Source organism: Streptococcus sp. S784/96/1, from assembly GCF_902729355.1.
Classification (GTDB): domain Bacteria; phylum Bacillota; class Bacilli; order Lactobacillales; family Streptococcaceae; genus Streptococcus; species Streptococcus caledonicus.
This window is the reverse complement of record NZ_CACVCC010000014.1, coordinates 1-57,671: the sequence shown is the minus strand read 5'-3', so window position 1 is coordinate 57,671 and position 57,671 is coordinate 1. Positions and strand designations below refer to the sequence as shown.

Genomic DNA, 57,671 nt, shown 5'->3' with positions numbered 1-57,671 from the left:
TCTTGGGGCCAAATGATGATATTACCCGATTTGAATACATCAAGCGAGCTAATAAAGGTAAAGGTCCTGTTTTGATTGGGATTACCCTTGCAGAGAAAGAAGGTTATCAAGCCTTTCTTGAACGTTTATCTGGATTTGACCCTTCTTTTATCAATCTTCACGGAAACGAAAGTCTTTACAATATGCTTGTCTGATTTGGTCAAACATGGTCAAGAAATCAGAAAATACTCTATAATTTCTCTTGACTGCTCATGGAAAATGAGTATAATGGTTTTATAAATATTGATTTAGAGGAGTTTGTCGCTGTAGGCGCAGACTCTTTTGTCATATTTAGAGTTTTTGACGTCGAAAATTAACTTTTTTATTGGATTTTATCAATTTTATTCGTAAAATTATATTAAATCAACTACGCAAAGAGGTGGAATTATGAAGACAATTTGGTTAGTCTTGTTGTGTGCAGGGGTCGCTATTTTTGGTGCCCTGTGGGGAAATAAAAAGAAATAATTTTAAGGAGGTCTCCTATGAACCCAGTTGTTATTTTATTGTTAGTTTTGCTACTTGTAGCTATTCTTGTCTTTATTAGCACCCTCTATGTGGTGCGTCAGCAATCTGTTGCAATCATCGAGCGCTTTGGTAAATATCAAAAAACGGCTAGCTCAGGTATCCATGTACGTTTGCCATTTGGAATTGACCGTATTGCTGCGCGAGTGCAACTGCGTTTGCTCCAAAGTGAGATTGTCGTTGAGACAAAAACGAAAGATAATGTATTTGTAACCTTGAATGTTGCCACTCAATACCGTGTTAACGAGCAAAATGTTACCGATGCTTACTACAAATTAATGAAGCCTGAATCTCAAATAAAGTCTTACATCGAAGACGCTTTGCGTTCATCAGTGCCCAAATTGACCTTGGATGAATTGTTTGAGAAAAAAGATGAAATCGCGCTTGAAGTTCAACATCAAGTTGCAGAAGAAATGTCAACTTACGGTTACATCATTGTGAAAACCTTAATTACTAAGGTTGAGCCAGATGCTGAAGTTAAACAATCTATGAATGAAATTAATGCGGCGCAACGTAAACGCGTGGCAGCCCAGGAATTAGCTAACGCTGATAAAATCAAAATCGTTACAGCAGCAGAAGCCGAAGCTGAAAAAGATCGTCTACACGGTGTCGGTATTGCCCAGCAACGTAAGGCTATTGTCGATGGTTTGGCAGATTCCATCGCTGAATTGAAAGAAGCTAATGTCGGTATGACTGAAGAACAAATCATGTCAATCCTTTTGACCAACCAATACCTTGATACCCTCAATACATTTGCTGCTAAAGGAAATCAAACGATTTTCTTGCCAAATACACCAAATGGTATTGACGATATTCGTACACAAGTCCTGTCCGCGTTGAAAGCGAAATAAATAATCAGTTCTAGTGTTACTAAACTGCTATGAGTGATGGTGTCGCCTTTTTCTATATGGCTGTGTGATTATTTCCATTGAAAAAAGGAGTTAGTCATGAATATGAAAAATTTAGTTTGTACCTACTGTGGTGGAACAGAGATGGTTCGTGGTGTTCAAACGGGTTATGCCAGTATTACCAAGATTAAAGGCTGGCGAGGGCAATCACTCTACTATGATATCTGTGCTAATTGTGGAACGGTTGTGAGAAGTTTTGTGGAAAATCCTGAGAAGTTGAGGTAAGAGAGGATGGAACGATCATTTACTTTTTCAAGAGTATTAAGTTTAATGTGTCTTGTAGCTTATTTCGTTAGTGGTTATGCTATAAAAGGAGACCACTGGCTGGATTTAGTTTTCTTAGTCATGGTAGTACTTTCTAGTATTTTTCACCAAAAACTGGATGATCTTTGGGAAGAGTGGAGAAGTAAACACTAGATATTAATAATGCAAAAACCGGCAGGTCCAAAAACTTGCTGGTTTTGTCGTTAGTTTAAGAATTTCCTGAATATAGTTTTGAATGAGGTAGAACATTTGAAATGTTTCTCTGATAAGTGATGATCCTTGTATTTTTAAATGATTCATTAAGATATAGATGGTATATTTGTTGTTTAAAAAGTATATGTGTATTTTAAGAATATATAGAATATTTAGAATTTTTTAGAATTTTTGATTTTTAGGGATATATACGATATGATAGAAGAGAAGTTATTATTTTATTAGGAGGAAAAATGTTTAAAAAAATATCAAAACCAACTGTCTATGGTTTGGCAATTGGACTCAGCTTTCTGTTAGTGATGTTAGGGATTATCGTTCCTCAAGGATTTCAGGAATTTACAGAAATAATAAAAAATAGTATTACGACAAATTTTGGTTGGTTTTATTTATTGATGGTAACCACAATATTGTCACTTTGTCTATTCTTCATTATTAGTCCTATAGGTCAGATTAAATTAGGCGATCCTGGTTCTGAACCTGAACATTCTACAATTTCTTGGATTGCGATGATGTTTTCAGCTGGTATGGGGATTGGGTTGGTATTCTATGGTGCGGCGGAACCTCTAAGTCATTATGCTATTTCAGCCCCATACGGAGATCAGGGTACCCAAACAGCCTTGTCAAATGCCTTTAGGTATACTTTTTTCCATTGGGGTCTACATGCTTGGGCGGTTTATGCAATTGTTGCTTTAGCTTTAGCTTATTTTGGTTTTCGTAAGAAAGAGAAATATCTATTATCTGTTACTTTGAAGCCACTTTTTGGGAGTAAAACAGATGGGATTATTGGAAAAATTGTAGATACTATCACTGTTATTGCAACTGTCATAGGGGTAGCGACAACTTTAGGTTTTGGAGCAGCACAAATTAATGGAGGTCTTTCTTATGTGTTTGGAATTCCTAATAATGCACTTATTCAAATTGTAATTATTATTGCGACGGTTCTCTTTTTATTATCGGCCTTGTCTGGTCTAGGTAAAGGTGTTAAAATTTTATCGAATACCAATCTTATTTTGGCGGTAGGGTTATTGTTTATGGCAATTATCCTAGGACCAACGGTGAAAATATTTGATACCATGACCAATTCTCTTGGAAATTATTTGCAAAACTTACCACAAATGAGTTTATCAACATCAGCTTTTAATGATATGAAGCGTCTTTGGACGAATAATTGGACAATTTTTTACTGGGCTTGGTGGATTGCTTGGTCACCTTTTGTTGGAGTGTTCATTGCTCGTATTTCTAAAGGACGTAGTATTCGAGAATTTCTGACAGTGGTTTTAGTTGTACCAACCTTACTTAGTGTAATTTGGTTTTCAGCTTTTGGGACATTATCAACTTCTGTACAAGGAACTGGAGCAGACTTAACGAAGTTTGCCACAGAAGAAATTTTATTTGCAACATTTAATCATATTCCTATAGGGATGATATTATCCATTGTCGCTATTATTTTAGTTTTGACTTTCTTTGTGACATCTGCGGATTCTGCAACATATGTGTTGGCAATGTTAAATGAAATGGGATTACAGTTGACACCGGAACGCTACCCTACTAAGGATGAACCTTTTAAATCTTATGAAGATTAGGTGGCGTATAAAAAATAAACCAGCAGGTATTAACTTGCTGGTTTTGTCGTTATTTCAAGAAACGTTTTAAGAATTCTTTAGTACGGTCTTGAGTAGGGTTCTCAAAGATTTGTTCAGGTGTGCCTTGGTCGGCAATGAGACCCTTATCCATGAAGATGACGCGGTCTGACACCTCTTTGGCAAACTCCATCTCGTGAGTCACGATAATCATGGTAAGACCTGATTTGGCAAGGTCTTGTATGGTCTTTAGCACTTCACCGACCATCTCAGGGTCAAGGGCAGATGTTGGTTCATCAAAGAGAATGGCTTCTGGGTCAACAGAAAGGGCGCGTGCGATGGCTACACGTTGTTTTTGGCCACCTGAGAGTTGTTTTGGTTTGGCCGCCCAATATTGCTCGCCAAGGCCTACTTTTTCAAGATTAGCTTTAGCGATTTTTTCAGCTTCTGAGTGGTCACGTTTAAGGACAGTTGTCTGAGCAACGATGGCATTTTCCAAAACATTGAGGTTTTCAAAAAGGTTGAAAGACTGGAAAACCATTCCTAGTTTTTCACGATAAGTGGTTAAATCATAGCCCTTTTCAAGGACGTTTTGCCCGTGGTAAAGGATTTCACCACCAGTTGGTTCTTCCAGTAAATTGATAGAACGTAAAAAGGTTGATTTTCCTGATCCTGACGAACCGATGATGGAGATAACTTCTCCTTTATCAACGGTTAGAGAGATATCTTTGAGGACTTCGTTTTGCCCATAAGATTTTTTGAGGTGTTTGATTTCTAAAATCGTGTTAGACATAGGGAACCTCCTCGATTTGCATTTGGTTAGCACCAGTAGTATAGGTATCTGTATCCATACGTTTCTCAATATAACGGAGGATGCGAGTAATAGTGAAGGTTAAGATGAAATAAATCACTGCAATGATGGTAAAGGTTTGGAAATATTGATATGTTTGTGTTGCTACGGTTTTCCCTGAGAAGTAAAGTTCAACAACTGAGATAACGTTTAGGACGGAAGTATCTTTAATGTTGATGACAAACTCATTACCAGTTGCAGGGAGAATGTTACGGACAACCTGTGGTAAGATAATCTTGCGCATGGTTTGTCCGTGAGTAAAACCAAGGGCTGTTGCGGCTTCAAATTGTCCTTTATCAACGGCAAAAATACCACCTCGGACGATTTCACTCATGTAGGCACCGGTATTGATTGAGACAATAATCATAGCTGCCCATAGACGTGGGATATCAACACCAAAGGCTTGAGCTGTTCCATAGTAGATAACCATTGACTGTACAATCATTGGTGTACCACGGAAAATTTCAATATAGACGTTAAGGAACCAGCCAAAGAGTTTTTGAAGGATGGCTAGGCTTTTGTGTGTCGCTTTCGGTGCTGTGCGGAAAATACCGATTAACAAACCGATAATCAATCCAAAGCAAGTACCAGTAATGGAAATGAGAAGGGTTGTTCCTGTACCGATAAGAAATTCTTTCCAGTTATTTTTGAGGATAGTAGCTACTTGTTGGAAGAAGCTGGATTCAGCAGAGGCATCAGTTGGTTCTTCAACGGGTTGTTTCGCAATCATATCGTCCATGAGAGCGATACGGCTATCCGATGATAAGGTTGAAAGAATTTGATTGACTTGAGCTATTCGTGTGTCGTCTTTACGCATTCCAACAGCGATAGCGGCATCGGATTCAGCAACTTCAAAGCCTTTTTCCAATGTGACCATTTTGAAGTGGTTGTTAGCGTTCTCAGCTGTTGTTCCTTCAGGTCTTTCAGAAATATAAGCGTCAATGACGCTTGCTTCAAGGGCTTGACGCATTTGGGCAAAGTCTCCCATTGGAGTTTGAGCATCGATGCCAGTCATCTGGTTAAGTAAGTTGACGTGCCAAACACCTTGCTGAGCAGTGATTTTCGCACCAGCAAAATCTTCAATTGAAGTAGCTTTGGCATACTGGCTATCAGAACGGACGACCAAGACAGGTTCACTAGTGTAGTAGCTGTCTGAAAAAGCGATTTCTTTTTTACGCTCTTCAGTAGGGCTCATACCAGCGACAATCATATCAATTTTTCCTGAAGTGAGCGCAGGAACCAGACCATCCCATTCAGTTTTGACAATGAGAAGTTCTTTCCCAAGTTTTTCAGCAATTTTTTTAGCAACCTGAACGTCATAGCCGTTGGCAAATTGTCCAGTGCCTTCTATCTTGGCAGCGCCATTACTGTCATCGTTTTGAGTCCAGTTAAAAGGGGCATAGGCTGCCTCCATTCCGACACGGAGATAGTTATCATCTTCGGTAGCTTGAGTTGTAGATGTCCCTAGTAAAAGCATTCCGAAGAAGGCTAAAAGGGTTAAAAAGATTTTTTTCATGTCAATATGTTCAATATGTCGAGACAGTTTGAATTTTCAAAAAATTATAAAAACGAAAAAAATAAAAGCTTGTGAATAATTAAAAATGTCTCGTTATCAGTTAAATATAATTAACCGACGACTCCTCTCTTTAAAAGTTTGGTAAAAATGTATTTATAAAATAAAAACTATACTGGTCTATTTTACAAGAAAAAATGATGTATTTCAATAGAAATGTCTAAAGAATCATTCCGTTGTTCTTTCTCCCAGTCCTATCAAGCGATTGGAAGACTATAAAAATAAAAATCACCACATGATATTAACGTTTTAGCTTATCAACTTATAGAAGAACATCCGTTTTTCAACATTATCGCCACAAAGTTTTGGCGTTTTCCAGATATAAAGGTAATTGAAATTGTTGGTGTAAGGACAGTTGTATCGTGCATAATATGGGTTATTTGATTGTATTTTCAAAAAATTGACTTTTCTATCCTGAAATCACTCATTGAAATTAGCAACTACGGGAATGATTCCTAAACTTTCAAAAGATATGTTAAAATAGTAGAAATGGAGGTAGTTATGGTGAAAAATCATTTAAAATGGTTGATAATTGTGATAGTTCTGCTATTTTCCCAAAGCGCCAAGGCAGATGATGAAATTGACTATAGCATTATATCGTATGAGGGAGCATTGCAAATTCATGAGGACAACACAGCTACTTTTGAGCAAGTGATTACTTATGACTATGATTCGAGTTTTAATGGCCAGTATGTGAGTTTGGGATTAGCAGGAAACGTTCCAGAACATTTTGACATCGCTAGTAAACCTCTTGTCCATGTTGAGAAAAATAATCAGGTGATAGCTGATGCAGAGACGATTTTGGAACCCTTATCAGATGGCTATCGACTGAAAATCTATAACGCTGGTATCAGTGGTGATTTGGTTGAGATTTCTGTGACTTGGAAGCTGGTCAACATAATCTTTCCTTACCAAGATGTTGCAGAGTTAAATTGGAAGCCTATTAGTGATTGGGATGAAACTATTGATCGTGTAACCTTTACTGTTACGACAGATAAGCCAACTAAGATCAGTAACATTTGGGGGCATCGTGGATATTTTAAAACCCCTCCTAAAAAGTATTGGGATGGTAATGGTCGTTATACTTTGGAAGCTCACGATGTTGATGATGTATTAGAACTCCACGGCTATTGGGATAGCAATATTTTGAATTTATCGGTTCCTCGTCTTTCGGAGAAAGCCCTGCCTCGTATTGAAAAAACGGAACAAAAGATAGAAAAGAAATCGCAACTGTTGTTAGTTATCTTTGGTAGAGTGGTTCCAATTGCGATAGCGTGTCTCACCGGAATATCGTTGTGGCGCTTCGCCAAAGTCAAAAAAGGACTGGATCGTTACCGATCAAAAATAGGAAAAACAAGACTATACGAGGTACCAGAAGACTTATCCCCCCTACTTTTAGCCAATGATGTTTATCAGGTAACGTTCAAGGATATCGTAAAAAGTCCTGAAGAGGGTGAATTTCATTTTGAACACGTCGTTCAAGCCATGATTTTAGATTTAATTGATAGAGGAATTGTGAGCGTTGATAAGGAAACTTCTGTACCGACTTTGAGCATCGTAAACCTTGATCATTGTACTTCTTCTGATGTTGCCTTTTTAGACATGGCCTTTGGGAATCGTCTGTCTGTAACGTTAGACAAATTATTTGATGATTTTCAATATGATTCTACTATCATGAAGCGACTGAAAAAGCAATATTCAGGAAGTCAACTTGAGACAGAGGTCCGTAAAAGTTCCCAAAAAATGGCACATCGAATCAGAGCGATGTCTTCTGCTATTGATAAAGCCGTGACCAAGGAATTGGCGACACTACACCTCCCTAAAATTTACAGACCGATGACTTCACAAGAAAGCAAAAAACTTCATGAAGCGAGTGGTTTGGGATGTTTTTTTAGCCTAATTACTTTTGGGTTGACTATTTATTTTGTGATGAAAGTCCACATGCTAGCTTTGCTTTATTTACTGATAACCGTCGTTAGTTTTGGACTAATCTTTTTATTGGGACGCTTAACAAAGCCCTATACGACCTTAGGCGTCATTACTGAAGAAGGTATGGTTCGCTTGGAAAAATGGCAGAGCTTTGAACGTATGATTAAAGAGTTTAATACTTTTAATGCAGTGGAACTTGAAGGGTTAGTGCTTTGGAATCGCCTATTAGTTTATGCCACGCTGTTTGGTTATGCCAGTAAGATTGAACATTACCTAAACGTCAATCATATCGCTTTGCCTGAACAATTTGGAAATATAGACATCGGTCTTATACGTCATCAGATGATATTATCTACCAATCATTTTGTTTCAACCTCGAATCATGTGACAACTGCTTCAAACTTTTCCGTATCGTCTGGGGGAAGAAGTGGAGGCGGTGGCTTCTCTGGTGGCGGCGGAGGAGGCGGAGGCGGTTCCTTCTAAAATTTAGAAAATCTGTTATAATAGGATAAAGCAAGTAAGGAGTATCTATGTTTTTTGAAATATTAAAGGCAATCTTTTTTGGTATTGTCGAAGGGATTACAGAATGGTTGCCAATTTCTAGTACCGGTCATTTGATTTTAGTGCAGGAATTTATCAATTTTAGCAATCAAAATAAAGACTTTATGGACATGTTTAACATTGTTATTCAGTTAGGGGCGATTTTAGCAGTCATTGTCATTTATTTTAATCGCTTGAATCCTTTTCAGCCTGGAAAAACTGCTAAAGAGGTTCAAAAGACTTGGCAGCTGTGGCTTAAAGTTGCGATTGCCTGTATTCCTTCTATTTTAATTGCTTTGCCTTTGGATGATTGGTTTGAAAGACATTTTCAAAATATGTCAACAGTAGCGCTGATGTTGATTGTTTATGGGGTTGCTTTTATCCTCTTAGAAGACCGCCAACGAATGGAGCCCAAAGTTAAGACCTTATCAAGAATGTCTTATCGCAACGCTTTTTATATTGGAATGTTCCAAGTCCTTAGTATTGTTCCAGGGACTAGTCGCTCAGGAGCAACGATACTTGGAGGTATTCTTTTAGGGACAAGTAGGAGTGTCGCAGCTGATTTCACCTTTTTCCTTGCCATACCGACTATGTTTGGGTATAGTGGGCTTAAGGCAGTAAAATTCTTTGTTGATGGCAATGCGTTAGCCTTTTCTCAAATCGTCCTTCTACTGTTGGCAAGTATCACAGCTTTCGTGGTTAGTTATTACGCGATTCGCTTCCTGACAGACTACGTGAAGAGTCATACCTTTAAAATATTTGGTAAATACCGTATTATACTAGGAATAATTCTTCTTACCTATGCAGGTCTGAGTTATATTTTTTAAAAAATGATGGGAGAGTGGGACAGAAGTCATGACTTCTGTCCCACTCTCCTAGAAACTTCGGTGTTGCTATTGACAGTAGTTGAAGTTACACAAACACTTCTAGGCTTTGCTAGCTTAACATTCCTTTGTGATAGGTTTGCGATAAAATCTTCGAAAAGAAAGAGCCGTCAAACTTTGGAGTGTTACGGTTATTTCTAACTAACGAAAACAGACTACTATCTTAAATGGTTCTATAGCGATTTGAATTAAGAGTAGGACATAGATGAATCATTTTTATAGACGCTAATAATATTAGTTATTCTATGCTTTGTCCTAATCTATTTTGAGTTCGCTGTACATAGAGTGAGTTGCAAATGGTAAGATGATCTGAGTAAACACTAGTGCAAACATTTTTGATTGATTTGATTAAAAATGTGCCGGAAGGTTGGAAATGAGGCAGTTATATTATTTGTCTCAACAGAATGCTGCTATATTTAAGGGTTTCATGTGTGGTTTATAGCTCTTAATAGGTTAGAAAATTGCTATTTTAACCTCATTCTAGTATAATGAAATGACTAGTCTCGTGCGAGGTAATTAAATGGAAATGAAACAAATCAACGAAACAACGTTGAAAATTACGATCAGTATGGAGGATTTGGAAGAGCGTGGCATGGAATTGCATGACTTCTTAATTCCTCAAGAAAAAACGGAAGAATTTTTCTATTCTGTCATGGATGAGTTGGAATTGCCTGATAATTTCAAACAAAGTGGCATGCTTAGTTTTCGTGTGACGCCTCGAAAAGATCGCCTAGATGTTTTTGTGACAAAATCAGAAATCAATCAAGATTTGAATTTTGAAGATTTGGCTGATTTGGGAGATGTTTCCCAAATGTCTCCGGAAGATTTTTTCAAAACGTTGGAACAAAAGATGTTTGAAAAAGGTGATGTGGCGGCTCATAAACAATTGGCTGATATTGAGGAGCAGGAAGAACATAGTGCAACTGAGGAGGTTGAAGAGACTCAGGACTATGTTCATTATGTTTTGGATTTTCCAACTTTTGAAGACGTAGTGACCTTCTGCCAATCAATTGATTTTCCGACAGAGGCGTCAGAACTTTATAAGGTTGATGGACGTTACTACATGACCGTCTTAGTCTCTCTTGAAAATCAACCGGCGTACTATTCTAATATCGTTTTTGCACGTTTGATTGAGCATGCTCATAAGGCAGATAGAACGCGAGCTTATTTACAAGAGCATGGTATTCAACTAATGATGGATGATGCTCTGCCTTTGCTTAGGAGTATCGAGGTGGCTTGATGACTAGTTTTTCACTAGAATATATCTTGGTTTTAATTGGTGCTTTTCTGCTCTCACTTTTTGCGACGCCAATCGTTCGTTGGTTAGCTTTTAAAATCGGAGCTGTTGACCAACCAAATGCTCGCCGGATTAACAAGATACCGATGCCAAGTAGCGGTGGTTTGGCGGTAGTGGTTTCGTTTACCATTGCGACTCTGTTTTTCATGCCAATGGTAGTGACTGGATTAGTGCACGGACAAACTTATTTCACTTATATACTCCCTGTAGTGATTGGTGGTATTATTGTGGCGATAACTGGGCTGATTGATGATATCTATGAGTTATCTGCCAAGAAAAAATTAATTGGGATTATCATTGCTGCGGTTTTGGTCTGGTATTTTACGGATTTTCAGTTTGATTCCTTTAAGATTCCGTTTGGAGGGCCGTTATTACGGTTTAATTCACTTTTGACGTTCGTTGCAACTATTTTATGGATTGTTGGCGTGACTAATGCAGTCAATCTGATGGATGGTTTGGATGGTTTAGTTAGTGGTGTCTCAATGATTAGTCTTTTAACGATGGGGATTGTTTCTAATTTCTTTTTGGCAGATTCTGATATTTTTTTAACCCTAACGATTTTTGTTCTTGTAGCCTCTATTGCAGGATTTTTTCCTTATAATTATAATCCTGCCTGGATTTATGGTGGTGACACGGGCGCTCTATTTATAGGGTTTATGATTTCTGTTTTGTCCCTACAAGGGTTAAAAAATGCAACGGCGGTTGCTGTGGTGACGCCAGTGATTATTCTAGGGGTTCCGATTGTGGATACCTTTGTAGCGATTATCCGTCGTACCTTATCTGGTAAGAAATTTTATGAACCGGACAAGATGCACCTTCATCATAGATTGTTAGCAATGGGTTTTTCTCATAAAGGGGCTGTGTTGGTCGTTTATGGTATTGCTCTGCTATTTTCCTTAATCTCCTTATTGTTAAATGTCTCAACACGTCTAGGTGGGGTTCTACTGATGGTAGGTGTGCTGTTTGGGCTTGAGGTATTGATTGAGGGGTTGGAAATTTGGGGAGAAGGTCGAACACCGCTTTTCCACCTGTTGAAATTGGTTGGCAATTCTGCTTATCGAAAGGAATTTTTTGAGCAGAAGTCAAAGAAGTAAGCACGATAAAAGCCTTTCGGGGGCTTTTTTGTTATAATAAAGACCGTTATAAAAAAGAATCGGGAGATTGTCATGTCTGTACTTGAAATTAAAAACTTACATGTTTCTATTGAAGACAAGGAAATTTTAAAAGGGGTAAATTTGACCCTTAAAACAGGAGAAATTGCTGCGATCATGGGTCCAAACGGAACAGGTAAATCAACGCTTTCTGCTGCGATTATGGGACATCCAAACTATGAAGTCACTGAGGGAGAAATCCTTTTTGAGGGCGAAAATATTTTAGAGATGGAAGTGGATGAGCGTGCACGTCTAGGGCTCTTCCTAGCCATGCAGTACCCTTCAGAAATTCCAGGAATTACCAATGCCGAATTTATCCGTGCAGCGATGAATGCTGGTAAAGAAGATGAGGATAAAATTTCAGTACGTGATTTCATAACAAAACTTGATGAGAAAATGGAATTACTTGGCATGAAAGAGGAAATGGCAGAGCGTTACTTGAATGAAGGGTTCTCAGGTGGTGAGAAAAAACGTAATGAGATTCTTCAGTTGCTCATGCTTGAACCTAAATTTGCCCTTCTTGATGAGATTGACTCAGGTCTTGACATTGATGCACTTAAAGTGGTTTCAAAAGGGGTTAACGAAATGCGTGGCGAAGGCTTCGGTGCTATGATTATAACCCACTACCAACGTCTTTTGAACTATATCACTCCAGATGTGGTTCATGTGATGATGGAAGGTCGTGTGGTGATGTCAGGTGGTGCTGAATTGGCTGCCCGTCTTGAAAAAGAAGGCTATGTGAAAATCGCTGAAGAGCTTGGTATTGATTACCATGAAGAATTGGAGTAAGGAGAGGCTATGAGTAAACAAGCTATTCAAAACTTCTCACAATTAAAGGCAGAGCCGTCTTGGTTAGCAGAACTTCGCTTATCAGCTTTTGATAAGCTGGAAACTTTGGCTTTACCTAAAATTGAGCGTGTGAAGTTTCATCGTTGGAATCTTGGTGATGGGACCTTGACAGAAGATGAGGGTGTTGGCAATGTTCCAGATTTTACAGAACTAGGCGATAACCCTAAACTTGTTCAAGTAGGAACACAAACTATTCTGGAACAATTACCGATGTCATTGATTGAACAGGGGGTTGTTTTTACAGATCTCTATTCTGCCTTGGAAGAGATTCCAGAGGTGGTTGAAAAGCACTTTGCTTCTGCGGTGAAAAGTGATGAGGACAAATTAGCTGCTTACAACTACGCGTATTTTAACAGCGCAGCGGTTCTCTATGTTCCTGACAATGTGGAAATTGCGGAGCCTATCGAAGGCATTTTCTTGCAGGATAGTGATAGTGCTGTGCCATTTAACAAGCACATCTTAATTATTGCTGGGAAAAATAGTAAATTTAGCTACCTAGAACGCTTTGAATCCATTGGTTCAGGTTCTCAGGATGTTTCTGCGAATATTTCTGTTGAAATAATTGCAGGTGCAGGAAGCCGGATTAAATTTGCGGCAATTGACCGTCTTGGAGAGCATGTCACAGCCTATTTAAGCCGCCGTGCTCGTCATGCCGCTGATGCAACGGTTGATTGGGCACTTGGTGTGATGAATGAAGGTAATCTGATTGCCGATTTTGATAGTGATTTGATTGGTAACGGTAGCCATGCTAACCTGAAAGTTGTTGCTGCTTCAAGTGGTCGTCAGGTACAAGGCATTGATACGCGAGTGACCAATTATGGGAATCATTCTGTTGGGCATATCCTTCAACATGGGGTTATTTTAGAGCGTGGAACCTTAACCTTTAATGGAATTGGCCATATTGTCAAAGGGGCTAAAGGGGCGGATGCTCAACAAGAGAGCCGTGTCTTGATGTTATCAGACCAAGCTCGCTCAGATGCCAACCCAATTCTCTTGATTGATGAAAATGAAGTCACAGCAGGTCATGCGGCGTCAATCGGTCAGGTTGACCCAGAGGATATGTACTACCTTATGAGTCGTGGGATTGACCAAGCAACTGCAGAGCGCCTTGTGATCTTAGGTTTCCTAGGAGCTGTTATTACAGAAATCCCAGTCAAAGAAGTCCGTGATGAGATGATTGCGGTACTGGATAGCAAGCTAGACAAACGCTAAGATATGCTTGATTTGTGACAGAGTAACTGGTATTCAAAATGGGACCAATCCCTATTTTGTCAAAGAACTAGAAACAGGCTATGTCGTGATTGGGGATCACCAGTATTTCCGAGGGTACACGCTGTTTCTGGCGAAAAAACATGTCAGAGAATTGCATGATTTGCCGATAGCTATCCGTCAGAAGCACTTGGCTGAAATGGCGATAGTATCTGAGGCAGTAGCGCAGGCTTTTTCCGCAGAGAAGATGAACATTGAGAGTCTTGGAAATGGAGACGCTCATTTGCATTGGGACTTATTTCCAAGATATGCGGGTGACTTAGGGCATCATGGGCAGAATGGAAAATGACCTGTTTGGTGGCTACCCTTTGAGGAGATGTATGCCGACCATCAAAAAGTGACCCCTGAAGAACTGGAACGACTCAAGTCGCGTTTACTAGAAGTGCTGACTGACCTTGAAACGGAGTTAGCCCAAAGTTAAAATTAACACTAAAGGAGTGACGTCATTGCTAGATGTTCAGACTATTCGCCGAGATTTTCCGATTTTAGACCAGATTGTCAATGATGAACCTCTGGTTTATTTAGACAGTGCGGCGACCACTCAGAAGCCAAAAGCTGTGCTAGATGCCATAAATCAGTACTATTTGGAAGATAATGCCAATGTTCACCGTGGGGTGCATACCCTAGCAGAGCGAGCGACAGCTAAGTATGAAGCCAGTCGTGAGAAGGTTAGCTCCTTTATCAACGCGAAATCAACTAAGGAAATTCTGTTTACCAGAGGAACGACTACGGGACTTAACTGGGTGGCTCAGTTTGCGGCGCAGATTCTCCAACCAGATGATGAAATCCTAATCTCAGTCATGGAACATCATTCCAACATTATCCCTTGGCAGCAAGCTTGCCAGAAAACAGGGGCAAAACTGGTCTATGTTTACCTAAAAGACGGGGAACTGGACATGGAGGATTTGAAAAGGAAGCTGACGGCAAAGACAAAATTTGTCAGTCTAGCGCATGTGTCCAACGTTCTTGGCTGTATCAATCCTGTTAAGAAAATCGCAGAGCTAGCTCACGAAGTTGGTGCATATATGGTTGTTGACGGTGCTCAATCTGCTCCTCACATGGCGATTGATGTGCAGGATTTAGATTGTGATTTCTTTACCTTATCTGGTCATAAAATGTTGGCATCAACAGGTATTGGAGTTCTTTATGGTAAGGAAGAAATTCTAAACATGATGTCCCCTATCGAATTTGGTGGTGAAATGATTGATTTTGTTTATGAGCAAGAAGCCACTTGGAAGGAATTACCTTGGAAATTTGAAGCAGGGACGCCAAATATTTCAGGAGCGATTGCTTTGGGAGTAGCTGTTGACTACTTGACTGAGTTGGGAATGGATACTGTTCATTCTCATGAGCAAGACCTGGTTAGCTATCTTTTGCCTCAGTTACATGCCATTCCAGGAGTGACGGTCTATGGACCGAAAGATCCTGAAAAACATGCAGGGGTTCTTGCCTTTAATATCGAGGGCTTGCACCCGCATGATGTAGCAACAGCCTTGGACTATGAAGGTGTTGCTGTTCGGGCAGGGCACCATTGTGCGCAACCTCTAATTAACCATCTAGGGATTTCAGCAACAGTTCGCGCCAGTCTTTACTTATACAATACCAAAGCGGATTGTGACAAATTGATTGAAGCGATTCATAAGACGAAGGAGTTTTTCAATGGCACTTTCTAGATTAGATAGCCTTTACATGGCGGTCGTGGCAGATCATTCTAAAAGTCCACATCATCACGGAGTTTTAGAGGGTGTTGAAGCCATTCAACTCAATAACCCAACCTGTGGAGATGTGATTGCTTTAACGGTCAAATTTGATGGAGACGTGATTGAAGATATAGCCTTTGCAGGCGAAGGCTGCACGATTTCAACAGCTTCATCAAGCATGATGACTGATGCGGTGATTGGTAAAACCAAGGCAGAAGCCTTGGACATGGCAGAGCTCTTCTCTCAAATGGTACAGGGGCAGACAGATGACCGTCAAAAAGACTTGGGAGATGCAGCTTTTATGGCAGGTGTTTCGAAATTTCCTCAGCGCATCAAGTGTGCAACCCTAGCTTGGAATGCTTTGAGAAAATCAATAGAGAGAAGTTAGACATGTTTGGTATTTTAGAAGAAGTTGATGTTAGGAAACTTTAGTAACATGAATAATATGATTTTTCAAATTGATTGGCACAAGATGAAAATATTAATCAGTTAGGAAATGAAATTGGTTTAACTCTAGTTGATGTTAATAAGGAAGTTTTCGTTGGTTCTTATCGTTGTGATTTAGTTGCGACAGATGAGACAACAGGATGAAGGTAATTATCGAAAATCAACTGGAAGCAACTAATCACGGCCATCTGTGAACACTAATTACTTATGCTTCAGGTTTAGGGGCGGATGTTGTTGTTTGGATTGTTAAAGAAGCCAGAGAGGAACATCGTAGTGCTATCGAATGGTTGAATAGCAAGACAACACAAGATATTTCGTTTTTTCTCATTGAAATTCATGCTTATCAAATTGGTAATTCATTACCAGCTCCTAAGTTTGTGATTGTGGAAAAACCAAATGATTTTATCAAAGCAACTAAGGCTATGTCTGGAGATAAAGAATTGAGTCGTTCACAAGCAGAGCGGTTGAATTTTTGGAACCAAATGAATGAGTGCTTAGAGGAAAAAAATTATCCTTTTAACGTTCGAAAAGCAACAACGGATCATTGGTATGATGTGGCAATTGGGACAAGCAAAGCACATATCTCAATAACACTTGTCAATCAGACTAATGCTATTGGTATCGAGTATTATATAAACAACGACAAGGATCTTTTTGATAAACTTCAATTATCTGCACAAAAACTAGAAGAAGAGCTAGGATTTGTTCTGGAATGGCGTAGATTAGATAATCAGAAAGCTTCTCGCATTATACACTATATAAGTGGATTAGATTTTAATAATCAGACCAATTATCCTCAACTTATTGAAGAGGTGATTGATAAAGTTGTAAGGATGAAAGAAATTATTAAAGAGTACTTGTAAAAATTAAAATTTAGAAAGAAGAACTATGTCAGAAGAAATTGTAGAACCAAAGCCGATTGACCTTGGGGAGTACCAATTTGGTTTTCACGACGATGTGGAGCCGATTTATTCGACAGGTAAGGGGCTTAGTGAAGCTGTTGTCCGTCAGTTGTCAGCAGCTAAAAATGAACCAGAATGGATGTTAGAATTTCGTCTCAAATCCCTCGAGGCTTTTAACAAGATGCCGATGCAGGAGTGGGGAGCAGACCTTTCTGAGATTGATTTTGATGATATTATTTATTACCAAAAACCATCTGATAAGCCAGCACGTTCATGGGATGATGTCCCTGAGAAAATTAAGGAAACTTTTGAACGTATTGGCATTCCAGAGGCAGAGCGTGCTTATCTAGCTGGGGCATCTGCCCAGTATGAATCAGAAGTGGTTTACCACAATATGAAAGAAGAATTTGAGAAGCTGGGGATTATCTTTACGGATACAGATTCAGCCTTGAAAGAATATCCAGAGCTTTTCAAACAATACTTTGCAAAATTGGTTCCTCCTACGGATAATAAATTAGCTGCGCTAAACTCAGCAGTTTGGTCAGGCGGAACCTTCATCTATGTGCCAAAAGGTGTCAAGGTAGATGTGCCACTACAAACCTACTTCCGTATAAATAACGAAAATACAGGACAGTTTGAGCGTACCATTATTATCGTTGATGAAGGAGCAAGTGTTCACTACGTTGAAGGTTGTACAGCGCCTACTTACTCAACCAACAGTTTGCACGCTGCAGTTGTTGAAATCTTTGCCCTTGATGGCGCGTATTGCCGTTACACGACTATCCAAAACTGGTCAGACAATGTGTACAATTTGGTGACAAAACGTGCGCGTGCTCTTAAAGATGCGACGGTAGAATGGATTGATGGGAACCTTGGTGCTAAAACAACCATGAAATATCCAGCGGTATATTTGGATGGTCCAGGAGCGCGTGGTACCATGTTGACAATCGCTTTTGCGAATACTGGTCAAAACCAAGATACAGGAGCGAAAATGATTCACAATGCACCGCATACCTCATCGTCAATTGTTTCTAAATCCATTGCCAAAGGTGGCGGGGCGGTAAACTATCGTGGACAGGTAACTTTTGGAAAAGACTCAGCAAAATCAGTCAGCCACATCGAATGTGATACCATTTTGATGGACGATTTATCAAAATCAGATACCATCCCATTCAATGAAATTCACAATTCCCAAGTCGCTTTAGAACACGAAGCCAAAGTCTCAAAAATTTCAGAAGAACAACTCTACTATCTCATGAGTCGTGGCCTTTCAGAAAGCGAGGCAACAGAAATGATCGTCATGGGATTTGTTGAACCATTCACCAAGGAACTACCAATGGAATACGCCGTTGAATTGAACAGACTCATAGCGTATGAAATGGAGGGTTCAGTAGGCTGATGGCATTAGTAATTGAGTAGCTATGAAGCTACTCAATACAATGCCATCACCTACTGAAGTGGGAAATAAAGAGGTTGGGACAAACCAGCACGATGGCGGAGCCCGCACCCACAAAACAATGAAAACCAATAGGCAAAGCCCTCGCTAAGTGCTATACTCTTAGTGAGGGCTTTTGGAAGTTTTCGTATAAAAAATATCTCAACCTTCTTTTTTTGATAGTAATAACAGATAGACGCAGTTGGTGGATTAGAAGTCTACAATTGGATACTTCTTCATTTTTAAGGGCCCACCTCAAATAGTCCACTGTATTATTTGAGTACCACACAATCGTTAGCGGCCATCCTATACGAATGTGATGAACATCGTTCATCTTATTTCCAACCTCCAAAGCTCTCCCAGGCCTTCGGAGCTGTGCGGAGGTGGGAGTGAAAGTATCCAGTGGACAGTTTCATCCTGAGCTTAGAAATCAGAGAGCGAAGGGAAGTCAAGACTTCGACATCATGACTTCTGTCCCACTCTATTCCTTTTCAAATTGCCAATCTTCATTAGTAAAAATTTCAGAAAACCATAGTTAAGTAGAGTCATTGATATCCCCTTTTACGGTTAAAGCTAGATAATCATTCAGATTTCTATTTTTAGACAATGTCTAGCGCAGTGGCGAATTTTGATTGACTGATGTACCGGACAATGTAGCCTAAAAAAGATGTTTTTGAAATACCGGTTTCTATCTCTTTCAATGATTTTGTGATGCTTTTATTTTAATGGAATAATGCTAAATTTTTATATCTAACTAATGATGATTTTTGTAATGATTTCTTGGGATTTTTTTGCTATAATGTAAGCACTTTAGAAATTAGAGAAGGAGACCTAGATGGTACGTTTACAAGATGATTTTTTTGACGCTGTAAATGGCGAGTGGGAAAAAAATGCTGTTATTCCGGATGATAAACCACAAACAGGCGGCTTTTCAGACCTTGCTGATGAGATTGAGGACTTAATGCTTGAAACCACCGACCAGTGGTTGGCAGGTGAGAATTTACCAGAAGATGCTGTTCTTCAAAATTTTGTGAAATTCCATAAGCAAGTAGCTGATTTTGAAACGCGTGAACGCTTAGGCATTGAGCCTGTAAAACCGTTGATTGAAGAGTATCAAAACTTTGATAGTTTTGCTTCTTTTGCTGAAAAAATGGCAGAGCTGGAAGTGGCTGGAAAACCTAATATTTTATGGTTTGGTGTATCACCAGACTTTATGGATGCCCGAACTAATGTTTTATGGGCATCTGCTCCACCAACTATCTTGCCAGATACTAGTTACTATACCGAGCCGGAAAAAAATGGAGAAGAATTGCTTGCTACTTGGCGTAAATGTGAAGAAGAGCTATTGGATCAATTTGGTTTTTCAACAGAAGAAATCAAAGACATGCTTGATAAGTTTATCGCGTTAGATGCTAAAGTGGCACAATACGTTCTCTCAAGCGAAGAAAGTTCAGAGTATGCTAAGCTTTACCATCCATACGAATGGGCTGACTTTACAGCATTAGTACCAGAATTGCCACTTGATAAGATTTTCACAGACATTCTTGGCCAGTTGCCTGATAAAGTCATTGTTCCTGAAGAGAGATTTTGGACAGAGTTTGCAGCAGAATACTATTCAGAAAAGAACTGGCATCTGTTAAAGGCTGTACTTTTAAATGGTGCAGTGTCAGCTTATACGCCTTATTTGACAGAAGATATTCGTGTCTTGTCAGGGGCTTATAACCGTGCTCTCTCAGGAACCCCTCAAGCAATGGCTAAGAAAAAAGCTGCTTACTACTTGGCGCAAGGACCATTCAATCAAGCGCTTGGCTTGTGGTATGCGGGTGAAAAATTCTCTCCAGAAGCCAAAGCTGATGTGGAACAAAAAGTAGCTAATATGATTGCGGTTTACAAGGACCGTTTGGCACAAAATAATTGGCTCAAACCTGAAACACGTGATAAAGCAATCACCAAGCTGAATGTGATTACACCGCATATTGGTTACCCAGAAAAATTGCCAGAGACTTATGCTAAAAAAGTTATTGATGAGAACTTGTCATTGGTTGAAAATGCACAGGCTTTGGCTAAAATTTCTATCGCTCATAGCTGGAGCAAGTGGAATAAATCAGTTGACCGTAGCGAATGGCACATGCCTGCCCACATGGTCAATGCTTATTATGACCCGCAACAAAACCAAATCGTCTTCCCAGCCGCGATTCTACAAGCGCCATTTTATAGTTTAGACCAATCATCATCAGCCAACTACGGCGGTATCGGTGCGGTTATTGCCCATGAAATTTCGCATGCTTTTGATACCAATGGCGCATCGTTTGATGAGCATGGTAGTTTGAATAACTGGTGGACAGAAGATGATTATGCTGCTTTCCAAGAGCGTACAGACAAAGTCGTTGCTCAATTCGATGGCATTGATTTTGCAGGTGGTAAGGTCAACGGTAAGTTGACGGTATCAGAAAATGTTGCAGACTTAGGTGGTTTAGCAGCTGCTCTTGAAGCGGCTAAGAAGGAAGATGACTTCTCAGCAGAAGACTACTTCACAAATTTTGCAACAATTTGGCGGATGAAAGCCCGTGAAGAATATATGAAACTCTTGATTTCGGTAGATGTTCACGCGCCAGGAAAATTACGGACCAATGTGCAATTGCCAAACTTTGACGATTTCCACGACACCTTTGATGTTAAAGATGGAGACGGGATGTGGCGCGAGCCAAGTGACCGTGTGATTATTTGGTAATCAGTACGAATTATTGTTCAAAGTGTGAGAAATTTAACCCAAGGAATAAAGATATGACAACATGTAAAAGCACCCAGGGATTTGCTCTAGGTGCTTTTTGGATTTATTTTTCTGATTTACCGTCAAGTTTTTTACCGAGTTCGATAATGTAGTCTTTCAAATCATCTTTGACTTGTGGGTGTTGGAGAGCGTAGTCAATTGATGTTTTCATGAATCCGAATTTATCTCCGACATCATAGCGACTTCCTTTGAATTCACGGGCAAAAACACGTTGCGTTTTATTCAAAGTATCAATAGCATCTGTTAATTGAATTTCTCCTCCAGCTCCAGGTTTTTGATTTTCTAAAATATCAAAAATTTCAGGAGTTAAAAGATAGCGGCCGATGATGGCTAAATCACTCGGTGCTTCTTCAGGAGCAGGTTTTTCAACAAAGGTATCAACGCTATAGAGTCCACTAACGCCTTCTCCTTGTGGTGCAATCACACCATAGGAAGAAACGTCTCCGTGCGGAACAGGCATAACAGCAATGGTTGAGGCGTGTGTTGCATCGAAATCATTTATTAATTGCTTGGTAAGTGGTAGGGCTTTATCGTTGGTGATATCCATAAGGTCATCACCAAGCATCACTACAAAAGGTTCATTTCCGACAAAAGCTTTGGCTTGTAAAACAGCATCACCGAGACCACGTGGGTGACTTTGACGGATAAAATGAAGTGTAATATCAGTGGTTTCATCAACTAACTTCAGCAAATCTTTTTTATCTTTTTGTTGAAGGTTGTATTCCAATTCAAAATTTGAGTCAAAGTGGTCTTCGATTGAACGTTTGGCACGACCTGTAACCACTAAGATTTCTTCAATACCAGATTTTAAGGCTTCTTCAACGATAAACTGAATTGTTGGTTTATCAACGATAGGAAGCATTTCTTTGGCAAGAGCTTTTGTAGCTGGTAAAAAACGAGTACCTAAACCTGCGGCAGGAATGACGGCTTTTCTAACTTTTTTCATAAGTCCTCCGTATTTATAGAAATTATTATTTTAGAATTCATTTTCTGATTTGAATTCATTTTTCATCATACCAAGGACGGCTTCTTTGATGTCGGCTCCCTCGTAGATGGTTTTATAAATAGCTGTTGTGATCGGCATGTAGACACCTAATTCTTGAGCAATTTCATAGGCAACTTTCGTCGTAGAAATCCCTTCAATAACCATGCCCATGTTACGTTCGATGTCTTCTAATTTCTCCCCTTGTCCAAGAGCGTTACCAGCTCTCCAGTTGCGAGAGTGAACAGAAGTACCAGTGACAATAAGGTCACCTACTCCAGATAAACCACTATAGGTGAGTGGATCAGCGCCCATTTTAACGCCTAAGCGTGTAATTTCAGCTAAACCACGTGTGATGACCGCGGCTTTTGCGTTATCACCGTAACCAAGTCCATGTAGAACACCTGCTCCAACAGCGATAATATTTTTTAAAGCGCCAGCTGTTTCAACTCCGATGACATCTGTATTGGTATAAAGGCGGAAATAATCATTGCTAAAAAGAGTTTGAACATATTTGGCAGCCAAGAGGTCTTTAGAGGCAGCTGTAATTAAGGTGATATCACGAACAATCGTTTCTTCGGCATGACTCGGTCCTGAAACAACAACGATATCTGAACGGTATTCTGCTGGAATCTCTTCTTCTAAAATAGTTGATAAGCGTTCGTGAGTGCCGGGCTCAAGGCCTTTTGAAGCGTGCATAATTACAACATTGTGTTTTAAGAGGTCTGCAACTTGTTTGGCCACTAAACGTGTCACTTTGGTTGGGACTACAAAGAGGATACCATCAACACCGTCAATAGCTTCTGAGAGGTTTTTATAGCCCTTGATACCTTCATCTAAGACAATGTCCTTGAAGTAATGCGTATTCGTGTGCTTGATGTTAATTTCATCAATTTGCTCGGGAATATTTCCCCAGAGGCGCACCTCATGACCGTTATCGTTGAGCACTTGTGCCAGAGCAGTTCCCCATGAACCAGGCCCTAAAACAGCAATTTTCTGCTTTTCCATAGTTTTTCCTTTACTAGTCATAATATCAATTCTCATTATACCATAAGATTGTTATTTTCGCTTTTTTAAAGCAAAGGCTTTCAGCAGTATTTAGCATTATTTTAGTGGTATTTTATCGGTTGTTTTCTGAAAATGGCAGAGCTTTTTCTTGACAATGGTTTCTATGGGAACTATAATAGTTCTCATGAGAATTATATCTTAAAAGAAAGGAGCATATAAGAGCATGTCTGACTTTACAAAGGGTCGGATAGGGTATTGTAATTATGGGACACTTTATTTCTGATATTCGTAATGTCCTTAATCAACTGGAACAGGTTTGTGAAGACATTGCGAAGGAAAAGGGGATAGAACATTTGGCGGGTCCACAAGGATGGGCCTTGATGTATTTGTACCGTCGTGATCAACAAGAAATATTTGTTAAAGACATCGAAAAAGAATTGAAAATTTCAAAATCGGTTGCCAGTAATTTGGTTAAGAGAATGGGAAAAAATGGATTTATTGACATTATTCCCTCCAAATCAGATAAGCGCTATAAACAGGTTGTCTTGACGGAGCTTGGCAGAGATAAGGTGGAGCATTTAGAGGAGTTTCATCAGGAATTGCACAGCTTTTTATTTCAAAATATTGAAAAAGAAGATTTTAAAAATGTTTTACAATGGGCAGAACAATTAAAGGCTAATATTGAGAATTATAAAAGCCAAAAATAAAACTAACTTATAGAAAAAATAATTACTTAATAAAAATTGCAAATAGGAGAGATTAAATGGTAAAAGAAGCACTTTTACGCTACAAATGGTATGCTCTAGCATCGATTTTATTAGTAGCAACAGTCGTTATGACAACACTTTTACAGCCAAGTTACCTAAAAGAGGTGTTGACGGCTGTCTTGATGAATGACCAAGATGAAATTTTTCGTGTTGGGAAATGGCTCTTAGTCATAGCAGGTATCGGTCTAATTGCCGGTATGCTCAATACGATTGTGGCTTCGAAAATTGCTCAAGGTGTTTCTGCTGATATTCGTGAGAAGACCTTCCGAAAAATTCAAAGCTTTTCATATGCCAATATTGAAGAGTTTAATGCCGGTAATTTAGTTGTTCGTATGACCAATGACGTTACACAAATCCAAAACTTAGTGATGATGAGTTTTACGGTGCTTTTGCGTGTGCCGTTATTGTTCATCGGTGCCTTTATCATGGCGGTGAGAACCTTGCCGGAACTATGGTGGATGATTATTGTCATGGTTATCGTCATTGCTAGCATTATGGCGGTTGTGATGAAACATATGGGGCCTCGTTTTGGAAAATTCCAAGTCTTTATGGACAAAATGAATGGGATTGCCAAGGAAAACCTTCGAGGTATCCGTGTGGTAAAATCGTTTGTTCAAGAAAAAAATCAATATGTTAAGTTTAAAGAAACCTCAAATGATTTGCTGAACTTAAACTTATTCATCGGTTACGGTTTTTCAATTCTGCAACCCATTATGATGTTTGTGTCATTTATGGCTATTTTTGCCTCTCTTTACCTAGTATCGGGTATGGTTAAAGATAATCTTGAGGTGGTCGGTAGCTTCACTTCTTTCATGAGCTACCTAATGCAAATTATGTTCTCCATTATTATGGTAAGTTTCATGGGAATGAATGCAGCCCGCGCTGCAATTTCTATTAAGCGGATTAATGAAATCCTTGAAACAGAGCCTGCCATGACTTTTGTGGACAATCCTAATGAGGACTTGGTTGGGAGCATTGTGTTTGATAATGTTAGCTTTACCTACCCACATGATGCTGAGCCAACATTGAAAAACATCTCATTTGAAATAAAATCTGGTCAGATGGTCGGTGTAGTCGGTGCAACAGGTGCTGGTAAATCAACTTTAGCACAGCTGATTCCGCGTTTGTTTGATCCTCAAGAAGGTACAGTTTCAATTGGCGGACGTGACTTGAAAGAAGTGAATCAAAAAACACTTCGTCAGACCGTATCCATTGTGCTTCAAAAAGCCATTCTGTTCTCTGGAACTATTGCGGATAATTTGCGTCAGGGAGCTGCTGGGGCAAACCTTGATCAGATAGAACGAGCAGCAGGTATTGCACAAGCCAAGGAATTTATTGACCGTTTAGATGAAGCTTATGAAAGTCAAGTGGAAGAACGTGGGAATAACTTCTCTGGTGGGCAAAAACAACGAATGTCTATTGCACGTGGGGTGATTGGAAATCCTAAAGTGTTGGTTCTTGATGATTCAACCTCAGCTCTTGATGCCAAGTCTGAAAAATTAGTCCAAGATGCTCTGAACCATGACTTAAAAGGAACAACCACGGTTATTATTGCGCAGAAAATTTCATCCGTCGTTAAAGCAGACAAGATTTTAGTATTGGATGAAGGCCGTTTGATTGGGGAAGGGACCCATGCGGAACTGGTTGCTAACAATGACGTTTACCGTGAAATTTATGAAACGCAAAAAGGAAAAGAGGAGGAATAAATGAAAACAGCACGATTTTTCTGGTTTTATTTTAAACGGTACAAATTATCCTTTGTGGTTATTTTTGCTGCGATTATCTTAGCAACCTATTTACAAGTAAAAACGCCTGTCTTGATGGGGGATGCGATTGCTGAGCTAGGGAAAATTGGTCAGCAATACTTTGCGGCAACGCAAATGGGGCAAAAAGGTTTTGAAGCGGATATGGCTGATTTTAATGGAGTCATGCTTAAACTGTTTATGGCCTATGTTGCGACGGTGGTTGCTAACCTTATTTATAGTTTATTGTTGACTCGTATTGTGGCGCATTCGACCAACCGCATGCGCAAAGGGCTTTTTGGAAAATTAGAGCGATTGACCATTGCTTTCTTTGACCGCCACAAGGACGGGGATATCCTATCTCGCTTTACTAGTGACCTAGATAATATCCAAAATGCCTTTAACCAATCAATGGTTCAAATTCTCTCAAATGGTGCGCTCTACATTGGGATGGTGTGGATGATGTTCCGTCAAGATACCAGACTAGCGCTTGTCACGATTGCGTCAACGCCGGTTGCTTTACTAGCTTTGGTTATCATTATTCGTTTAGCTCGTAAATACACCAACTTGCAACAAGCTGCGGTGTCAAAACTCAATGCCTACATGGACGAGAAGATTTCTGGTCAGAAAGCGATTATTGTTCAAGGTGTCCAAGAAGAAATCATCGCTGGTTTTGTGGAACTCAACGAAGAAGTGCGTCGTACAACCTTCAAGGGACGTCTTTTTGGTGGAATTATGTTCCCATTTATGAACGGAATGAGCCTTGTCAATACCGCTATTGTCATTTTTGCGGGATCTAATATTGTTTTAAACGATAGCTCCATGGATACAGCGGTAGCACTTGGTCTTGTTGTAACCTTTGTGCAATACTCACAGCAATATTACCAACCGATGATGCAGATTGCTTCTAGCTGGGCTGAGCTTCAGCTTGCCTTCACAGGTGCACATCGCATTCAGGAAATGTTTGATGAGCCAGAGGAAGTCCGTCCAGAAAATGCTCCGCTATTTACTGAATTAAAAGAAGGGGTGGAAATCAAGAACATTGACTTTGGTTACTTACCAGGTCAAAAAGTGTTGAGTGACGTCACTATCTCGGCACCAAAAGGTAAAATGATTGCCGTTGTAGGGCCGACTGGTTCTGGGAAGACGACCATTATGAACTTGATTAACCGTTTCTATGATGTGAATGGTGGTTCTATTGCTTTTGATGGTCGTGATATTCGTGAATATGATTTAGATAGCCTTCGTGAAAAAGTTGGTATTGTCTTGCAGGAATCGGTGCTCTTTTCTGGCACGATTGCGGATAATATTCGTTTTGGCAATGACGAGATTTCGCAAGAAATGGTAGAAACAGCAGCGCGTGCGACCCACATTCATGACTTTATCATGAGCTTACCAGAAGGTTATGAGACCTATGTGACCGATGATGAAAATATCTTCTCAACAGGTCAGAAACAATTGATTTCAATTGCGCGTACCTTGTTGACGGATCCGCAAGTGTTAATTTTAGACGAGGCGACCTCAAACGTTGATACGGTGACAGAAGCGAAAATTCAAAAAGCTATGGAAGCGATCATTGCAGGGCGTACAAGCTTTGTGATTGCTCACCGTTTGAAAACTATCTTGAATGCGGATGAAATTATTGTCTTAAAAGATGGCAAGGTGCTTGAACAAGGAAACCACCATGAATTGCTCAAACAAAAAGGATTTTATTCAGAACTCTATCACAATCAATTTGTATTTGAATAAGAAAGTGTGTCGAGATGTCTTATACTTTTAAAGAATTACTCTTTTTTAAAAAGAAATACCTCTTGGGCGAAAGTCTGGTTATGCTTATGATTTTCATGGTCATGTTTCTCTCAGGTTTGACTAATGGTCTTCGTCGTTTTGTCAGTGCAGGAATTGAAAACATGTCAGCAAGTCATTTCATCTTGAGTGAAGAGGCAGAAGGGATTATTCCCTTTTCTCATCTTTCAGAGGAAACGGTAACAGCTATCAAAGGTGAAAGTTTCAAAGGAATGGAAGAATTGGCTATTCAGCGTAGCCAAGTAACAACAGATGATGAGAAGGTGGACGTTACTTATTTTATCCTTGAAGATAACAGTGATTTTGCTCCTGAAATAAGTGACGGCAATGCTGTTGCTAAGGAGAATGAAATTATTTTGGACCAACGTTTCCAAGCTGATGATGTGAAAATTGGAGACGTTGTGCTGGATAAGAATGGCAAAACAGAGTTGACAGTTGTTGGTTTTACGAAGGGAGCCATGTACGGTCATACAGGAATTGGTTACATTAGCCGAAAAACTTATGAAAATTTGATGACTGTTGATAATTCTAAATTTACTTGGAGTTCCCAGGCTTTTGTGACAAGTGATGAAGCAGTAGCTGATTTAGACTTGGATAAGGTTGAGGTCTGGTCAAAAGCAGATTTAATTGAAAAAATTCCAGGCTATGCGGCAGAGCAAGGAACACTTAGGATGATTACGTGGGTCTTGGTGGTAGCATCAGCAGCTGTTTTGGCAGTATTCTTCTACATCATCAGTCTTGATAAGCGTCAGCAATTCGGTGTCCTTAAAGCACTCGGTATGGGGATGGGAAGTTTAGCAGCTCAACAGTTATTCCAAGTTTTTATCCTAGCTTTGGTCGGTGTCCTTATTGGAGATGCGCTAACGCTTGGTTTGGCTAGTGTTTTACCGGTAAAAATGCCATTTTATCTCAATTTATCAGATATGGGAATCTTGTCAGTAACCTTTATTACTGTCACAGTAGTAGCGAGTCTTTTATCAGTCAGTCGTATTGCTAAGATTGATCCAATTGATATTATCAATGGAGGTGAAGCCTAATGACCAAACCACTTGTTTTAAAAAATATTACTAAAGCTTACCAAGATGGCAAGGAAAAGCGTATTATCTTAGACGATGTTAATTTGGAGTTAGATAAGGGAGAAATTATTGCGATTCTAGGTCCTTCTGGTTCTGGGAAAAGCACCTTGCTTTCTATTATCGGATGTCTCTTGTCGGCAGATGGCGGTGAGCTTCATTTAGATGGCGATCTAGTAACAGTTAAAAATGCCAAAGAGTGGACTAAACGCCGTCGTGATTACCTTGGTTTTATTTTCCAAAACCATCATCTCCTGCCATATTTGACTATTATTGATCAACTTAAGATGGTTGCCAAGATGACAAAATCATCTGTTAGTCAGGCGGATTTATTAGCCTTACTGACAGAACTGGGAATTCCAGATTGTGCCAATAGCTATCCCAAAGATATGTCTGGTGGTCAAAAACAGAGGGCGGCAATTGCAAGAGCCTTTGTGGGTAATCCATCACTTATCCTAGCGGATGAACCAACAGCTAGTCTGGATGAAGCGCGTGGTCGTCAAATTGCAGAGCTTCTCAGAAAAGAAGTCAAGGCCAAACAAACCGCAGCTATCCTCGTTACCCATGATGAACGTATTCTTGATGTGGTAGATAAGATTTATCGTTTAAAAGATGGTAAATTGGTACTAGAATAATAAGAAAAACGTCACATAAGTGGCGTTTTTGCTTTTCAAAGACGAATATTTTATAATAGAAAGGCATTAACAAGAGAAAAGAGAAAGTTTGAAAAAAATAAACGTTAGTTAGTTTCTTGTTTACCCTAATTTTGATCACACTGAAAAGAGGTCTTGATACCTGATTTTTAATCTTAAACAACATTGAATCCGTGTTGTTGTGCAAAACGAACAGCGTCTTGTATAGACATGGTTTTATCTGGATTTCTGATTTCGGTTAAGCCTTGTAAAACAGGATTATAAGTTTCTTGTTTGAGGAGAACTTGGTAGATAGTACGAGTAGTCTGCGACAGATAGCGATAATCGCCTTTCGATGTCCACGACGTTTCTTGAGTTTCAGGTATTTATGTCGCAACTCAGAATGCTTCTCTGACTTGACAACAGCGTTAGCGATTTGGACGAGAAATGGTTTGAGGTACCTACCCCCTTTGGAAATTCGGGTTGAGTATTTTTTGCCAGCACTTTCATCGTTAGCAGGGACAAGTCCCGCCCAAGAACAGAGTTTCCAGCGGTATCAAAGACCGTCATATCTGCACCGATTTCAGAAATGATTCTGAGGGCAGAGAGGTCGTCTTTGAAACTAGGGACGGTTTGTATTAACTTGACTTGTTCTTGGTATTCTTGTCCCACTTCTCGGATCATTTGTTCTAAATCTTCTTTACAAATAGTTAAAGCGTCTAATGGGCTTTGATCACTCTAATTTTTTCAGCTTGTTCAGGTGTCACATCACCTTCAACAGCGATCTCTAAGGCCATCACTTTATCCTTCATTCTCTTGTGAACCAGCTGTTCAATGTTTGGTTTTTTCTCAGGATGATCAAGGATACTCTGAATAATCTTCTGAGCACTTTTTCCGAAGACATAGGAAACAACACTTGCGATTTGGAGGTTTGACCAGGTCAGGCAGTTTTGATAACGGTTCTTCTCGCTGACTTGAAGCTGAGTGAGCTTCATACGATAGCGAAAGAGGTCACGCAGTTGTCTGATTTTAAGCGGTGGGATGAAGCTGGAAGCAACGAGATCGTGCTTGAAAAGGTCAGCAATCCATTGTGCATCTTTCTCGTCGGTCTTCTTTCCTGGAATAGCTTTCACATACTTGGGGTGAGCCAAGCAGATGTTACAAGACTCTTCAAGAATATTGAAGACAGGAATCCAGTATTTACCGTTAGATCCCATACAGACATCAAAGCAGGAATAGTATTCCAACCAATCTCTTAGCTGCATGAGGCCATTTGTAAAGGTTGAGAAACGCTTACGGTGGTAGCTAGTGATTCCATGATTGTCGGTGATGGCAATAACCGCTACGATAAAGGTTTTATGCACATCAATGCCATAACAATTGGGATAACCAATTTTTAACATGAGGGGTCTCCCTTCGCCAAAATTTGAGAAGCGCCTATCCCTTGACTGCTCTCCCCTTTCACAAACGAGTTGCTTATCCAATTATAAATTTACGTGCTCATAGTCACAGTTAGTTGTGCTTGATAGGAAGAGCTACACCTATAAATATTCGAGGTAATGGCTAGACCACTCACTTATTCACCTCCCCGTGATTTGTAGTTGTGATAGGCCTACTCACTTTAATTATAAACTAAAATAAAGAGCACAATACCTTTTCATTCAGTGTTGTGCCTTGAGTGAAACGAAAGGAATGAATTATAAATATGAAAATCCGTGGATTTGAATTGATTTCAACAGAAACTAACCAAGATTTGTTGCCAAAGCGTGAGACAGCTCATGCGGCTGGCTATGATTTGAAAGCATCTGTTCGTACAGAAATTGCACCGGGAGAGATTGTCCTTGTGCCGACAGGGGTCAAGGCCTACATGCAGTCAACAGAGGTGCTGTACCTCTATGACCGTTCGTCGAATCCTCGTAAAAAAGGGCTTGTCTTGATTAACTCAGTAGGTGTTATTGATGGGGATTATTATGGCAATGAGGCCAATGAGGGGCATATTTTTGCTCAGATGAAAAACATTACTGATGAGACGGTGGTTGTTGAAGTAGGTGAACGCATTGTTCAAGGGGTCTTTGCTCCATTTCTGATAGCAGATGGTGATGACGCGACGGGAGAGCGTACTGGTGGCTTTGGAAGTACTGGGAAGTAAGTATGGCTAAGAAAAAATCAAATTTTATCTGTCAGGAGTGTGGCTACCATTCTCCTAAATATTTAGGGCGCTGCCCAAATTGTTCCGCTTGGACCTCCTTTGTCGAAGAAGTAGAAGTCGCTGAGGTTAAAAATGCCCGCATCAGCTTGACTGGTGAAAAAACCAAACCGACAAAGCTAAAAGATGTCAGCTCCATCAACTATGCTCGTACCAAGACTGATATGGATGAATTTAACCGTGTCCTTGGGGGCGGTGTCGTTCCTGGAAGCCTTGTCCTTATTGGTGGTGACCCGGGTATCGGAAAATCGACCTTGCTCTTGCAGGTTTCAACTCAGCTAGCTAACAAAGGGACGGTTCTATACGTTTCTGGGGAAGAATCAGCAGAGCAGATTAAGCTGCGAAGTGAACGCTTAGGGGATATCGATAATGAATTTTATCTCTATGCAGAGACCAATATGCAGAGCATCCGAGCTGAGATTGAAAAGATTCAGCCTGATTTTCTGATTATTGATTCTATTCAGACCATTATGAGCCCAGAGGTGACAAGTGTGCAAGGTTCTGTATCACAGGTTCGTGAGGTAACTGCAGAACTTATGCAGTTGGCTAAGACCAATAACATTGCCACTTTTATTGTGGGGCATGTCACCAAGGAAGGAACTCTTGCGGGACCTCGTATGCTTGAGCATATGGTGGATACGGTTCTTTATTTTGAAGGGGAACGTCACCATACTTTTCGTATCCTAAGAGCAGTAAAAAATCGTTTTGGCTCAACCAATGAAATCGGTATTTTTGAAATGCAATCTGGTGGGCTTGTCGAAGTGTTAAATCCTAGCCAAGTTTTCCTAGAAGAACGTTTGGATGGCGCAACAGGATCTGCGATTGTCGTGACGATGGAGGGGACTCGTCCAATCCTAGCAGAGGTTCAGGCTTTAGTAACACCCACCGTTTTTGGTAATGCTAAGCGGACGACAACGGGTTTGGATTTTAACCGTGTCAGTCTCATTATGGCTGTTTTGGAAAAAAGAGCAGGGCTGTTATTACAAAACCAAGATGCCTACCTCAAGTCTGCTGGTGGAGTAAAACTGGATGAACCAGCTATTGACCTTGCGGTAGCGGTAGCCATTGCCTCTAGCTACAAAGAAAAACCAACCAATCCTCAAGAGGCTTTCATCGGTGAGATTGGTTTGACAGGGGAAATCCGCCGTGTCACGCGTATCGAGCAACGCATCAACGAAGCTGCAAAATTAGGTTTCACCAAAATCTATGCTCCTAAAAATTCTCTTCAAGGCATTCAAGTCCCCAATGGTATTGAGGTTATCGGTGTGATGACGGTAGGTGAAGTCTTGAAAAAAGTGTTTGGATAATGTTATAGACAATATGTAAAGACCCCCAGTTGATATCTCGTGGATTTACCTGTACACTAGAATAAAAAAACAATCAATTTCTAACAGGAATTACCACACTCAATTGGAGGTCTTATATGTTTCATTTTACCACACTTTTTATCGGAATGGATGGTCACAAAGAAAGTTTTTCACTCTGCTACTATGATATGATGGCAAATCAAGTCAAACATCCTCACTGTTGAGGCTAATGTCACTTGCATCGTGAACTATATCCAAGAATTACGACGACTTTATGGAGAAAAGGCAGAGGTTCTCTGTGGTTTACCTTGTATCACCAGCTCAAGGGATTCCTTGTGTTGTCATGACACCAACAACTATCATGATTGAAGGTCGCAGACGTGTCAAAACCGATAAAAAAGATGCAGCGACCATTGCTAAGACTCTGGCTTTTAGAAGTTATAGTCCCGTCCATATTCCAACGGCAGAGGATAAACAAGTCAAAGAGTATATCCGAATGAGGACAGACCATCAATTGGCTCTCAAGAAAATCAAGCAACAGATTTTAGCCTTCTGTCTTCGCCATGAGTTTCGATATACAAACAGTGCTAGTCACTGGACCTGGACTCAGAAGCATGTGAAATGGCTTCAGTTAGTTGAAATTGTCTTGGAAGCTGGAGAGTCTGCTTATATTCAGCAAGGTAGTATGGTTTATCATAGTCCTAGTGTGTCATTGAACACTCGCTTAAATGGGCGTGGTTCAGGTCTAGGTAAATTGGTCGGAGCACTTGGACGCTCAATGGTATCTGGTGAGTCAATGTTTATCACTCAGGCGGTATCTAATGGTGCTGACGGGAAATTGGCCCTTGCGCCATCAACTCCAGGTCAAGTGATTGCTTTGGAACTTGGTGCGAAGCAATATCGTCTTAATGACGGTGCCTTTCTTGCCTTAGATGGCTCAGCCCATTATAAAATGGAGCGCCAATCTGTTGGCCGTGCCTTATTCGGGGGCCAAGGTGGACTTTTTGTTATGACGACTGAAGGTGAAGGAACCCTCCTTGCTAATAGTTTTGGTTCTATTAAAAAGCTTGTTTTAAATGGAGAAAGTATCACGATTGACAATGCCCATGTCGTGGCCTGGAGCCGTGACCTTGACTATGATATTCACCTTGAAAATGGCTTTATGCAGTCCATCGGTACTGGTGAGGGCGTGGTCAATACCTTCTCTGGCTATGGTGAAATTTATATCCAAAGCCTTAATTTACAACAGTTTGCCGAACAATTGCAAAGCTATATTATCACAGGAAATAATTCATAATAATTTAGAATGAGGTCATATAGAATGGCGAACTATCAGGATGTTATAGAGTTATTGTACAATGCTCTTTTGGATAAGGAAGTTGCCAAGGATAAGGAACTCTATCAAGTGTGTTTAGATGCAAAAGCTGATTTAGATAAAAATGAACCGGAAAATCTTGTTTTTAGTAAATTAGGTCAAAGTTTGTCGTGGTATTTGATGGCACATAAATATGATGCCCCTAAAACGATTACGGATTTAGCAAATGCCAGTCAAAAAATATTACAAAAATATAGAGGAACAATTGCTACCACACAAATTTTAGGTGGTTTGTTTGGTGGTCAAGCTTAATTGTTACAGAAGAACTCGAGGAAACTCGGGTTCTTTTATTTACCACTTAAGGCTCAAAATCAACCACTTACTGAAAAGCTCTTGTTTTTCAACGTCAGCTTGTTATAATGAGACTATCAAAAGGGGAGGAGTAGGAGATGAAGATCACGATTGAATTGGATGACAGTTTGACCGATGCGGAAGTGATTATCCGTACGCCTAAATTATCAGCTGAGATTGAGCAAATGCAGCAACTGCTCAGCCAGTTGACAAGGCCTCCGCTAATCTTTTATAAAGGCAACAGTGAGTATTTTATTGATGTGGGAGAGGTTATCTTCTTTGAGACTGATGGTGGTAAGATTTACGGGCATACCAAAGATAATGCCTATGAAGTTAAGCTAAAATTGTACGAGCTGGAAGATTATTTGCCTAACTATTTTTGTCGTATTGCTAAGGCCAGTATTGCCAACACACGCAAAATCTATTCTCTTGATAAATCCTTTTCAGGGAGCATGATACGGTTTTACGATAGTCATAAGCAGGTCTATGTCTCACGACATTACTATCACTTATTAAAAGAAAAATTACAAGAATTGAGGTAAGGAAAATGAAAAAAACAGTATTAGCTTTAGCAAGTTTTGCAGTGGCAGCAGCTATCCTTTTTCAAGACTATCTTCCCAAGCTAACCATACCATTGGGGAGCTTGGTGTGGTTTGGCATCTTGTTTTACTTTTTCTGCCACAGTTTGGTTAAGAAAAGCTTGGGAGGTAGCTTTCTATTCGGAACGTGGTGTTTATTACTAGTGAATGAGCATTTTTCATTTACCACCTTGGGAAATGGTTCAATCATTCTCATTGGGATATTTTGTTATTTAGGAGTGAAGCTACTTTTTCAACCGAATAAGTTCCCTGGAAAACCAAGTTATTATCGGAGTGTAGATGGAAAGCAAAAAGTTTGGGGGTGGACAACTGATAAGTCTATGACCAGAGTTTCTAGCTTTGATAGTGATACGGTTTTTGGAAAATCTACCCGTTATATCAATGATGAGTTTTCTGATGTGAGTGGCGATACGGTATTTGGCACAACGACTATTTATTTTGACAATGCCAATATGATGACAGATTCTGCGGTCTTTTCCGGTGATGCGATATTTTCATCCGTGACGTTGTATATTCCCAAAAACTGGCATTTAGAATTTCAAGGAGATCAAGTGTTTAGCCGCATCGGTTATACCCCATCGGGAGAAACCGCAGATAAAACCCTCTATATTACTGGAGACTTCGTTTTTAGTACCCTTAATATTATCTTTATTTAATCTCGGCTTGGTCCTTCCCAAGCCTTTTTCTTTGTGGTAAAATAATCAGAACTACAGAGAAATGAGGAGAGAGGATGAAAGGACAGGATTTACGGTTGGGAGTGCGTGCAGCCATCCCCACCATGTTGGGCTACCTATCCATAGGGATAGCTTTTGGTATCGTAGCGAGCGAAACGGGCTTGACTCCTATGGAGACATTATTGACCAGTCTTTTGATTTATTCAGGGTCAGGGCAGTTTGTGCTTTGCGCGCTTTTGTTGGCGAAGGCAGAGCTGTCTAGTATTGCCCTAACGGTATTTCTCACGAATCTTCGTCACTTTTTGATGAACTTGCACACGGCAACCTTGTTTCCTAAGGCGAGTTTATTACAGCAACTGCTGATTGGTTCCTTTATGACTGATGAAAGTTACAGTGTCCTGCTTGGGGCAGAGCTGAAAAATGGGTTAACCACAGTCAGTCCGATGTGGATGTACGGCAATAATTTTGCTAGCTATCTGGTTTGGTGTCTATCAACCGTTTTAGGAGCTGTTCTTGGGAATCTACTTCCTAATCCAGCAGTATTAGGAATTGATTTTGCTCTAATAGCTATGTTTGTAGCGATTTTTACAGGTCAGTTGACCAGTCTTGTCAATCGATTACCTTTTAAGAAAATTGGGGTGTTACTGGCTGTGGTTACAGTGACTTATTTGACATCGTCAATGGTGATAACAGGTTCTTTAGCAGTGCTGTTAGCAACGATTACGGCTTGTACAGTGGGGGTGATGATTGATGACTAATACCCATCTTTTATTAGCGATTGGCTTAGCAACTCTGGTGACTTGGGTTCCAAGGGTTCTCCCTTATGCTTTAGTGCGCGTGGTGACCTTACCAGATAAGCTCATCAAATTCTTTAATTATCTGCCGGTGTCCATTATTTTTGCTCTGCTATTGTCCAGTGTCTTCACGGTGGAAGTGGGGCGTTTGCCACAGGTCAAGTGGGCGGATCTGATAGCTGTCCTACCGACTTTTGCCATTATGTTACGCACTAAAAATGTTATGGTCACCGTAGTGGTCGGCTGTATCTGCATGGCAGTGCTGCGACTAGTGTTTTAGGAAAAAGGAGAAACGATGTTACATTTTGAAAATGACTACAACGAAGGCGTGCACCCTGAGTTATTAAAAGCCTTGATCGAAACGAATGACGAAAATTTGGCAGGTTATGGCATGGATAGCTACACCCAGCGTGCAGCTGACAAGATTCGTGAAACCTGCGTCTGTCCTCAGGCACAGATCCAGTTTGTGACAGGTGGGACGCAGACCAATCAATTGGTTATCAATAGTTTGCTCAAGTCTTACGAAGGGGTCATTGCTGCTGAGACAGGGCATGTTGCCACCCATGAAGCAGGTGCTATTGAATTTTCTGGACATAAGGTGTTGACTCTTCCGCACGATGCTGGTAAGTTGAAAGCAGATGATGTGGCACAGTATCTGGCGGATTTTTACGCTGATGGCAATCACGAGCATATGGTCTTTCCAGGCATGGTTTATATTTCTCATCCGACTGAGTATGGCACCCTCTATAACCATGAGGAGCTGGCTGCCTTGGCGGAGGTTTGCCGTTCTTATGATATTCCCTTATTTATGGACGGTGCACGCCTAGGTTATGCTTTGGGAAGTTCTTCGTCTGATTTGTCTTTGGAAACAATAGCAGAGCTCTGCGATGTTTTTTACATCGGTGGAACAAAACTTGGGGCCCTAGCTGGTGAAGCCATCGTTTTCACGAAAAATAATATGCCCAAACACTTCACAGCTATTGTGAAACAACACGGTGCTCTGGTGGCTAAAGGTCGTATTTTCGGTGTCCAATTTGACCGTTTCTTTACAGATAATCTCTATGAGAAAATTGGGCGAGAGGCAGTTGGCTATGCGGAACAACTCAAAACCATACTCAAAGAAAAATGTTATCGTTTCTATCTTGAAAGCCCGACCAATCAGCAGTTCTTAATCGTCGCAAATGACAAGCTAACAGAACTAGGTCAGTCAGTGGTTTACAGTTTCTGGGAAAAATATGATGACCAGCATACGGTGATTCGTCTGGCGACCAGCTGGTCAACGACGCAGGCTGACATAGATGCCCTTGCAGAAGTATTATAAGGAATGAAACAATGAAAAAAATGATGAAAAAGATTAGTTTGCTAGGTCTATCATTTATGCTAGTCACACCATTTGCGGTTTCCTCAGCCTTACCAGCTATGCTAACCTATTATCAGAAACAAGGCTACACTGTTTCACAAGTTGAACAACTGTTTTCACTATCTTCCTTGATGATTTTAGTCATATTATTACTGAATCCTATTTTGCGTCACATACCTGAGCGTATAGCGATTATACTAGGTTTGTTGCTAATCAGTTTTGGTGGTACTTTACCTGCTTTTAATCAAGATTATGGTGTCTTATTTATCTCACGTTTGGTTTTGGGGACTGGGGTGGGGCTCATCAATGCCCATGCCATTAATATCATTAGCCATCATTACCAAGGTGATGAAAAAACCAAAGTATTGGGGTTACGTGGTTCTTCAGAGGTGTTAGGATCAGCTAGCCTAACCCTATTAGCAGGGCAATTCCTCACTTTGGGATGGTCTAAGGCTTATCTGATTTATCTTTTTGGTCTGTTGATGTTAGCCATGTACCTTCTCTTTGTTCCTAAAATAGAGGAAGTTGTTGAAGAACCAGCGCAGGAAGTGAAAGAAAAACTAACTGGTAAACAATTAGTCTATCTTGTCAGTTTAGCTGCTTATGCAGGTTTTATTATCTTAGTTAATACCGCAAACATGCTACGCATCCCCCTAGTTGTTGAACAATTAGACATGGGAACAGCAACCCAGTCCAGCTTTATCCTCACCTTAATGATGCTGATGGGCATTCTTTCTGGTTTAGTCTTTAGTCAGATTATTCATGTTGTTAACAAATGGTTTTCATCGCTAGTTCCCCTTATCTTTGGTTTGGGAATGATCCTGCTTTGGCAAGCACACTCCCTATGGTTATTAGGAGTAGGTGCAGTCCTTACCGGTTTTGTTTATAGCCTAGGAGTTACTTTTGTTTTTCATAAGGTCTCCGAAAGCTTTTCCATTAACCAACTAGGCACAGCAACGACAATTGTACTTCTTGGGTGTAGTCTTGGAGGAGGTGGTGCAGCGTTTGCTCTACAAGCTGCGTCCACCATCAATACAGACATAACCTTTGCCTTCCTCTTGTTTGGTGTGTTAAATATCCTTCTAGGAAGTGGGTTGCTGGTTGCGATGTTAAGAAAAGGTACAATTTAGTAGAAATAATAATATCAAGAGGCTGGGACAAATCATCACGATGGCGGAGCCCACACCCACAAAACAATGACAACCAATAGGCAAAGCCCTCGCTAAGTGCTATACTCTTAGTGAGGGCTTTGTGGTTGATAACTTAATGATAAAATCTATCGAGGGACAAACTAATCAACTCTATCTACGAGAATCCCAAAATATCGCCTAAGAAGCATGAGTATAAAAATACGACTACTATTAGAGAGACAAGTCCTCATCATTAGTTAGGTGGAAATGACTATGGATATCATCTATACATCTTGTGCTGGCATTGATATTCACCAAGCTATGATAGCTGTCTGTATCTTACACGGCTCTCTCACTAGTACTCGTCCCAAACGTGAAGAGGCTCGCTTTGATACAACGACAGAAGGTTTACAACAATGTCATGATTTTCTCACATCTTTTCAAGTACAAGCTATTGGCATGGAAAGTACAGGAGTCTATTGGAAACCCGTTTGGCATACGCTCTGTCAAGACTTTGAGCTTATTTTAGCGAATCCAGCACATATGAAAGCCATCCCTGGTCAAAAAACAGATAAAAAAGATGCTTTCTGGATTGCCAAATTGACTCGTATCGGACTGCTCCCAAGAAGTTTTGTTCCTGACGAAAGGATTCAAGAATTACGAGAACTAACACGTCAACGGAAACATCAAGTTGAAACTCGTAATCGTGACGTGAACAGAATTCATAACATTCTTCAATCAGGAGGAATCAAATTAACAACTTACATTGAAGATATTATGGGCAGTTCTGGGCTGGGTTATGTCCAGGAAATCATGAGAGTGCTGGTAAAAAATGAAGTAGCCGAATAAGACATGGTAATGCTTACCTAAAAAAGTGCCTTTGTCAAGCTGTCTTTGCGGCTAGACGACAAAAAGGGAGTCCTATCAATTAACTTATTCTGAATTTTGCCAACAAAAAAGATTGTTAGAGACGAGCTAACAATCCAAAACTAAAAATTTTTCGCCTATATTGTAACATAGGGGAGGAAGTTTTGTACTTTTTTGAAGTTTTCGTATAAAAATATCTCAACATTCTCTTTTTGAGAGTAATAACAGATTGACGCAGTGGTTGATTGGAGGTCTGCAACTGGACACTTCTTTCATTTTCAAGCATCCACCTACAATAGTCCACTTGATTATTTTAGTACCACGCAATCGTTAGCGGCCATCCTATACGAATGTGATGAATGTCGTTCATCTTATTTCCAACCTCCAAAGGTCTCCCAGACCTTTGGAGCTGTGCGGAGGTGGGAGTGAAGGTGTCCAGTAGACAGTTTCAGCCTGAGCTTAGAAATCAGAGAGCGAAGGGAAGTCAAGACTTCAATATCATGACTTCTGACCCACTCTCTTTGATTGGTATTTATTTTTCCTAATGATTGTTTTGATTATTTGGCCAAATACTTGAGAGATTCCATGATTTTAGATTTATAGTACTATCAGAATATGCTTGATTTAAAAATAGATGAGTTTGGTTTTCTTGTGGGAAGATGCGGCTAGATGAAACACTTTCCCCATCGTTAATAAAAATTTCAATTGAACTTCTATCTAAAAATACTTGAAGTTTTAGGATACTAACTATATTATTAGAAAGCACGCGAGTTGTGCCATATTCTGTTGCTAAAGGTATGCCAGATTTTTCACGGTCTAAAATCAGCTGTTGTTTATTAAAATCACAAATCAATCTTGTATAGTATTGATGAGTTTCATCGGAAGCAAAATCAATATAAACGATGGATTGTGTATTTGTTTCTATTGTTATTTCAAATTCTACTCCAAATTGAAATTGCAATGATTTAGAGCTATTCTGTTCTAAATGAACTAGATAGGACTGTTCAGATTGGCGTAATACTTGAAGTTCAGAAATAGGTTGTTGAAGGAGTTTATTATCCTTTAAAAACAGCTCTCTAGGGATAGTTAGGCAACCACAGTAAGCGAATTCTTCGGTTGGATATTGTATTTCAGGGAGTCCCATCCATGCAAATAAAATTGTTCGATTATTATGTTGCATAACTTGTGCAGCGTAAAAATCAAATCCAGTATCTAATTCTTTGAAGTGACAGTCATTTGAAAAGTGTAAGTTATTTTTATTGATAACCTTACCAATTATATATCCAGTTTGATAAATATTATGATAAGCCTTTCCTTGAGGTTCGATTCCTTGGGGAGAGAATAATAGGATACCTGTCTGATTTATTTTAGAATAATTAGGACACCCGTGGTGCTAGTTGATTTTCAACGACAATAAAAAGCCCAAAAGGACTATACTGTAAGTGACAAAACAAACAGGAGGTAGTCCTAATGAGCCACTTACAGTATACCGCTAAATCCCATCATTTCCAATGGAATATCAAACAATTATCCCAAATCAGTTCCCAATTTTATCGTACCTACTGCCCCGATTCGTTGAAACATCGTCGCAATATCGGTTTAGCGAAAGTTTCAGATGAGTCTCTTCTTGTTTTATTACTACTTCAAGCTGAGTTAGGCATTACCTCTCAACGCCATTTTTATAGAATTTGTCAATTTTTCTTTGGTGGCAACTTACTAGAAAGAAGCCGATTTAACAGACGAACAAAACAATTGATTTGGTTGGTTCAACTCATTCGACATGCCTTGAGTGGGGCAATCTCGCCAGATACTATTGTGATTATGGACAGTTTTTCATTGCCGCTTTGCCAGCCTATTCGCAATCATAGAGCCAAGATTTTCAATGATGTCGCTGATATTGGGTATAATGCCGCTAAAAACCTTTGGTTCTATGGTTTTAAAGTCCATATGTTGGTCACTTTATCGGGGATTATTCTCAACTATGTTGTGGCACCAGACTCTGTTCACGACATTAAAGTCGTTGATGAATTCCTAAGAGCAAACTAGAAAATGAAGGATGGAATACTTTATATTTTGAAAATCATGATCGCCCGAGAATTGTATCAAGATGGGGAAATGATAAGGAGTATCGTTATGAAAGTGCCACAGCATTTGCAACTGTATTGCATGGATTAAAAGGCACCCCCTTTGTTTATCAGGGGGAAGAAATTGGTATGACAAATATCAAATTAGAGTTAAAAGAATATGATGATGTTGAGATTCAGAACAACTATCGTGAACTGGTTCAAAAGAATAAAACCATATCCCATGAAGATTTTATGAAGGCAGTATATCAAATCGGTAGAGACAATGCTAGGACTCCAATGCAATGGAATGATAGCACCAATGCTGGCTTTACTAAGAGTATACCTTGGTTTACAGTTAATCCAAGATATCAAGAGATTAATGCTGAAGCAGATTTATCCAGTGAAAAGTCTATTTATTCTTACTACCAACAATTGATTAAATTGCGTCATGAACATGAAATTATGGTAGAAGGTGATGTCCAAATGGTTTTAGAAGATGATGAGAATATATTTGCTTATACAAGGAGCTATAAAGGTCAAAGTTGGTTAATATTAGCAAATATGAGTGAAAAAATTATAAATTTGCCAGAACAAATTAGGGAATTATTGGTAGGAAATAACATGGTTTTATCTAATGTTAAATATACCGAGGAAGGAAACCTCTCTCCTTATCAAGCTATGATAGTAGATATCTCAAGAGTTTAATCAATAAAATTTCCCTATAAGTCAACTCAGCACAGTAATAACAATTGTCTTGCTAGGTTATAATTTAGGAGGTGGGGCGCAGTCTTTTCACTGCAAGCCATTTTTTATTAGTCCAAAAATCTCAGCTGCCTTTCTTATTTTAGGTGTCATAAGTGTGATTTTAGGAATGTTATTATTACCATAAGCAATGAAAAATCTTAGTTTTACACTAGGATTTTTTAGTTTCAATTATTTAATGATCAAGATTGTTGTTGCTATTTTTTGAAAAAAGAAAGTGAGTGTTCAGTAAAAGTCATTTCTTGCTAGCATAGGATTGATTTAAACGTTGCTGAATATTTCATTTTCTATCATGTAGTAGAGAAGGGGGAGACATTTCTTAGATAACCTTTGGAAAAAGTCTGTATTTTTGGTAAAATAGGAGTATCAAACCCTATAAGGAGTTCATTTGCAAGGAAGAATTATCAAGTCCTTGGCAGGTTTTTACTATGTTGAGGCGGACGGACAGGTTTATCAGACCCGAGCACGGGGAAATTTTCGTAAAAAAGGACAGACTCCCTATGTCGGAGATTTTATTGAATTTTCGGCTGAGGAAAATTCAGAAGGTTATGTTCTATCAATTGCTGAGCGTAAAAATAGTTTGGTAAGACCTCCCATTGTCAACATTGATCAGGCGGTTGTCATCATGAGTGCTAAGGAACCAGATTTCAACAGCAATCTACTAGACCGTTTCTTGGTGCTTTTAGAACATAAAAAGATTCGTCCTATTGTTTACATCTCTAAGTTGGATTTGCTACATAGCAGAGCAGAGATGGATGCTATTCGTGCTCACTATGAAGTGATTGGCTATGAGTTTTGTTATTCACAGGAAGAATTGCTGCCATACCTAACAGATAAGGTTACAGTCTTTATGGGACAAACAGGTGTTGGAAAGTCAACTTTGCTCAACAAAATTGCGCCAGAATTAGCTCTTGAAACGGGTGAGATTTCAGATAGTCTAGGGCGTGGGCGCCACACCACACGTGTTGTCAGTTTGTACAATGTTTATGGTGGTAAAGTTGCAGATACCCCAGGCTTTTCATCCTTAGACTACGAAGTCTCAACAGCAGAAGAATTGAATAGAGCCTTTCCAGAACTAAAAGACATCAGCCAAAGCTGTAAATTTCGCACCTGCACGCATACCCATGAACCCTCTTGTGCCGTAAAAGAAGCTCTTGAGGCTGGTCAGTTATGGCAAGTGCGTTATGATAACTATCTTCAATTCCTAAGTGAAATTGAAAACCGCCGTGAAGTTTATAAAAAAGTCATCAAAAGAAAGTAGGATTGTCATGTCAACTTATAAAATTGCCCCATCTATTCTTGCCGCAGACTATGCTAATTTTGCGAGTGAATTGCGCCGTATCGAAGAAACTAGCGCCGAATATGTTCATATTGATATCATGGATGGTCAATTTGTCCCAAATATCAGCTTTGGTGCAGATGTTGTGGCTAGTATGCGCAAACACAGCAAACTTGTTTTTGATGTGCACTTGATGGTGGTTAACCCTGAACGCTATGTGGATGCTTATGCTCATGCTGGGGTCGATATCATGACCATACATACAGAATCAACAATTCATATTCACGGTGCCCTTCAAAAAATCAAAGCAGCTGGTATGAAAGCTGGTGTTGTTATCAATCCAGGTACGCCTGTCGAAGCCCTTATTCCAGTACTTGACTTGGTGGATCAAGTTCTTATTATGACAGTCAATCCAGGTTTCGGTGGTCAAGCTTTTATTCCAGAGTGCCTAGATAAGGTTGCTGCGGTTGCGAAACTACGTCAGGAAAAAGGGTTGATCTTTGACATTGAAGTTGACGGCGGTGTAGACAACCAAACGATTAAAGCCTGTGCAGAAGCTGGTGCCAATATCTTCGTAGCGGGGTCTTACCTCTTCAAAGCTAGTGACCTTCCAGCCCAAGTCCAAACCTTGAGAGATGCTTTAGATGCCTAAAATTGCATTATTTTCAGGAGGCGACTTATCTGGCCTCCCATCTCTGACTCACTTTGACCTTTACGTTGGTGTTGATCGTGCTTGTCTCTTTCTTTTGGAAAATGAGCTTCCGCTGGATTGGGCAGTTGGGGATTTTGATTCAGTATCGGATACTGAGTTAGAAAGTATTAAAGGTGTCGCTCAAACAATAACCCAAGCTCCAACTGAAAAAGATGATACAGACACTGAGTTAGCTCTTAAACTGATATTTGAGAAATATCCTAATGCCGATGTAACTATTTTTGGTGCCTTTGGTGGGCGTATTGACCATTTTCTGTCTAATATTTTTTTACCATCAGAACCAGCTTTGGCTCGATTTATGAAGCAGATTCATCTACTGGATGTTCAAAATGAAATTGGTTACTTGCCAGCTGGGAAGCACAGCATTTTTCCAAAAAACGCCTATAAATATATCTCTTTTATGCTCGAAGGTCAGGGAGAATTGGTGATTACTGGGGCTAAGTATGAATTGAGCGCTAGTAACTTTTTCCCTAAAAAAATCTATAGTAGCAATGAGTTTACGAATAATCCTATAGAGGTGACGGTACCATCAGGTTACTTAATAGTCCTCTATACGCGTGACAGGAGTTAGCATGACACTTTTTTTACTTATTATAACCATCGCTAGCTTCTTGTTATCGCTGGTTTTATGGTTTAAAATAGCAGATCTGAAATCGAGTACGGCTAGACAATTAGATGAAAATGCGGATAATTTATCCGAGCAAATCTCCTACCAGTTGTCTGCTTTATCTAAGGAACAAGAGTTAGCAGTAGCCCAGCAGGTCAATCATCTACAGGCAAACCTTTATCATCAATTGACAGAATTACGAGATGTTCTACATGAAAACTTAACAGAAAGTCGTAATCGTTCTGACCAGCGCTTGGCTTTAATCAATCAGAATCTTACTCAGTCTGTCAAGGATTTACAGGTTTCTAATGAAGAACGTTTGGAACAAATGCGTCAAACGGTAGAAGAAAAGCTAGAAAAGACCTTGCAAACTCGTCTACAAGCTTCCTTTGAGACCGTTTCTAAACAATTGGAGTCTGTTAATCAAGGCTTGGGTGAGATGAAGACAGTTGCCCAAGATGTTGGAACCCTTAATAAAGTCCTCTCAAATACCAAGACGAGGGGGATTTTAGGCGAGCTTCAGCTGGGACAAATTATCGAAGATATTTTGACGGAAAGTCAGTATGAGAGAGAATTTGTGACAGTGTCAGGATCTACAGAACGTGTGGAATACGCAGTTAAACTACCAGGGACTAGTCAGGGAGATTACGTCTATCTGCCGATTGATTCGAAGTTTCCTTTGGAAGACTATTACCATTTAGAAGAGGCTTATGAGTTTGGTGATAAAGAGCAGGTTGAATTATATCGCAAGGCCTTGCTTGCTTCAATCAAACGCTTTGCCAAGGATATTCAAAACAAATACCTCAATCCACCTGAAACGACTAATTTTGGTATCATGTTTTTACCGACTGAAGGCCTATATTCGGAAGTGGTTAGAAATGCAGATTTCTTTGATAAACTTAGACGTGAGGAAAATATTGTTGTTGCGGGTCCCTCAACCTTATCAGCCTTGCTGAATTCCTTATCTGTTGGTTTTAAAACACTCAACATTCAGAAAAATGCAGATGATATCAGCAAGATTTTAGGAAATGTGAAATCTGAATTTGGCAAGTTTGCTGGACTGTTGGTCAAAGCACAGCGACAACTCAATACAGCCTCAAAAACAGTTGATAGTCTCTTGACGACACGAACTAATGCCATTATCAGAGCATTAAATACTGTTGAAACCTATCAAGATAGTGCAACACAAAGTCTCCTAAATTTACCTATTTCAGAAGAAGAGGATGATTTAGCTCTGTAAATATGAAAGCTGACCTAGGATGTAGCAATAGCTTTTTAAATAGGTCAGTCGTTAACATCGATTAGAAAGATACTTAGTCATGAAAATTAATCAAATGAAACAAGACCAGCTTTTTGAGGGATTTTATCTCATCAAATCAGCTGAAGTTAGAAAAACCCGTGCTGGTAAAGACTATATTGCTTTTACCTTCCAAGATGATAGTGGCGAAATCTCAGGAAATCTCTGGGATGCTCAACCTTATAATGTTGAAGAATTTGTCGCTGGTAAAGTTGTCTTTATGAAAGGGCGTCGAGAGGTTTATAACGGTACGCCTCAAGTCAATCAAATCACTCTTCGTAACACTAGGGATGGAGAACCTTCAGATCCTTCGGCTTACAAAGAAAAACCACCGGTAAAAGTCAGCGATGTGAAAGAGTATTTAGAACAAGTAATGTTTCGTATAGAAAATGCCACTTGGCAACGCATCGTTAGAAATCTCTATCGAAAATACGATAAGAAGTTCTACCTTTTCCCAGCAGCCAAAACTAATCACCACGCTTTTGAGACAGGGCTTGCCTACCATACAGCGACCATGGTACGTTTGGCGGATGCTATTGGAGATATCTACCCGGACCTTAATAAGAGTTTGCTCTTTGCTGGGATTATGCTCCATGATTTAGCTAAAGTCATTGAGTTATCTGGTCCCGATAATACGGAATACACCGTGCGAGGTAATTTGATTGGTCACATTGCATTGATTAATGAAGAAATTACTAAGGTAATCGCAGAGTTGGAAATCCCTGACACAAAAGAAGAAGTCACGATTCTACGCCATGTTATCCTTAGTCATCATGGGCAATTAGAGTATGGTAGTCCTGTCAGACCACGTGTGATGGAAGCAGAAATCATTCACATGATTGATAATATTGATGCTAATATGATGATGATGACGACAGCGCTCAGTCGAGTCTCTGAAGGAGAGATGACAAGTAAGATTTTTGCCATGGATAATCGCTCTTTTTATAAACCTAAATATTAAAATATACGAAAAAGCAAGCCTTTCTTATATGAAATGTTCGCTTTTTAAATATTTTGTGGTATAATAACGAGAAAGTAGACAAGAAAGAGGAGTTTATGAAATTACGTCGTAGCGAACGCATGGTAGTTATTTCTAACTATCTTATTAATAACCCATACATTTTGACAAGCCTTAATACCTTTGCTGAAAAATACGAGGCAGCGAAATCATCTATTTCTGAAGATATTTCTATCATTAAAAAAGCTTTTGAAGAAGCAGGGATTGGACAGATTGATACTGTTACAGGAGCCAGTGGTGGTGTGATTTTCACACCTGGTATTGCTGAAAGTGAAGCGCGTGCCATCGTAGAAGAGCTTTGTGAGAGCCTTTCTGAAAGCGATCGTATTCTTCCAGGAGGATACATCTATTTATCGGATCTTCTTAGTACACCATCTATTTTACAAAACGTTGGACGCATTATTGCTAATGCCTTTCGTGGAGAGAAGATTGATGCTGTTATGACTGTTGCGACCAAAGGGGTTCCTTTGGCAAATGCTGTCGCAAACGTCTTAAATGTTCCCTTTGTGATTGTTCGTCGTGACCTTAAAATTACGGAAGGATCAACCGTTTCGGTCAATTACGCCTCAGGTTCCAGTGATCGTATTGAAAAAATGTTTCTATCTAAGCGTAGTTTGAAACCAAATAGTCGTGTTCTTATCGTCGATGACTTCTTAAAAGGTGGAGGTACCATCACAGGTATGACAAGTCTTTTGAATGAGTTTGATTCAACCCTTGTTGGTGTTGCGGTTTTTGCAGATAATACGCAAGAAAAGCGTGAGAGCTTCGCTTATAAGTCACTTCTTAGCGTTTCTGAAATTGATGTTAAAAACAATAAAGTCACTGTTGAAGTCGGAAATATTTTTGATTAATAATAGTAAAAATACGTTCAAAGTACTTGCTTTGAACTTGTTTTTTTGTTATGATATTAAACGGTATTGTTTACCCCATTTGAAAGGCCCCGGAACCTTCAAATACCTTTGGTGGGATGGAACACCACCACCCGTAAACAAATAATCGAACTATATATAGGAGAAATCATGAATAAAACAACTTTTATGGCTAAACCAGGCCAAGTTGAACGTAAATGGTATGTAGTAGACGCTACTGATGTACCACTTGGACGTCTTTCTGCAGTAGTTGCTAGCGTACTTCGCGGAAAAAACAAACCAACTTTCACACCACATACTGATACAGGTGACTTCGTAATCGTTATCAACGCTGAAAAAGTTAAATTAACTGGCAAAAAAGCAACTGATAAAGTTTACTACACTCACTCACTTCACCCAGGTGGTTTGAAATCAATCACAGCTGGTGAATTGCGTTCTAAAAACGCTGTTCGCTTGATTGAAAAATCAGTTAAAGGCATGCTTCCACACAACACTCTTGGACGTGCACAAGGTATGAAATTGAAAGTCTTCGTTGGTGGTGAGCACACTCACACAGCACAACAACCAGAAGTACTTGATATCTCAGGACTTATCTAAGAGGAAAGGAGCATCTAAATAATGGCACAAGCACAATATGCAGGTACTGGCCGTCGTAAAAACGCTGTTGCACGCGTTCGTTTGGTTCCAGGTACTGGTAAAATCACTGTTAACAAAAAAGATGTAGAAGAGTACATCCCACACGCAGACCTTCGTCTTGTCATCAACCAACCATTCGCAGTTACTTCAACTGAAGGTTCATACGACGTTTTCGTTAATGTTGTAGGTGGTGGTTACGCAGGTCAATCAGGAGCTATCCGTCATGGTATCGCTCGTGCGCTTCTTCAAGTAGACCCAGACTTCCGCGATTCATTGAAACGCGCTGGCCTTCTTACACGTGACGCACGTATGGTTGAACGTAAAAAACCAGGTCTTAAGAAAGCTCGTAAAGCTAGCCAGTTCTCTAAACGTTAAGAACCCGCTACAATACAGCATTTACAACACTTCATGGTTGCCACCATGGGGTGTTTTTTGGTGCATTTTTTGAAGAATTGCCACCAAATTTCCACCAAATTGCCACCATTATTTTTTAAGGTTGCGATAGGCAATTTCTCCAACAGCCATTGGAACGACATTTGAAGTATTGACATAAGTCTTGGTTGTAAGGGTGTCGCTATGTGTTAGAGCCTCTGAAATGGCTTCTAGTGATGTTCCGGCTTGCTTAGCTAAAGTTGCTCCTGTGTGGCGTAACTTTTGCGGTGTAGCGTGTGTGAGTTCCTTGTGACGACGTTTAACTGACTTCATCTTATTATTAAGATAATCGGCATGTAAAGGACTATTCACATTGCTTTTCATATCAATATAGGTAAATACATATTGTTCATCAGATTGGATAATGCCAAATTTAGCCAATTCAACTTTTTGCTGTTTTTTCCATGATTTAAGCAACTCTGCTAATTCATTAGGAATGTGGAAAGTCGTCTTTTTGTTTCCTTTAGTTGATTTTGCATTTTTGTATTTATCCAAAGCTTGAACTAATTTAATTTCTTGTTGTTTAGTGTTGATATGTTTCCACTGTAAGGCATAACTTTCAGATTTTCTATCGCCCAGAAAGAAAGTGGTATAGAATAATACATAATCTTTAAATGATATTTTATCTGTTTCAAGGTCTTCTTCAAAGGCAGTAAACCAAGCCTGAAGTTCAGATTGTGAAAGATATAACTCTTCCTCGTTCTTGGCTTCTTGTAGCTTAATTTTTTTAGTAGCTTTGATACGTTTAATAGTCTTAGAAATGCGGTTGGTTTCGATATATTCCAGTTCTTCAGCCCAATCAAAGATAGAATTAACATAGCTTCTAAGCAGGCAGACCGGTATTTAGGGATGATCCGTCATGTCTGAACGTGTCAGAAATATTTTAAAGAAGTTTTATGTGACGGAATTGCAGAATGACGTACTTAATCAGTTAGTGGATGATACAGGCTTACAAACATTCTCTAATTATGCTCGTCGGATGCTTTTTAAGGATACGTCACTCTTTATTCAATTTGATGAATCTCAGTTTGATGAATTGATTTATTCTTTAAGGTGTATTCAAAATAATTTAAGGCAATTATCTAAAATTGCAGAGCAGTCTCAAGATAGTCAATCCTACAGAGCTATGGACTATAGCAGAAGGCTAGTTTCAAATTATGAAAAGCAGTTAACTCGTTATCACAAGAAAAAGAAACGGAAATTATTATCTAAGGGAGTTTAATGGATAAAAATAGAATTAGAAATGTTGTTAAACAAGTCTTTTTGTCTGAAGAAGAAAATCAAAAACTGTTAAAGCGAATGAAGCAAGATGGCTTTTCAAACTTTTCTCATTTTGCTAGAAAGCAGTTATTAAAATCTGATTTTGAAGTCTGGACAGTGAGCTTTCCAGAATATTTGTCGCTGACAGAAAGATTATTATTTGTTGGTAGAGCAATTAATAGCATCGCTAAAAGCGCAACACAGTTTGGAAAAATTTCCCAACATGATTTGATGGAATTAGGTCAGTTGATGGAGGAACTTGTAGAATTAGTAGAGAAACAAGTGAAGGAAGACAAGCAACGAATAGCTAAGAAGTGATAGTCTTCCAGGCATTTTGATAGAATAGTTTTTAAACCAAACAACAAAAACGCTGATGGTGGTCAGCGTTTTTATCATGTCGTCGTTAAAAATCCTTGTACGGACAATGTACGGTACCGTATCAAGTACGGTCATGTCCTTAAAATGTTAAAAGGTCTTTGCGAGCTCAGACAGTGTATACACACTATCGTAAAAATATAATCATCAGCAAAGGTCAGACTGACACTTTTTGACTGATGGTTCTATTTTATTTTGGGGAGAATCCCCAGCCCCCTTAGAAAAATTTTGAGGGTGGTATGAATCATTTTCTAAAATTTAATTGGTATTAGTATGATAATTTTTAATTAAACTTCTTAAAATATTTATCATTAAATAACTTTTGAAGGTTAATTTTGGGCTTTGGTTGAGCTTCTAGGATAGGAGGGAGTATCTTATCAAGGAGTTTTTGGGCTTCTAACTCTTTGGATTTACTAATATTCTTTTCTTGAAAGTTAAGATTTTTGATATGATAGAGAAACGAGCCATCCTTAACATCTAATATATAATTTTCTCTAACTTTTGCTGGATATAAATTAAACATATCTGTCATATAAGAAAGAATTAGTTGATTATCTACAAGAATAGCACCATTTCCATCAAGGTCATAGGATAATTTATCTGTGATAGGTCTCTCGATACTATCTAGATGAGTTAAAATTATTACCAATTCAGGATTAGTTCCCTCTTTTCGGGGTAACTGTTGTACATAATATCCAGCATAGTGAGATAGATTATAGGCAATGTAAAGTTTCCCCCCAAAAAAAAAGGATGAGGCAGGAAACCATTAGAATAAGTATGGTTAGTAGTTTTTTCATTTGCGTTTTCCTTTAAGAGTTTTTCAACACAATTTTTGTCCTTAGAAATTTTTTTGCCAGCATCTATCTTATCTTTTTAATCAAACTTCCCTTGATAAATTAGATTAAAAAGCCATTGGAGATTAAGTTTGGGGTCGGGTTGGATATCTAGAATAGGCCTAATAGCACGTACAATATAATTTTCAGCTTCTTTTTTACTTTTAGATGAAATAACATACTTAAAATTATCTATTTTCTCATCAAAAATTTGTATTTTTAGGAAGTGTCCTCTTTTATCAAAAAAATAATTTGGAGTAGAATAGGGATATCCATATATGAAGTTCAGCTCCCTCGGTATTGGTTACAGAATATTTTTCGTTGACAATTATTGTATTTACACCATCGTAACCATATTTTAAATCAGAGTTTTCAAGTTTTTCTAAATAATAGAGATTTTTGAGAGTAAAAATCAATTCAGGATTATTTCCTTTTTTATGTGGAAGGTGCTGAGCGTAGTAACTTGATTAGATAAGGAGATTAAACCAAATTTCACGATATCCCCATAGAGCTAATAATACTTTGGGAATAATTAACCATTTCTTTTTCATTTTATCTATACCTATTGATTTGAGTTGATGCTATTTCTTTTTAAGTATCGTTTTCCCCACACTTTAATGCCAGTCAATCCAGTAGTCATTAGAAAGGAGAGTAGAAAAATTTTGGCTACTTTATGTCCTTTATAGGTCCAATCAAAGAACCACTGTAAATTGATGATAGGTGTGGGGAGATTATCTAATAATTGGCTAGCGGTTTGATTAGCGGCTTGATAAACGGCACGTTTTTCCTCGTCAGAGAAGCTAGTTTGTTTGTCATCATCATAGCGATATGATTTTTCTTTAAGATTAAAATTATTATCAAAGAAGTAATATGTATATTCACCATTAGGTTTTAGTGGGTCGGTCATGTTAATTGAATATTTATAATCATAAAAATTACTTTGAGATAATATATAAGTATAATTTTCCCGAACTGTTTGATGTAGGTAGGTAATATTATTTGTACCATCAATATTGTAAAAGTATTTACCGTTTTTTACTTTAATTTCCATATCTGTATTGTCAATATGATAAAATAATTGATCGGTTAAAATAAATGGAATCCCTTTTTTAGGGGTATGATGAGAATTTTTAAAATAATAGACGGCATGTGTCTCTAAACGGTTGTAAATCCAAAATGATGATAGCATCCATATGATCGTAAAGATAACTAGTTGTTTGAATAGTTTTATTAATGACATGATTACCTTTTTATGTGGAAGGTGCTGAGCGTAGTAACTTGATTAGATAAGGAGATTAAACCAAATTTCACGATATCCCCCTAGAGCTAATAATACTTTGGGAATAATTAACCATTTCTTTTTCATTTTATCTATACCTATTGATTTGAGTTGATGCTATTCCTTTTTAAGTATCGTCTTCTCCACACTTTAATGCCAGTCAATCCAGTAGTCATTAGAAAGGAGAGTAGAAAAATTTTGGCTACTTTATGTCCTTTATAGGTCCAATCAAAGAGCCACTGTAAATTTATGATAGGTGTGGGGAGATTATCTAATAATTGGCTAGCAGTTTGATTAGCGGCTTGATAAACGGCATGTTTTTCTTCATCAGAGAAACTAGTTTGGTTGTTTTCATCATAGGGATAGGATTTTTCTTTAAGATTAAAGTTATTATCAAAGTAATAAAATACACTTTCACTATTAGGATTTAATGGGTCGTGCATATACATTGAATAGTTACAGCCATATAAATCATTTTGAGATATTATGTAGCTGTAATTTTCATTGCTTGTTAGATGAATGTAGGTAATACTATTTGCCCCGTCACTATTGTAATAGAATTCTTTGTCATCTGTCTTGCTTTCCATATAGTTATTATTGATATGATAAAATAATTGATCAACTAATACAAATGGAATTCCTTCTTTAGGGGTAAGGCGAGAATTTTTAAAGTAATAAACAGTATGTGTCTCTAAACGATTGTAAATCCAAAATGATGATAGCATCCATATGATTGTAAAGATAACTAGTTGTTTGAATAGTTTTATTAATGACATGATTACCTTCTTTTCTTAGGTCCTTTTTTAGGTTTAGGAGTAGCTTTGGGCTTAGGAGTAGCTTTAGGTTTAGCGGTATCTTTAGCTTTAGTAGCCGTTATTTTTTTCTTTTTACTTTTTTTCTTTTTTTCTTTTTAGGTAATAATTTAGAAAAGAAGCTTTTAACCAGATCAAATAAATGTTGATTAGCTTTAGCTTGTAATTGTGCTTTTTGCATTTCTGCTTCACCAATTTTAGTGAGGATCTCTTTTCCTTTAGAAAGAGTTTCTTTTCCCTTAAAAAGAGTCTTTATGGCAAGAGCGCCTACAGTGAAAGTGGCAAAACCGTCTAACCAGTTAGTATCTTTTTTAATATTTTTATGAGGGCTAATATTTTTGAAAGACTTATCAAGTTCTTTATTCCGATTCAATTTTTGACCATAATAATGTTTGATGCGGTCATCTAAATAAGTAATATTTTTATAATTAGAGTGTAATATCCAGGCATCTAGGTCAGTTGGTAAATCTTTATTATCCGTCCCAAAAGTAGTGAGTTTATCTCCAGTATATGAGTTTAGCCAAAAGAATATAGTTTTAGAATCAGGTTGAATCCTTGGTTCGGTATTTCCTGCTGTCATTATTGATTTTAAAAATTCTTTGTACCAAGCACTTTGGTAGGATGTTGCGATTGGCATTGCAAAATGTGCTAAATCAATGTAATAATAATTATTATCAGTAGCATTTGGTTTATTATCTGAAGATTTTTTAATTAATTCAACAAATTTTTCATAACCCGCTAGTTTTTTATATTCATCTGAATTAAAATCATTGACGGCTTTTTGTGCAATGTCATCGGCATAATTAACCCCAGCGATAGCGTTAGCAATGGCATGATTAATTTTATCAATATTTTTTGAACCATATTTTTTCTTGGCATGTTCTCTTACGTTTTTCAGATAGCCAAAGAATATATCTTGGTCGCTCTTACTCATCCCAGTATTGAGTTCCATATTAAAATATTGTTGAGCTTTTATGGGGTTTTTACTATATTTAATTTCTCTGAGTTCCTTCTCCATTAAAGAAGGAGTAGCGGCATGAGTCCATGGTTTGACCTGATGTGTAGTTTTACTAGTATCATTACTCTTTGTTGCTTGTGGAGTGTCAACTATACGTGAAACATTACGAGGAGAATAGTACTCTTGAACTGTATAGAGAGGGGTTATTGGATAATTTTGAACAGGATTAGGACGTAATGTTGTTATATTATTGGGATAAGTTATTGGTGCGGTTGTAGGTCAGAGTTGTTTTCTGTTTCATATTTCCTTTTTTTTGATATATTTGTTCAAAAATTATAACATACTTCCATTCAAACAATCTAATAAATTAATTTATAATATACGATGGATATCTATAGCAGATTTATAGGATAAAAAAACAAGTCGAATATATGACTTGTCGGTATATTTCTCAACTACATAAGCTCCGAAAACATGACTTTTTGATAACCCTTTGTAACCTTTAGGTGTAAATAATAGGATATATATGTTAATTTCTCTATATACCAGTCATAAAAGTCTTGATTTTATCCATATCTGTTAAAATACCTTCAAGTGACTTTGAAATGTCGCAAACTTTCTTACCTGCTTGGTAATAGGCCTCTATCATTACGAGTTCGTTTGTGGTAAGATGAGTGTAGGTCATTTATGTTAGTCCCTTTCAGACAAATGTGGTAGTTTATCTGAGACTAACATAGATGGCTTTTTCTGTCTAGCTTAATTTTACAATTTGGGATTAGTGGATGTTTTGAAAATTGAGAAAGATAAGCAATCGTTCTCTATCTCTTCTTGTTAATTTATCAATAACCTTAACATTTTCAAACTGATAATTTAGGCTGATACGTGTAATGGTATCAATCCGCGATGTTTTTTCAGATCAACTTCTAGCCAATCAATAATCTCAAAATATCTTGCTCTGATATACTTTGATTTGTTAGCGTATTGGCTTGTAATTTTAAAAGCAAAGATAAAGTTACCTTGGGATTTCAGTAATAGAACAGTCTCCGTTTAGCTCCACTTTTATCATGAAAACAACTGTTGCAAGAGCAACAGAAAAAGGGCTAAATGGATTCATGGCTATCCTCATATTCTAGGAAGTCTTCGTCTGATAAGTCATAGACGGATGGTATAGTGAAGACTAGGAAGTTGTTTTTACAATGTCCAACCTTGGGCTAACTACGAACATGATTTAGATTTAATATTCGTGAATAACATGTGTGTATGTAGAGCTGTTTGCACCCCGTACGCATGAAAATTTTCTCTACATCTATTTGTGCCCTGATATCAATTTTGAAAAGATAGCTTTTTAAATCAATCATCTGCTTAGCCTCTTTCTCCAAATAATTGGACTAAATAATCTTCCAAATGGACAGAAATATACCGTTGTTTGCGACGATAGCTGAGGTCTTTTTTAGGAAATACCATCACTTTTAAAAAATATAAGCACATTTTTCGGATAAGATTTAGGTTAAATGCTGCTCTTTTATCCAATGTCTGATGATGATCTTCACGATAAACAACGTCCAATAACCAGTGCAGACTTTCTACAGACCAATGACCTCGTACACTATTGGCAAATGTAGTGACATCTGGCTTAAAGTTAAAGATAAAATAACGATTCTCTTGACTCAGCTGACCATCCTTATCAATCGTATTACGAGTCATCCCAATACCACGTAATTTATGCCATTTAGGGTGATTTTGACACAACCATTTGATATCGAAAGATACCCAGTATTCTCTAACCTCAATCTGTCCCCTAGCTTTTTTCAACAGTCTGATAATACTCTCCCTTTTCTTGTAGCTCTTCCAACAAATTGACATCACTAAAATAAAGAGAAATATCATCATAAAGTGTCTCTTGATTTCCTTTGACGGCTAAGCAATAGTCTGCTTTACCTTTAATAATCGTATCAACGATATCCGTCTGCGTACCCATTGCGTCTATCGTTACTATGCTTTTACGGATATCAATCGTCCGCAATAATTGAGGAATGGCAACAATTTCATTACTTTTCTCCTCAACTGCCACCTGTCCCAAACTAAGATGATGACCTCCATCATAAGCCGTGACAATATAAACTGGATTCTGGTCTCGACCACGATGACCTCGAATCGTTTTGCTATCCACTGATATCAGTTGATAAACCGCATCTAAACTTGTCAATGATTGTTCAAATTGAACTTTAAGCTCTTGTAAACAATCTGGATTTACAAGACTAACCACACGCTCTAAGATATCATGAGATGGACAACCATTACTCAAATCAACGTAGGTCGCAAACAATGGTTCATTCATTTCAATAAAATTCCAGGTTTCAACGCCGGCTAACTGACAAACAGAGACAAGAAATAGAATGGTTGACAAGGGATAGCGAATTTTCCAAGGCTGGCGACTCTCCAATTCACCTGCGCAATCATCAATAGAAATAATAAAATCAATCATCGTAGGTACCTCATCTATAGTGTACTACTTTGAGTGATGTTGTCATTATGAATCTAGCTTTCTGAAAACAAAATTTTCCTCATGCGTTTGGCGTGGAGCGGTTTGAGAGTAAGTGTCTAGAGTTTCGGGAAACGTAAAATTGAATACCTTATAACCTAAGAGAACGAGAAATTCGTTCTCTTTTTTCGTTGTCTAAAACTAGTGAAAGGACACAAACAGATGTCAAATAACATTG

At 38.8% G+C, this 57,671-nt stretch carries 50 protein-coding genes and 8 pseudogenes (1 of these 58 running past the window's edge); 46 read left to right on the top strand and 12 right to left on the bottom strand.

Annotated features, from left to right (window positions below):
- From ilvA to GZ996_RS06430, 4 genes are all read left to right on the top strand, one after another.
- Positions 1-194, top strand: the end of a protein-coding gene (gene ilvA, locus GZ996_RS06445; RefSeq protein ID WP_162011623.1) for a threonine ammonia-lyase IlvA. 1,057 nt of this gene lie to the left of the window's left edge; the window shows 194 of its 1,251 coding nt (coding positions 1,058-1,251); its start codon lies off the left edge, out of view; the stop codon is at positions 192-194.
- Between the two features lie 327 nt (positions 195-521).
- On the top strand, positions 522-1,412 hold the full coding sequence (locus tag GZ996_RS06440) for an SPFH domain-containing protein (RefSeq protein ID WP_162011622.1): 891 nt from the start codon (positions 522-524) through the stop codon (positions 1,410-1,412).
- A gap of 96 nt (positions 1,413-1,508) precedes the next feature.
- The gene (locus GZ996_RS06435) at positions 1,509-1,694 is read left to right on the top strand and encodes a hypothetical protein (RefSeq protein WP_238385745.1); all 186 of its coding nucleotides are present in this window, start codon (positions 1,509-1,511) and stop codon (positions 1,692-1,694) included.
- 485 nt (positions 1,695-2,179) lie between these two features.
- Positions 2,180-3,529: a BCCT family transporter gene (locus GZ996_RS06430; protein WP_162011621.1), complete on the top strand. Its 1,350-nt coding sequence runs from the start codon at positions 2,180-2,182 to the stop codon at positions 3,527-3,529.
- A gap of 49 nt (positions 3,530-3,578) precedes the next feature.
- Here the strand turns inward: GZ996_RS06430 and GZ996_RS06425 are convergent, their stop codons facing one another.
- Together GZ996_RS06425 and GZ996_RS06420 are read right to left on the bottom strand one after the other, a co-directional pair.
- The gene (locus GZ996_RS06425; protein WP_162011620.1) at positions 3,579-4,319 is read right to left on the bottom strand and encodes an amino acid ABC transporter ATP-binding protein; all 741 of its coding nucleotides are present in this window, start codon (positions 4,317-4,319) and stop codon (positions 3,579-3,581) included.
- Positions 4,312-5,892 (bottom strand): ABC transporter substrate-binding protein/permease, encoded by a 1,581-nt coding sequence (locus tag GZ996_RS06420; RefSeq protein WP_162011619.1) that lies wholly within the window; start codon positions 5,890-5,892, stop codon positions 4,312-4,314. The genes GZ996_RS06425 and GZ996_RS06420 overlap by 8 nt, the downstream gene beginning before the upstream one ends.
- 558 nt (positions 5,893-6,450) lie before the next feature.
- Here GZ996_RS06420 and GZ996_RS06415 point away from each other — a divergent pair.
- From GZ996_RS06415 to GZ996_RS06360, 13 genes and pseudogenes are all read left to right on the top strand, one after another.
- Positions 6,451-8,361, top strand: a complete 1,911-nt coding sequence (locus GZ996_RS06415) for a DUF2207 domain-containing protein (RefSeq protein ID WP_162011618.1) — start codon at positions 6,451-6,453, stop codon at positions 8,359-8,361.
- A 47-nt stretch (positions 8,362-8,408) separates the two neighbouring features.
- A complete protein-coding gene (locus tag GZ996_RS06410) occupies positions 8,409-9,245 on the top strand; it encodes an undecaprenyl-diphosphate phosphatase (protein ID WP_161979275.1) in 837 nt (278 codons plus the stop codon).
- 577 nt (positions 9,246-9,822) lie between these two features.
- Complete coding sequence (gene mecA, locus GZ996_RS06405) at positions 9,823-10,542, top strand: adaptor protein MecA (protein WP_156806252.1); 720 nt, start codon at positions 9,823-9,825, stop codon at positions 10,540-10,542.
- Positions 10,542-11,693: a glycosyltransferase family 4 protein gene (locus tag GZ996_RS06400; RefSeq protein WP_198039904.1), complete on the top strand. Its 1,152-nt coding sequence runs from the start codon at positions 10,542-10,544 to the stop codon at positions 11,691-11,693. The genes mecA and GZ996_RS06400 overlap by 1 nt, the downstream gene beginning before the upstream one ends.
- Positions 11,694-11,765: 72 nt before the next feature.
- A complete protein-coding gene (sufC, locus tag GZ996_RS06395) occupies positions 11,766-12,539 on the top strand; it encodes a Fe-S cluster assembly ATPase SufC (RefSeq protein ID WP_162011617.1) in 774 nt (257 codons plus the stop codon).
- A gap of 9 nt (positions 12,540-12,548) precedes the next feature.
- Positions 12,549-13,811, top strand: coding sequence for a Fe-S cluster assembly protein SufD (gene sufD / locus GZ996_RS06390; RefSeq protein ID WP_156806249.1), 1,263 nt, complete (start codon positions 12,549-12,551; stop codon positions 13,809-13,811).
- Between the two features lies 1 nt (position 13,812).
- Positions 13,813-14,289 (top strand): annotated as a pseudogene (locus GZ996_RS06385) (HIT family protein).
- 25 nt (positions 14,290-14,314) lie between these two features.
- On the top strand, positions 14,315-15,541 hold the full coding sequence (locus GZ996_RS06380) for a cysteine desulfurase (RefSeq protein ID WP_156806248.1): 1,227 nt from the start codon (positions 14,315-14,317) through the stop codon (positions 15,539-15,541).
- Entirely contained in the window at positions 15,528-15,956 is a 429-nt protein-coding gene (sufU, locus tag GZ996_RS06375) for a Fe-S cluster assembly sulfur transfer protein SufU (RefSeq protein ID WP_156806247.1), read from the top strand. The genes GZ996_RS06380 and sufU overlap by 14 nt, the downstream gene beginning before the upstream one ends.
- Before the next feature lie 74 nt (positions 15,957-16,030).
- The gene (locus GZ996_RS12105) at positions 16,031-16,159 is read left to right on the top strand and encodes a hypothetical protein (protein ID WP_274378780.1); all 129 of its coding nucleotides are present in this window, start codon (positions 16,031-16,033) and stop codon (positions 16,157-16,159) included.
- A 143-nt stretch (positions 16,160-16,302) separates the two neighbouring features.
- Positions 16,303-16,878, top strand: a complete 576-nt coding sequence (locus GZ996_RS11910; protein ID WP_238386407.1) for a DUF4268 domain-containing protein — start codon at positions 16,303-16,305, stop codon at positions 16,876-16,878.
- Between the two features lie 25 nt (positions 16,879-16,903).
- Positions 16,904-18,316, top strand: a complete 1,413-nt coding sequence (gene sufB, locus GZ996_RS06365) for a Fe-S cluster assembly protein SufB (protein ID WP_156806246.1) — start codon at positions 16,904-16,906, stop codon at positions 18,314-18,316.
- A gap of 871 nt (positions 18,317-19,187) precedes the next feature.
- Positions 19,188-21,083: a M13-type metalloendopeptidase gene (locus tag GZ996_RS06360; RefSeq protein ID WP_162011616.1), complete on the top strand. Its 1,896-nt coding sequence runs from the start codon at positions 19,188-19,190 to the stop codon at positions 21,081-21,083.
- Positions 21,084-21,186: 103 nt separating this feature from the next.
- Here the strand turns inward: GZ996_RS06360 and galU are convergent, their stop codons facing one another.
- Together galU and GZ996_RS06350 are read right to left on the bottom strand one after the other, a co-directional pair.
- Positions 21,187-22,089 (bottom strand): UTP--glucose-1-phosphate uridylyltransferase GalU, encoded by a 903-nt coding sequence (gene galU, locus GZ996_RS06355; RefSeq protein WP_162011615.1) that lies wholly within the window; start codon positions 22,087-22,089, stop codon positions 21,187-21,189.
- 30 nt (positions 22,090-22,119) lie between these two features.
- Entirely contained in the window at positions 22,120-23,133 is a 1,014-nt protein-coding gene (locus tag GZ996_RS06350; protein WP_162011614.1) for an NAD(P)H-dependent glycerol-3-phosphate dehydrogenase, read from the bottom strand.
- A gap of 263 nt (positions 23,134-23,396) precedes the next feature.
- Between GZ996_RS06350 and GZ996_RS06345 the strand changes: the two genes are divergently transcribed.
- The 5 genes from GZ996_RS06345 to GZ996_RS06325 are packed head-to-tail and all read left to right on the top strand — an operon-like array spanning position 23,397 to position 29,156.
- Entirely contained in the window at positions 23,397-23,840 is a 444-nt protein-coding gene (locus GZ996_RS06345; protein ID WP_162011613.1) for a MarR family winged helix-turn-helix transcriptional regulator, read from the top strand.
- Positions 23,841-23,896: 56 nt separating this feature from the next.
- Positions 23,897-25,606: an ABC transporter ATP-binding protein gene (locus tag GZ996_RS06340; protein ID WP_162011612.1), complete on the top strand. Its 1,710-nt coding sequence runs from the start codon at positions 23,897-23,899 to the stop codon at positions 25,604-25,606.
- Complete coding sequence (locus GZ996_RS06335; protein ID WP_162011611.1) at positions 25,607-27,391, top strand: ABC transporter ATP-binding protein; 1,785 nt, start codon at positions 25,607-25,609, stop codon at positions 27,389-27,391.
- Positions 27,392-27,405: 14 nt separating this feature from the next.
- A complete protein-coding gene (locus tag GZ996_RS06330; protein WP_162011610.1) occupies positions 27,406-28,485 on the top strand; it encodes an ABC transporter permease in 1,080 nt (359 codons plus the stop codon).
- Positions 28,485-29,156: an ABC transporter ATP-binding protein gene (locus GZ996_RS06325; protein WP_156806238.1), complete on the top strand. Its 672-nt coding sequence runs from the start codon at positions 28,485-28,487 to the stop codon at positions 29,154-29,156. The genes GZ996_RS06330 and GZ996_RS06325 overlap by 1 nt, the downstream gene beginning before the upstream one ends.
- Positions 29,157-29,329: 173 nt before the next feature.
- Here GZ996_RS06325 and GZ996_RS12100 read toward each other — a convergent pair.
- Positions 29,330-30,556, bottom strand: a pseudogene (locus GZ996_RS12100) (IS110 family transposase).
- A 302-nt stretch (positions 30,557-30,858) separates the two neighbouring features.
- Here GZ996_RS12100 and GZ996_RS06315 point away from each other — a divergent pair.
- The 12 genes and pseudogenes from GZ996_RS06315 to GZ996_RS06265 all read left to right on the top strand — a co-directional run.
- Positions 30,859-31,302: a dUTP diphosphatase gene (locus GZ996_RS06315; RefSeq protein WP_161979455.1), complete on the top strand. Its 444-nt coding sequence runs from the start codon at positions 30,859-30,861 to the stop codon at positions 31,300-31,302.
- A 2-nt stretch (positions 31,303-31,304) separates the two neighbouring features.
- Positions 31,305-32,666: a DNA repair protein RadA gene (gene radA, locus GZ996_RS06310; RefSeq protein WP_162011609.1), complete on the top strand. Its 1,362-nt coding sequence runs from the start codon at positions 31,305-31,307 to the stop codon at positions 32,664-32,666.
- A 116-nt stretch (positions 32,667-32,782) separates the two neighbouring features.
- Positions 32,783-33,294 (top strand): annotated as a pseudogene (locus GZ996_RS12210) (IS110 family transposase); the annotation flags it as partial.
- Entirely contained in the window at positions 33,283-33,963 is a 681-nt protein-coding gene (locus GZ996_RS06305; protein ID WP_162011629.1) for a TIGR00266 family protein, read from the top strand. The pseudogene GZ996_RS12210 and the gene GZ996_RS06305, both read left to right, overlap by 12 nt.
- Positions 33,964-33,987: 24 nt before the next feature.
- The gene (locus GZ996_RS06300; protein WP_161979451.1) at positions 33,988-34,293 is read left to right on the top strand and encodes a bacteriocin immunity protein; all 306 of its coding nucleotides are present in this window, start codon (positions 33,988-33,990) and stop codon (positions 34,291-34,293) included.
- 137 nt (positions 34,294-34,430) lie between these two features.
- Positions 34,431-34,874, top strand: a complete 444-nt coding sequence (locus GZ996_RS06295) for a LytTR family DNA-binding domain-containing protein (RefSeq protein WP_156806228.1) — start codon at positions 34,431-34,433, stop codon at positions 34,872-34,874.
- Between the two features lie 5 nt (positions 34,875-34,879).
- Positions 34,880-35,587 carry a hypothetical protein gene (locus tag GZ996_RS06290; RefSeq protein WP_162011608.1) on the top strand — a complete coding sequence of 236 codons (708 nt, stop codon included), beginning with the start codon at positions 34,880-34,882 and terminating at the stop codon, positions 35,585-35,587.
- Positions 35,588-35,661: 74 nt separating this feature from the next.
- Positions 35,662-36,363, top strand: coding sequence for an AzlC family ABC transporter permease (locus GZ996_RS06285; RefSeq protein ID WP_162011607.1), 702 nt, complete (start codon positions 35,662-35,664; stop codon positions 36,361-36,363).
- On the top strand, positions 36,356-36,679 hold the full coding sequence (locus tag GZ996_RS06280) for an AzlD domain-containing protein (protein ID WP_162011606.1): 324 nt from the start codon (positions 36,356-36,358) through the stop codon (positions 36,677-36,679). Before GZ996_RS06285 ends, GZ996_RS06280 begins: the two co-directional genes overlap by 8 nt.
- A gap of 15 nt (positions 36,680-36,694) precedes the next feature.
- The gene (locus GZ996_RS06275) at positions 36,695-37,720 is read left to right on the top strand and encodes a threonine aldolase family protein (RefSeq protein WP_162011605.1); all 1,026 of its coding nucleotides are present in this window, start codon (positions 36,695-36,697) and stop codon (positions 37,718-37,720) included.
- An 11-nt stretch (positions 37,721-37,731) separates the two neighbouring features.
- Complete coding sequence (locus tag GZ996_RS06270) at positions 37,732-38,889, top strand: MFS transporter (RefSeq protein WP_161980576.1); 1,158 nt, start codon at positions 37,732-37,734, stop codon at positions 38,887-38,889.
- Positions 38,890-39,162: 273 nt separating this feature from the next.
- Positions 39,163-39,815, top strand: a pseudogene (locus GZ996_RS06265) (IS110 family transposase); the annotation flags it as partial.
- A gap of 482 nt (positions 39,816-40,297) precedes the next feature.
- Here GZ996_RS06265 and GZ996_RS12140 read toward each other — a convergent pair.
- Positions 40,298-41,128 (bottom strand): annotated as a pseudogene (locus GZ996_RS12140) (glycoside hydrolase family 32 protein); the annotation flags it as partial.
- A gap of 98 nt (positions 41,129-41,226) precedes the next feature.
- On the opposite strand from GZ996_RS12140, the pseudogene GZ996_RS06255 reads away from it, so the two are divergent.
- The 10 genes and pseudogenes from GZ996_RS06255 to rpsI all read left to right on the top strand — a co-directional run.
- Positions 41,227-41,790, top strand: a pseudogene (locus GZ996_RS06255) (IS982 family transposase); the annotation flags it as partial.
- Positions 41,784-42,527 (top strand): alpha-amylase family glycosyl hydrolase, encoded by a 744-nt coding sequence (locus tag GZ996_RS06250; protein WP_162011628.1) that lies wholly within the window; start codon positions 41,784-41,786, stop codon positions 42,525-42,527. The pseudogene GZ996_RS06255 and the gene GZ996_RS06250, both read left to right, overlap by 7 nt.
- A gap of 445 nt (positions 42,528-42,972) precedes the next feature.
- Entirely contained in the window at positions 42,973-43,845 is an 873-nt protein-coding gene (rsgA, locus tag GZ996_RS06245; protein ID WP_162011603.1) for a ribosome small subunit-dependent GTPase A, read from the top strand.
- 7 nt (positions 43,846-43,852) lie between these two features.
- A complete protein-coding gene (rpe, locus tag GZ996_RS06240; protein ID WP_161979438.1) occupies positions 43,853-44,515 on the top strand; it encodes a ribulose-phosphate 3-epimerase in 663 nt (220 codons plus the stop codon).
- Positions 44,508-45,146, top strand: a complete 639-nt coding sequence (locus GZ996_RS06235) for a thiamine diphosphokinase (RefSeq protein ID WP_161979437.1) — start codon at positions 44,508-44,510, stop codon at positions 45,144-45,146. The genes rpe and GZ996_RS06235 overlap by 8 nt, the downstream gene beginning before the upstream one ends.
- A 1-nt stretch (position 45,147) precedes the next feature.
- Positions 45,148-46,422: a DNA recombination protein RmuC gene (gene rmuC / locus GZ996_RS06230; protein ID WP_156807220.1), complete on the top strand. Its 1,275-nt coding sequence runs from the start codon at positions 45,148-45,150 to the stop codon at positions 46,420-46,422.
- Between the two features lie 79 nt (positions 46,423-46,501).
- Positions 46,502-47,440: a 3'-5' exoribonuclease YhaM family protein gene (locus GZ996_RS06225; protein ID WP_161979436.1), complete on the top strand. Its 939-nt coding sequence runs from the start codon at positions 46,502-46,504 to the stop codon at positions 47,438-47,440.
- A 95-nt stretch (positions 47,441-47,535) separates the two neighbouring features.
- Positions 47,536-48,348 (top strand): pur operon repressor, encoded by an 813-nt coding sequence (gene purR / locus GZ996_RS06220; RefSeq protein ID WP_156807218.1) that lies wholly within the window; start codon positions 47,536-47,538, stop codon positions 48,346-48,348.
- A gap of 168 nt (positions 48,349-48,516) precedes the next feature.
- Positions 48,517-48,963, top strand: a complete 447-nt coding sequence (gene rplM / locus GZ996_RS06215; RefSeq protein WP_156807217.1) for a 50S ribosomal protein L13 — start codon at positions 48,517-48,519, stop codon at positions 48,961-48,963.
- A 21-nt stretch (positions 48,964-48,984) separates the two neighbouring features.
- A complete protein-coding gene (gene rpsI / locus GZ996_RS06210; RefSeq protein WP_012516324.1) occupies positions 48,985-49,377 on the top strand; it encodes a 30S ribosomal protein S9 in 393 nt (130 codons plus the stop codon).
- Positions 49,378-49,485: 108 nt separating this feature from the next.
- Here rpsI and GZ996_RS06205 read toward each other — a convergent pair.
- Positions 49,486-50,265 (bottom strand): annotated as a pseudogene (locus GZ996_RS06205) (tyrosine-type recombinase/integrase); the annotation flags it as partial.
- Between the two features lie 28 nt (positions 50,266-50,293).
- Between GZ996_RS06205 and GZ996_RS06200 the strand changes: the two are divergent.
- The gene (locus GZ996_RS06200) at positions 50,294-50,656 is read left to right on the top strand and encodes a transposase (RefSeq protein ID WP_162011602.1); all 363 of its coding nucleotides are present in this window, start codon (positions 50,294-50,296) and stop codon (positions 50,654-50,656) included.
- Positions 50,656-51,012: a transposase gene (locus GZ996_RS06195; protein WP_161980067.1), complete on the top strand. Its 357-nt coding sequence runs from the start codon at positions 50,656-50,658 to the stop codon at positions 51,010-51,012. Before GZ996_RS06200 ends, GZ996_RS06195 begins: the two co-directional genes overlap by 1 nt.
- A 340-nt stretch (positions 51,013-51,352) precedes the next feature.
- Here the strand turns inward: GZ996_RS06195 and GZ996_RS06190 are convergent, their stop codons facing one another.
- The 5 genes and pseudogenes from GZ996_RS06190 to GZ996_RS06165 form a co-directional block, all read right to left on the bottom strand.
- A complete protein-coding gene (locus tag GZ996_RS06190) occupies positions 51,353-51,718 on the bottom strand; it encodes a hypothetical protein (protein WP_162011601.1) in 366 nt (121 codons plus the stop codon).
- Between the two features lie 746 nt (positions 51,719-52,464).
- Entirely contained in the window at positions 52,465-53,091 is a 627-nt protein-coding gene (locus GZ996_RS06185; RefSeq protein ID WP_162011600.1) for a hypothetical protein, read from the bottom strand.
- 188 nt (positions 53,092-53,279) lie between these two features.
- Positions 53,280-53,906 (bottom strand): hypothetical protein, encoded by a 627-nt coding sequence (locus GZ996_RS06180; RefSeq protein WP_162011599.1) that lies wholly within the window; start codon positions 53,904-53,906, stop codon positions 53,280-53,282.
- A gap of 148 nt (positions 53,907-54,054) precedes the next feature.
- On the bottom strand, positions 54,055-55,011 hold the full coding sequence (locus GZ996_RS06175) for a hypothetical protein (protein WP_162011598.1): 957 nt from the start codon (positions 55,009-55,011) through the stop codon (positions 54,055-54,057).
- A 1,302-nt stretch (positions 55,012-56,313) separates the two neighbouring features.
- A pseudogene (locus GZ996_RS06165) lies at positions 56,314-57,436 on the bottom strand (ISAs1 family transposase).
- Positions 57,437-57,671 lie beyond the last annotated feature (235 nt).

Bases quoted from the DNA above. Each gene is read 5' to 3' on its own strand.
- GZ996_RS06440 (WP_162011622.1), top strand. From the start codon at position 522: ATGAACCCAGTTGTTATTTTATTGTTAGTTTTGCTACTTGTAGCTATT.
- GZ996_RS06435 (WP_238385745.1), top strand. From the start codon at position 1,509: ATGAATATGAAAAATTTAGTTTGTACCTACTGTGGTGGAACAGAGATG.
- GZ996_RS06430 (WP_162011621.1), top strand. From the start codon at position 2,180: ATGTTTAAAAAAATATCAAAACCAACTGTCTATGGTTTGGCAATTGGA.
- GZ996_RS06425 (WP_162011620.1), bottom strand. From the start codon at position 4,319: ATGTCTAACACGATTTTAGAAATCAAACACCTCAAAAAATCTTATGGG.
- GZ996_RS06420 (WP_162011619.1), bottom strand. From the start codon at position 5,892: ATGAAAAAAATCTTTTTAACCCTTTTAGCCTTCTTCGGAATGCTTTTA.
- GZ996_RS06415 (WP_162011618.1), top strand. From the start codon at position 6,451: ATGGTGAAAAATCATTTAAAATGGTTGATAATTGTGATAGTTCTGCTA.
- GZ996_RS06410 (WP_161979275.1), top strand. From the start codon at position 8,409: ATGTTTTTTGAAATATTAAAGGCAATCTTTTTTGGTATTGTCGAAGGG.
- mecA (WP_156806252.1), top strand. From the start codon at position 9,823: ATGGAAATGAAACAAATCAACGAAACAACGTTGAAAATTACGATCAGT.
- GZ996_RS06400 (WP_198039904.1), top strand. From the start codon at position 10,542: ATGACTAGTTTTTCACTAGAATATATCTTGGTTTTAATTGGTGCTTTT.
- sufC (WP_162011617.1), top strand. From the start codon at position 11,766: ATGTCTGTACTTGAAATTAAAAACTTACATGTTTCTATTGAAGACAAG.
- sufD (WP_156806249.1), top strand. From the start codon at position 12,549: ATGAGTAAACAAGCTATTCAAAACTTCTCACAATTAAAGGCAGAGCCG.
- sufU (WP_156806247.1), top strand. From the start codon at position 15,528: ATGGCACTTTCTAGATTAGATAGCCTTTACATGGCGGTCGTGGCAGAT.
- sufB (WP_156806246.1), top strand. From the start codon at position 16,904: ATGTCAGAAGAAATTGTAGAACCAAAGCCGATTGACCTTGGGGAGTAC.
- GZ996_RS06360 (WP_162011616.1), top strand. From the start codon at position 19,188: ATGGTACGTTTACAAGATGATTTTTTTGACGCTGTAAATGGCGAGTGG.
- galU (WP_162011615.1), bottom strand. From the start codon at position 22,089: ATGAAAAAAGTTAGAAAAGCCGTCATTCCTGCCGCAGGTTTAGGTACT.
- GZ996_RS06350 (WP_162011614.1), bottom strand. From the start codon at position 23,133: ATGGAAAAGCAGAAAATTGCTGTTTTAGGGCCTGGTTCATGGGGAACT.
- GZ996_RS06345 (WP_162011613.1), top strand. From the start codon at position 23,397: ATGGGACACTTTATTTCTGATATTCGTAATGTCCTTAATCAACTGGAA.
- GZ996_RS06340 (WP_162011612.1), top strand. From the start codon at position 23,897: ATGGTAAAAGAAGCACTTTTACGCTACAAATGGTATGCTCTAGCATCG.
- GZ996_RS06335 (WP_162011611.1), top strand. From the start codon at position 25,607: ATGAAAACAGCACGATTTTTCTGGTTTTATTTTAAACGGTACAAATTA.
- GZ996_RS06330 (WP_162011610.1), top strand. From the start codon at position 27,406: ATGTCTTATACTTTTAAAGAATTACTCTTTTTTAAAAAGAAATACCTC.
- GZ996_RS06325 (WP_156806238.1), top strand. From the start codon at position 28,485: ATGACCAAACCACTTGTTTTAAAAAATATTACTAAAGCTTACCAAGAT.
- GZ996_RS06315 (WP_161979455.1), top strand. From the start codon at position 30,859: ATGAAAATCCGTGGATTTGAATTGATTTCAACAGAAACTAACCAAGAT.
- radA (WP_162011609.1), top strand. From the start codon at position 31,305: ATGGCTAAGAAAAAATCAAATTTTATCTGTCAGGAGTGTGGCTACCAT.
- GZ996_RS06300 (WP_161979451.1), top strand. From the start codon at position 33,988: ATGGCGAACTATCAGGATGTTATAGAGTTATTGTACAATGCTCTTTTG.
- GZ996_RS06295 (WP_156806228.1), top strand. From the start codon at position 34,431: ATGAAGATCACGATTGAATTGGATGACAGTTTGACCGATGCGGAAGTG.
- GZ996_RS06290 (WP_162011608.1), top strand. From the start codon at position 34,880: ATGAAAAAAACAGTATTAGCTTTAGCAAGTTTTGCAGTGGCAGCAGCT.
- GZ996_RS06285 (WP_162011607.1), top strand. From the start codon at position 35,662: ATGAAAGGACAGGATTTACGGTTGGGAGTGCGTGCAGCCATCCCCACC.
- GZ996_RS06280 (WP_162011606.1), top strand. From the start codon at position 36,356: ATGACTAATACCCATCTTTTATTAGCGATTGGCTTAGCAACTCTGGTG.
- GZ996_RS06275 (WP_162011605.1), top strand. From the start codon at position 36,695: ATGTTACATTTTGAAAATGACTACAACGAAGGCGTGCACCCTGAGTTA.
- GZ996_RS06270 (WP_161980576.1), top strand. From the start codon at position 37,732: ATGAAAAAAATGATGAAAAAGATTAGTTTGCTAGGTCTATCATTTATG.
- rpe (WP_161979438.1), top strand. From the start codon at position 43,853: ATGTCAACTTATAAAATTGCCCCATCTATTCTTGCCGCAGACTATGCT.
- GZ996_RS06235 (WP_161979437.1), top strand. From the start codon at position 44,508: ATGCCTAAAATTGCATTATTTTCAGGAGGCGACTTATCTGGCCTCCCA.
- rmuC (WP_156807220.1), top strand. From the start codon at position 45,148: ATGACACTTTTTTTACTTATTATAACCATCGCTAGCTTCTTGTTATCG.
- GZ996_RS06225 (WP_161979436.1), top strand. From the start codon at position 46,502: ATGAAAATTAATCAAATGAAACAAGACCAGCTTTTTGAGGGATTTTAT.
- purR (WP_156807218.1), top strand. From the start codon at position 47,536: ATGAAATTACGTCGTAGCGAACGCATGGTAGTTATTTCTAACTATCTT.
- rplM (WP_156807217.1), top strand. From the start codon at position 48,517: ATGAATAAAACAACTTTTATGGCTAAACCAGGCCAAGTTGAACGTAAA.
- rpsI (WP_012516324.1), top strand. From the start codon at position 48,985: ATGGCACAAGCACAATATGCAGGTACTGGCCGTCGTAAAAACGCTGTT.
- GZ996_RS06200 (WP_162011602.1), top strand. From the start codon at position 50,294: ATGTCTGAACGTGTCAGAAATATTTTAAAGAAGTTTTATGTGACGGAA.
- GZ996_RS06195 (WP_161980067.1), top strand. From the start codon at position 50,656: ATGGATAAAAATAGAATTAGAAATGTTGTTAAACAAGTCTTTTTGTCT.
- GZ996_RS06185 (WP_162011600.1), bottom strand. From the start codon at position 53,091: ATGCTATCATCATTTTGGATTTACAACCGTTTAGAGACACATGCCGTC.
- GZ996_RS06180 (WP_162011599.1), bottom strand. From the start codon at position 53,906: ATGCTATCATCATTTTGGATTTACAATCGTTTAGAGACACATACTGTT.
- GZ996_RS06175 (WP_162011598.1), bottom strand. From the start codon at position 55,011: ATGGAGAAGGAACTCAGAGAAATTAAATATAGTAAAAACCCCATAAAA.